Below are 41,332 nucleotides of genomic sequence, written 5' to 3'. Positions count from 1 at the left end.
AGCCGAATGAACTGTCATCAACGTTATCTTTTCCCCATCATCCGCCTTGTCGGAATCCTGATCGGTAAGCAATGCAATCTCCGAAAGGAAATCGGTAAGAGACACATTCGGATTACCCTCCTCCTGCCGCAAAGCGCAGAAGTCATTCATTCCATTCACCAACTCTTCTATATTTTCCTTACGGCTTAGATTCTCGGGGGATGTGTCCTGACAAACATCGTTGATAATGCCGGACTGACGGATGATATTCGTTCCTATTTCATAAGCGTTCTTATCTGCCTGATCGACAATGAAACCTTCTATCAATTCACGAAAGCCTTGCAGTTTTGCATGCGTTCCTTTATTTATATCCAGTCCGTAACTCAATGGTTCACAGAGTGCCGCCCAAAGACTTACGCCATGATCGGTAGCCGCCGATATAATCTTCCCGACTGTCGTATCTCCAATACCACGAGCCGGATAATTAATGATTCGCTTGAATGCTTCTTCATCATTCGGATTCACTACCAAACGGAAATAAGCAATCACATCTTTTATCTCTTTTCGCTGGTAGAACGAAAGTCCTCCGTAAATCTTATAAGGTATACTCCGTTTCCGAAGAGCCTCTTCAAAAATACGGCTTTGTGCATTCGTACGATACAGGATGGCAAAATCAGCATATCCGTAGCGATACTCCCGTCGTAGCTCTGCAATCTTATTAGCTACAATATCTCCCTCTTCCACATCGCTATACGCCTGAAATACGCCGATAGGTTCCCCCTTTTCTTTCTCCGAAAACACGGCTTTCCGTATCTGGCGTTCATTCTTCTCAATCAAGCTATTGGCAGCACAAACAATGGTTTGTGTGGAACGATAATTCTGCTCCAGTTTAAAAACTTTCGTATTGGGGTAGATTTTTGTAAAATAGAGAATATTGTCAATATCCGCCCCACGGAAAGAATAGATACTTTGCGCATCGTCTCCCACTACACAGACCCGTTGATTTTCTTTAGTCAGTTGTAGAACAATGCTATGCTGCGCATAATTCGTATCCTGATACTCGTCCACCAATACATAACGGAACTGATCGCGATAACGTGCCAGCACTTCCGGAAAGTCACGAAACAGAATATAGGTATATACCAATAAATCATCAAAATCCATCGCTCCCGCCTGACGGCATCTGTCCCAATAACGAGTATAGATATCACGGATAGCAGGCATCTTGGCAGCCATATCTCCTTCGTAAGCCTCTTTATTGGCAGCGTATCCCGTAGGAGTGACCAAATGGTTTTTGGCATTGGAGATGCGTGCCTGCACTACTCCCGGTTTATAAGTTTTCTCGTCCAATCCCATCTCTTTGATGATGGAACGAAGCAGGCTCTTACTATCAGCCGTATCATAGATGGTGAACTGGGAAGTGAACCCGATAAATGTTGCTTCGGCACGAAGAATCCGTGAGAAGATGGAATGGAAAGTCCCCATCCACAAATAACGTGCCCTTTCCATACCTACCTGACGGGCAATACGCTCTTTCATCTCGCGCGCCGCCTTATTCGTAAAGGTCAGTGCAAGGATATTCCACGGATTGTAGCCGTTCTCCTGTTCCAGCAAGTAAGCGATTTTATAAGTCAATACACGCGTCTTCCCCGAACCTGCACCGGCTATCACCAGCGAAGGACCGTCATTATAAGTCACTGCAGCACACTGACTCTCGTTCAATTCATCTATATAATTGGTATTCATAACAGCATTATAAAAACAATGTGGATTTTTAACAAACCCTTGGCATTCAAATTTGTTCTCAATACAAAAGTATAATATTCATTCGAGAATGAAGGTATTTTTATGAATTTTCATCACTAACTATTTTAACCTAACACCAAAAAGCAATGAAAAGAAGTATATTTTTATCGATTATTTTGAGTTTGTTTCTGGTCGCCTGCATTCCACAGGCAATGGCACAAAAGCAGAGCCGCCTGGAAAAGCTGCTAAGGTATCTGAACGATAATGACGCCGACAAATGGCAGAAAAACCGTGATAAGATAGATGACGAGACACAAACCTATTATGCCGAGGAACTGGCATTATTGGATGTGCTCAACGGATTGTGGAACGAGCAAAGCGAACAGGCTGCCACCAACTATTTCGGATGCTACGAAAGGGCAACGAAAGCTTATTTTCCCAATATCTGTGAAGAAGAGAAAATACAACTTTCCAACGTACAAAACAAAGCAGAACTGGCCGTTATCTCCATTCTGGATGCTTCGAAAGATCAAATTCCTTTTAGCAAGACGTTGATGGACAGTATCCAGTCAAGCGGTTATCCGGGAGATTCTGCCATCTTGCAAAAGGTGCGGGACATCCGTGAAATGGCTTTACTGGAAGGTATGCTGAAAACACCTACGCTGAATATTTATCAAACGTACATCACGGAATATCCGAACGGCAAATTTATCTCTCAAATCAACACTGCGGAAAACAAACGGCTTTACCAGATTGTAAAGAGTAATCCGACATCAGCGAATTTCAAGGCATTTTTTGATAACGCCAACATGCAGAAATTCTTCACGGATAAAGATACGCGTCCATTCCTTCCGGAAGTTCGCGCGTTATACGATGATTTTCTGTTTCAAGGAATCGACAGCCTCCGGGAGAAAGGAAACGCAACAGCCATCCGGCAGATTATTGACGAGTATAAGCAATCACCTTACCTGACTTCCATAGCACGTACTCATCTGGACGACCTTGAATATCTTAGTGAAAAAGCTGATTTTGAGCTTTTAAAAGCTGCCATTGTTAATTCCGAATCTTTGAGTATGCTGCAGGATTTTCTTTGCACACACAGATACAAGGAATTTCGTGACCAGGCCAATGCACTACGGACACCGTTTATTCTGCAAACAATCATATCCACTCCTACTTCTGTGAAATACTATAATGGAGGACGATTGATTAAGTCTGCGGAAAATGACAGTACGGGAAATACCTCGACCACTTATTCGTATGACGATAAGGGACAGCTCATTTCTACATTGTCGCTTACCGTAAAGAACGGTCAGCCAAGCAATGAAATACAAACGAACAGATTATACGATCCGCAAGGTCACTGCATCTTTGAAGTGCAAACGAATCCGAAAACCAAAACGGATCTCTACCGACGGACACGCCGTATCGGTACGGACGGAAGTATCGAGAGTGATTCGCTCAAGTATACAGATGGAAGAGTCATCATAAGTTCCTATAATAAACAGGGGTTATTGACCGAAACCAAAGAGTATAATAAGAATGGAGAACTTCAGGCGTACACCGCAAACAAATATGATGATAAAGGCAGATTGATTTCATCCCAACATCAAAACCTGCTTTTTGCCAATTCTTCGGATCAGATTATTTCACAAAAAGATGCTTATGAATACGATAAATACGGTTATCTGACACAAATCGTTTACCAACGGATTTTAGGCAATAACCAGAAAACATCGGGATGCCTGACCTGCCTGTACGATAAATACGGAAACCAGATCGATAGCAATTCTTATTATGAATATGATAATACGGGCCAATGGATCTGCCGGACCGACCGTGAGCATCCAAAAGAAGTGGAACGCATACAGTACATTTACAAATAAAGTAAGATGCTGTGAACATTTTGCAAAGGGCTTCTGTTATTATAGTATAACAAGCCAATTAAAACTTGTAACATTATGAATACTATATTAATGTCTTTAATTATGATGACCATGACTTACGAAATGCCTAAACTTCCTTACGCTAACAATGCGTTGGAACCTGTAATCAGTCAGCAAACAATAGATTTCCATTACGGAAAACATCTACAAACGTATGTAAATAATCTGAATAGCCTCGTGCCCGGAACAGAATATGAAGGTAAAACGGTAGAAGAAATCGTTGCAGCCGCACCGGATGGAGCTATATTCAATAACGCCGGACAAGTATTGAACCACAACCTGTACTTCCTGCAATTTGCCCCGAAACCTTCAAAGAAGGAGCCGGCCGGTAAACTGGGAGAAGCCATCAAACGTGACTTTGGCAGCTTTGAAAACTTCAAGAAAGAATTCAATGCAGCAGCAGTCGGATTGTTTGGTTCAGGATGGGCTTGGCTATCCGTAGATAAAGACGGTAAACTGAAAATCACTAAAGAGGGGAACGGCAGCAATCCGGTACGTGCCGGTTTGAAACCACTTCTTGGATTTGACGTTTGGGAACACTCCTATTATCTGGATTACCAGAACCGCCGTGCCGACCACGTAAACGCCCTGTGGGATATCATCGACTGGGATGTGGTTGAAAAAAGAATGTAATCAAATTTACAAGCTAAACTATACTTATGGAAAAGGTCGTTGTGTTTTTCACAGCGACCTTTTTTACAGATTAAAAAGAAACAGACTTTTATTGTATATCAGATGCATTAGTTGTATTTTTGCAACTCATAAAACAACATAACAAACAATTATGATACTGTATAAAAGAAAAAAAATACGATTTATTGTCTCCATTGCTGTACTCCTTTTCCTCCCCCTTTTCGGCAATGCTGCCACCACAGAAGAATCTGAGGAAGAAATCCTGTTTATCACCTCTTATAATTCTGACACTAAATATACCTACGATAACATCAGCACATTTATAGAGACCTACACCCAATTGGGAGGAAGATATTCGACCATGGTAGAAAATATGAATGCAACAGACTTAACGCAGGCGCATCAATGGAAAAAAACATTGACCGATATTCTGGACAAACATCCGAAAGCCAAATTAGTTATTCTCCTGGGTGGTGAAGCATGGAGCAGTTTCCTCCATCTCGAAGATGAAAAGTACAAGCAGCTTCCTGTTTTCTGTGCAATGGCATCACGCAACGGAATACGTATTCCGGAGGATTCGACCGACATCCGAAGCTATAATCCCGAAAGCATTAACTTAATGGAACGCATGAAGGAATACAACGTAAGATATTGTAGCACATACGAATATGACATTAAAAAAGATATTGAAATGATACAGGATTTCTATCCGGAAACAGAACACCTTGTATTTGTATCGGATAACACATACAACGGACTTGCCGAACTGGCATGGTTCAAGAAAAACCTGCAACATTTCCCACAGTTGTCTATCACCTACGTCGATGGCCGCATCCATACACTCGATATGGCTGCCAGTCAATTGCGCAATCTTCCCAGAAACACAGTCATGTTGCTTGGCATCTGGAGAATCGATAACCGGGGTATTACTTACATGAATAACTCCGTTTATGCTTTTTCCAAAGCCAATCCTCTCCTGCCTATGTTCAGCATGACTTCTACCGCAATAGGTTACTGGGCTATCGGAGGATATGTCCCGCAATATGAAGGAGTGGGAAAAAGCATGGGAGAATATGCTTACCGCTTTTTAGACCAAAAGGAAACGGGTATCAGCAGCATCAATATCTTACCCAACAGATATAAATTTGATGCGAAGAAACTAAAGGAATGGGGATTTGGAAACAAGAAGTTACCTGTCAACTCAATGGTAATCAATCAGCCCATCCCGTTCTTTGTGGCCTATAAGACAGAAGTGCAATTCATCCTGATTATATTTCTCGTATTAGTAGGAAGTCTAATGATTTCGCTGTATTACTATTACCGGACTAAAATCCTGAAGAATCACCTTGAAAGAACTACGAAACAACTACGGGAAGATAAAAAGAAACTGGAAGAGTCTGAAGTCGAATTGCGTGATGCTAAAGAGCGCGCCGAAGAAGCTAATCAGCTGAAAAGTGCCTTTGTTTCGAATATGAGCCACGAGATACGGACTCCGCTAAATGCTATTGTCGGTTTCTCCAGCCTGATTATCGGTTCGGTAGAGCAGAATAACGAACTGAAAGAATACGCAGATATTGTCCAGACCAACTCCAATTTGTTGCTCCAACTGATTAGTGATGTACTGGATATATCACGCCTGGAATCAGGAAAACTGCAATTCAACTATGAATGGTGTGAGCTGGTGAACCATTGCCAGAATATGATTACTCTGACCAACCGGAACAAGACAATGGATGTAGACATTAAACTGCAAATGCCTAAAGAGCCTTACATGCTCTACACAGATCCCTTGCGCCTGCAGCAGATTATTATCAATCTGCTGAACAATGCCTTGAAATTCACTCCTGCCGGAGGAAGTATTACGCTGGATTATGAAGTGGACGAAAAAAAGCAATGTATGCTGTTCTCGGTAACTGATACCGGCACCGGAATCCCCGAAGATAAACAGGAGCTGGTATTCCAACGTTTCGAAAAGCTGAACGAGTTCGTACAGGGTACAGGATTGGGACTGGCTATCTGCAAACTGACCATCCAATATATGGGAGGTGATATCTGGATTGACAAGAATTACAAAAATGGCGCCCGATTTATCTTTTCTCATCCTATCAAAAAACAGGAATCAACAGAAAAATGAAAAAAAATCGAATGATTTAGTGTTTTTCTGTTTCTTTTTCACTTACTTTGTCCCCGTAAAGACAAAGGGGTGCCCCATGAGGGGCTGAGATTATACCCTAGGAACCTGAGGCAGTTAGTACTGACGTAGGGATTGTGTTTCTTCTTATCGCCTTTCCATTCAAGCACGCTCTTTGTATTTACTTTCAACTTATTTATTCTGATAGGACAATGAAAGTACAAGTGAACAACAAAGAGGTGGAAATTACTCCCGACTCTACCCTTACACAACTGACAGCACAGCTCGAACTTCCGGTTCAAGGCATTGCTATCGCCGTAAACAACAAAATGATTCCCCGTACCGAATGGGAGTGTTTCATTCTACACGAGAACGATAACCTGGTGATCATCAAAGCGGCTTGCGGAGGATAAGGAGATGATTAGTCTACAATTTATCATGCATCAGACCGAACGGTATTCGTACCTCGAATCGGCACGTATGGCACTCGAAGGCGGATGCAAATGGATCCAGCTACGTATGAAAGACGCTCTTCTCGAAGAAGTGGAAGCAGTAGCCCTGCAACTGAAGCCGCTTTGCAAAGAGCACGAAGCAATCCTGATTCTGGATGACCACGTCGAACTGGCCAAAAAGCTGGAAGTGGACGGTGTGCATCTAGGCAAAAAGGATATGCCTATCGACCAGGCCCGCCAAATACTTGGTGAAGCCTTTATTATCGGTGGCACTGCAAACACTTTCGAAGATGTCGTACAACACTATCGTGCCGGAGCCGATTATCTCGGCATTGGTCCTTTCCGGTTTACTACCACTAAAAAGAATCTAAGCCCTGTACTGGGTTTAGAGGGCTATTCTTCTATTCTTTCACAGATGAAGGAAGCGAATATCGAAATCCCCGTTGTAGCTATCGGAGGAATCACTTTTGAGGATATTCCTGCCATACTTCATACAGGAGTAAATGGAATAGCCCTGTCAGGAACTATTCTCGGAGCAGATAATCCGGTAGAAGAAACACGTAGAATCCTGAATCATGCGTAAAGCAATGATGTACAATCAGTAATTTAATTTATAATATATATAGAATGGAAAAGTTAGTAATTGCGGGACGCGAATTTAACTCCCGTCTTTTCCTGGGAACAGGAAAATTCAATTCCAATGAAGTAATGGAACAAGCTATTCTGGCTTCAGGCACGGAAATGGTTACTGTTGCCATGAAACGAATCGACATGGACAACAAAGAGGATGACATGCTGAAACATATTATTCATCCGAATATTCAGCTATTGCCCAATACTTCCGGTGTACGTAATGCAGAGGAGGCTGTTTTTGCAGCACAACTGGCTCGCGAAGCCTTTGGAACAAACTGGCTGAAACTGGAAATTCACCCGGACCCACGCTATCTGCTCCCTGACTCTATCGAGACACTGAAAGCTACGGAAGAACTGGTAAAACTGGGTTTTATCGTGTTGCCTTATTGTCAGGCTGACCCTGTACTCTGCAAACGTCTGGAAGAAGCGGGCGCAGCTACCGTTATGCCGCTCGGTGCACCAATCGGTACCAATAAAGGATTGCAGACCAAAGAATTCCTGCAAATCATTATCGAACAGGCAGGTATCCCGGTAGTCGTAGATGCGGGTATCGGTGCACCCAGTCATGCTGCCGAAAGCAATGGAACTGGGAGCTTCCGCTGTATTAGTTAATACCGCAATAGCCGTTGCCGGAAATCCGGTAGAAATGGCAAAAGCATTCAAAGCGGCTACAGAAGCCGGAAGACAGGCTTACGAAGCAGGATTAGGATTACAAGCCGTCGACTTCGTGGCAGAAGCAAGTTCACCTCTAACGGCTTTTCTTGATTAAAAACGAATAAACTATGGAACAAAAAATAAAATTCCCCCGCTCGCAGAAAGTCTATTTACCCGGTAAACTTTATCCGAATATCCGTGTAGCGATGCGGAAAGTGGAACAAGTGCCCAGTGTCAGCTTTGAAGGCGAAGAAAAGATAGCAACACCGAACCCGGAGATATATGTATATGATACCAGCGGACCGTTCAGCGATGCAGATATGAGCATTGATCTTAAAAAAGGACTGCCCCGTATGCGTGAAGAATGGATTGTAGGCCGTGGTGATGTGGAACAACTTCCCGAAATTACTTCGGAATACGGACAAATGAGAAGGGACGATAAAAGTCTCGATCACTTACGTTTCGAGCACATCGCTCTGCCCTATCGCGCTAAAAAAGGAGAAGCAATCACTCAAATGGCATACGCCAAAAGAGGGATTATCACCCCTGAAATGGAATATGTAGCAATCCGCGAGAACATGAATTGCGAGGAATTGGGAATTAAGACCCACATTACTCCAGAATTTGTCCGTCAGGAGATTGCAGAAGGACGTGCTGTATTACCGGCCAATATCAACCACCCAGAAGCTGAACCGATGATTATCGGACGCAACTTCCTTGTGAAAATCAATACGAATATCGGAAATTCGGCTACTACCTCAAGCATAGATGAAGAAGTGGAGAAAGCATTGTGGAGCTGCAAATGGGGTGGCGATACCTTGATGGATCTTTCCACAGGAGAAAATATCCATGAAACACGCGAATGGATTATCCGTAATTGTCCCGTACCCGTCGGCACGGTTCCTATTTATCAGGCACTTGAAAAGGTGAACGGCATAGTGGAAGACCTCACCTGGGAAATCTACCGGGATACATTGATTGAACAATGTGAACAAGGTGTAGATTACTTCACCATTCATGCAGGGATCCGCCGCCATAATGTTCATCTTGCCGATAAGCGGTTGTGCGGTATTGTCAGCCGTGGAGGAAGCATAATGAGTAAATGGTGTCTCGTACACGATCAGGAAAGTTTCTTATACGATCACTTTGATGATATTTGTGATATCCTGGCACAATATGATGTAGCCGTTTCTTTAGGCGACGGACTTCGTCCGGGTTCTATCTACGATGCGAACGATGAAGCGCAGTTCGCCGAACTGGATACCATGGGAGAATTAGTGCTTCGTGCCTGGGATAAGAATGTTCAGGCATTTATTGAAGGCCCCGGACACGTTCCGATGCATAAAATCAAAGAGAACATGGAACGTCAGATTGAAAAATGCCATGACGCCCCATTCTATACACTCGGCCCGTTGGTGACGGATATTGCTCCCGGATACGACCATATCACTTCTGCTATCGGTGCCGCACAAATCGGATGGCTGGGTACGGCTATGCTTTGTTATGTCACTCCGAAAGAACACCTTGCCTTACCCGACAAAGAGGACGTACGCGTAGGAGTCATTACCTACAAGATAGCCGCTCATGCCGCTGACCTGGCAAAAGGACACCCGGGTGCACAGGTACGAGACAACGCATTGAGTAAAGCTCGCTATGAGTTCCGCTGGAAAGATCAGTTCGACCTGTCTCTCGACCCGGAGCGGGCGCAGACCTATTTTCGTGCAGGACATCATATCGATGGAGAATATTGTACGATGTGCGGACCTAATTTCTGTGCAATGAGATTGTCACGCGATTTAAAGAAAAGCGCTAAAACCAACAAATAATGAGTAGGGAGAAACAGAAAGTCAGCCCACTGACCTACCTTCTCCCCTCATTTCAATTTTTAATTTTTAATTGATTAAAATGTTCTCCGACGAATTAGAAAAAATATCCTGGGAAGAGACGACAAAAGCCATCTATTCCAAAACAGATGCCGACGTACGCCGTGCATTGGGTAAAAAAGAGCATCTGGATGTCAACGACTTTATGGCGCTGATTTCACCTGCCGCCACTCCTTATCTGGAAGTGATGGCACGCCTTAGTCAGAAATATACGATGGAACGGTTCGGTAAGACTATCTCCATGTTCGTACCGCTCTACCTGACTAATTCATGTACCAACTCCTGCGTCTATTGCGGTTTCCACATCAGCAATCCGATGAAGAGAACGATACTGACAGAGGAAGAGATTGTCAACGAATACAAAGCCATCAAACGACTGGCTCCTTTTGAGAACCTACTGCTCGTAACCGGTGAAAACCCTGCCGCAGCAGGTGTTCCCTACATTGCCCGGGCGCTGGATTTGGCAAAACCTTATTTCAGCAACCTGCAAATTGAAGTAATGCCCCTTAAAGCAGAAGAATATCAGGAACTGACTAATCATGGTCTGAATGGAGTGATCTGTTTTCAAGAGACTTACCATAAAGCAAATTACAAGACATATCATCCGAGAGGCATGAAGTCTAAATTCGAATGGCGTGTAGACGGCTTCGACCGTATGGGACAGGCAGGTGTACATAAGATTGGCATGGGTGTCCTGATCGGCTTGGAAGAATGGCGGACAGACGTAACGATGATGGCTTATCATCTACGTTATTTGCAAAAGCATTACTGGAAAACGAAATACAGCGTAAATTTCCCACGTATGCGCCCGTCTGAAAATGGCGGCTTCCAACCGAATGTAGTCATGAACGACCGGGAACTGGCTCAACTTACATTCGCGATGCGAATCTTCGACCACGACGTAGATATCTCCTATTCCACCCGTGAAAGTGCAGAAATCCGAAATCACATGGCAACGCTCGGTGTTACAACCATGAGTGCGGAGAGTAAAACTGAACCCGGAGGATATTACAGTTATCCTCAAACCCTGGAACAATTTCACGTAAGTGATGAGCGAAAGGCGGTTGAAGTGGAACGTGACTTGAAGAAACTAGGTCGCGAACCAGTTTGGAAAGATTGGGATCAGTCTTTTGATTTTAAAAGATAGGCAGATGCGATACGATAGACAAATCATACTTCCCGAAATCGGAGAAGAAGGTCAGAAGAAACTGCAGGAAGCCAAAGTGCTTATTGTAGGTGTGGGAGGGCTAGGCTCTCCCATCGCTCTCTACCTGGCAGGCGCCGGTGTGGGATGTCTCGGACTGGTAGATGACGATTTGGTAAGCATCACTAACCTGCAACGACAAGTTCTCTATTCCGAAAAAGAATTGGGTAAACCGAAAGCTATCTGTGCAGCGGAACGGCTCTCCGCTCTCAACAGCGAGATCAGAATACATCCCTACTCTACCAGGTTGACAAAAGAAAATGCTTATCATATCATTCAGGAATATGATATAGTAGTCGACGGCTGTGACAACTTTGCCACCCGTTACCTGATTAACGATATCTGCATAGAGCAGAAAAAGCCTTACGTATATGGTGCTATCTGCGGTTTTGAAGGACAGGTTTCTGTATTCAACTACGGAAACCAGAAAAAGAACTACCGGGATCTTTATCCTGACGAAGAAGAAATGCAACGGATGCCTCCTCCTCCTAAAGGTGTGATGGGAGTTACTCCTGCCATTGTAGGAAGTGTTGAAGCTACGGAAGTGCTGAAAATAATCTGTGATTTTGGAGATGTTTTAGCCGGCGAACTATGGACAATCGACCTGCGGACATGGCAATCTAACAAATTTTCACTATAAAGGTTGGTTTCTGACATAGTTAATTAGTAACTTTGCTAAGCAATCCAATTTTAACAAAAGAAATGAAACTAATTGTAGTTACCACCCCTACCTTCTTCGTCGAAGAAGATAAGATTATTACCGCTCTTTTCGAAGAGGGGCTGGATGTCCTACATCTTAGGAAGCCGGAAACTCCGGCTATGTATTCGGAACGGCTATTGACACTTATTCCGGATAAATATCACCGCCGTATCGTCACGCATGAACATTTCTATTTGAAAGAAGAATTTAATCTGATGGGTATCCACCTGAATGCACGTAATCCCAAAGAGCCGCATGATTATTATGGTCACATCAGCTGTTCGTGCCATTCAGTGGAGGAGGTAAAAAACAGAAAGCATTTTTACGACTATGTTTTTATGAGTCCTATTTATGATAGTATCTCTAAAGTGAATTACTATTCAACATATACTGCCGAAGAATTGCGTGAAGCACAAAGAGCCAAAATTATCGATTCGAAAGTGATGGCATTGGGAGGTATCAATGAAGATAATTTGCTGGAGATTAAAGATTTCGGTTTCGGAGGAGCTGTCGTATTAGGAGATCTTTGGAACAAATTCGACGCCTGTCAGGATCAGAACTATTTAGCCGTAATCGAGCACTTTAAAAAGTTGAAAAAGCTATCAGATTAATAAAAAGCCGATAGTAAACTGACTGTACATTCCTATTGTATATCCAATAAAGGAAATGACTTTCTCAATCATAAAATAAAAAAGCCGCCGCGAATTGTCTTCCGCAACGGCTTTCTGTATTTCGGTGTTTTCTTATCAGAACTTATATCCCACGATAATAGAGAAGTTCATGTTTTTAGGATTACCAACTTTTTCCACATCAACCAGACCAAATTGACCATCCAAGCCTGCAATGATTCTACCAAATTCCAATGCAACTCCTACACCAAGACCTGCATCAAAACGCTTCAAAGCATCATCACCAAAAGTGTCGACTTTACGTTCTGTGTCATTACCTAAGTCAAACTTTGTTTTACCGGCAATACCACAAGCAAAATAAGGACCTGCATTCACCACCAGATTAGTATTATCTGCTACATTGAAACGTGCAGCAGCCATTACTGGCAATTCCAAATACATTGCATTAATGCTATTGCCATCTTTCTTTGCACCTTTACTAGTTAAGAATAATGAAGGTTGCAGTGACCATGTATCAGTAAAAGCATATTCAAAACCTCCACCAAGTTTGAATCCAACCTTTGCATTCAGATCAAGATCACCGGTGTAATTACTAAAGTTCATACCTACTTTGGCATTCCAACCTGTAATTTGAGAGAAACCTGCCACTGAAATCAGTGCAAATAAAACAAACAAAACACTCTTCTTCATAATTTTAAAGTTTTAAATTAATACTAAAGGTTTCTATTGACCTCATTGTTTAACAATACAAATGTATAATTGTAATTTGTATTAAACAACTTTTTCGTTAACAAGTGCGCAATTTATAGAGATTATACATAAAAAAAGGGAATTCCCTATTTTTGAGAACTCCCTTTCCTAATTTGTTGATTTGTTTTCTTCTTATTAGAATGCGTAATGGAAACCAATTGAAAGATCTTCACTAGTAAGTTCAAGACCAAAAGAATCTCCAAGCGTATTTATATTTCTACGATATCCCAGGAAACCATACTTGGCAATGAAAGAGAAGTGATCGTTCAATTTAACAGCAATCCCCGGTCTAAGTCCCACTTGTCCGGCTTTAGTAGTGTCTCCGTCTTTAACCTTCACGAAGCCGAGAGCAGCAGTTCCGTCCAGAAACAGGCGAACCGCACCGGTTTCACAGTAAGACCAACGAATGTATGGAGCAACAATTACTGAATTCTTTGTTAGTCCACCATTATAATTATGTGAATAATCCAATTCAGCACCCAATGCCCATGTTTCATTAAAGTTGTATCCAACTTCCGGAGCAACTTTAAAAGAAGTAGTGTTGCCTGTGCTGTTACGCCAAACGTTCAAAGATCCGCCTACGTAAATGTCTTGTGCTTTTACAGCGATAGTTGCTAACATTACAACTACCAATAATAAACCCTTTTTCATTTTCTTTGTTTTTTTAAATTAAACGTTAGACCCCAATTCGGTCGATTTCTGGGGTGCAAATGTAAAGCTGTTTTTATGATTAAACAAACATTTAGTTAGTTTTTTATAATAAATACCAAATAAATATTGGATGGTAAACGGACATCAGTACCCAACAGGCATAAAATAAAATAGACTGCAAATACTTTCACAAGTATTTACAGTCTATTTATCAGATAGTTAAGTACCTAACCAGCGTATTTGACTATCCTTCTATTGCTGCCTGCGCAGCCGCCAATCTGGCAATCGGCACTCTGAATGGAGAACAACTAACGTAGTTCAAACCTACCCGGTGACAGAATTTCACTGAAGAAGGCTCACCGCCATGTTCACCACAAATACCACATTTCAGATCCGGACGGATAGCACGGCCCTTTTCTGTAGCCATACGTACCAACTGTCCCACACCATTCTGATCGAGAACCTGGAACGGGTCTACTTTCAAAATCTTCTTTTCCAGATAAACAGGAAGGAAAGAAGCTATATCATCACGAGAATAACCGAAGGTCATCTGCGTTAAGTCATTTGTACCGAATGAGAAGAACTCGGCAGAAGAAGCGATACGGTCGGCAGTCAAAGCGGCACGCGGAATTTCAATCATTGTACCCACTTTGAAGTCAATGCTATCTCCTACTTCCTCAAACAACTTCTTAGCTTCCGCACGGATTACATTTTCCTGCTCCTTGAATTCATACAAGATACCAGTTAATGGAACCATGATTTCCGGATGAGTTTCCACTCCTTCTTTCTTCAATTCGAGTGCAGCACCCAAGATGGCACGTGTCTGCATCTGTGTAATTTCAGGATAAGTATTTCCCAGACGGCAACCACGGTGACCCAACATCGGGTTATGCTCACACAATGATTCTACACGTTGCTGGATATATTGCAGGCTCACACCCATAGTATCTGCCATTTCCTGCTGTCCCTTCAAATCGTGAGGAACGAACTCATGCAAAGGAGGATCGAGCAAACGAACCGTTACCGGACAACCAGCCATTGCTTTAAAGATACCCTTAAAGTCTTCTTGTTGATATGGAAGAATCTTAGCCAATGCTTTACGACGTCCTTCCGCATTTTCCGCCAGAATCATTTCACGCATTGCCTTGATCTTTTCACCTTCGAAGAACATGTGTTCCGTACGGCAAAGCCCAATACCTACTGCACCGAAGTTACGAGCCACTTCCGCATCATGAGGAGTATCTGCATTCGTACGTACCTGCAGACGAGTATACTTATCAGCCAGCGTCATTAATTCAGCAAAGTCACCGGAAAGTTCTGCAGCCTGTGTTTCTACCTTACCATTATAAACTACACCTGTACTTCCGTTCAGAGAGATATAATCGCCTTCTTTCAACACAACACCGTCAATTTCTACGGTACGGTTTTTATAATCGATATTCAATGCACCTGCACCTGATACACAACATTTACCCATACCACGAGCCACAACAGCAGCATGAGAAGTCATACCGCCACGAGCCGTAAGAATACCTTCGGCAACTGCCATACCGGCCAAGTCTTCCGGAGAAGTTTCGATACGAACCATTACCACACGTTTACCGGCAGCATGCCATTCAGCAGCGTCGTCAGCAAAGAACACCACCTGACCGGTTGCAGCACCCGGAGAAGCCGGAAGACCACGAGTCAACACTTTGGCTTTCTTCAAAGCATCCTTATCGAATACAGGGTGAAGCAATTCATCGAGTTTATTCGGTTCCACGCGCATCAAAGCAGTCTTTTCGTCAATCATGCCCTGACGGAGCAAATCCATAGCGATCTTCACCATAGCAGCACCTGTACGCTTACCCTTACGTGTCTGAAGGAACCAGAGTTTACCTTCTTGTACGGTGAACTCCATGTCCTGCATATCTTTATAATGATTTTCCAGTTTAGTCTGGAGAGCATCTAATTCTTTATAGATTTCCGGCATTGCCTCTTCCATGGAAGGGAACTTCGCTGCGCGAACATCTTCGGTCACACCAGCCAATACAGCCCAACGTTGAGAACCAATCTTGGTGATCTGTTGCGGAGTACGGATACCGGCCACTACGTCTTCACCTTGTGCGTTAATCAGATATTCACCATTGAAAAGGTCTTCACCCGTACCGGCATCACGTGAGAAACAAACACCAGTAGCCGAAGTTTCACCCATATTACCGAACACCATAGCCTGTACATTGACAGCTGTACCCCATTCATCAGGTATACTTTCCATCTTACGGTAAAGGATAGCGCGTTCATTCATCCATGAATCAAATACGGCACATATAGCTCCCCAAAGTTGTTCGTATGCACCAGTCGGGAAATCTTTTCCGGTCTGTTCCTTTACGGCAGCCTTAAATTTCTTTACGAGTTCCTGCAAGTCTTCCACTTTCAACTCGTTATCCAGTTCTACCCCTTTCGCTTTCTTCACCTCTTCAATGATTGCTTCGAACGGGTCGATATCATCTTTATTGGTAGGCTTCATGCCCAATACTACGTCACCGTACATCTGCACAAAACGACGATAAGAGTCCCATGCAAAGCGTGCATTACCTGTCTTACGGATAATACCTTCTACCACTTCGTCATTCAATCCCAAGTTCAGAATCGTATCCATCATACCCGGCATAGATGCGCGCGCACCGGAACGTACAGACACCAACAAAGGATTTTCAACGTCACCGAATTTAGATTTCATCAACGTTTCCACGTGAGTGATCGCTTTTACCACTTCATCTTTCAGTAGCTCAACCACTTTATCACGTCCTAACGTATTGTATTCCGTACAAACATCTGTAGTTATTGTGAATCCGGGAGGGACAGGAATTCCGATTAAATTCATTTCTGCAAGGTTGGCTCCCTTACCACCGAGCAAATTCTTCATGTCAGCCTTTCCTTCTGCCTGACCATTACCAAAGGTATAAACTCTTTTTTTATCCATAATATTGTGTTTAAAGTTACATTATGATTTTTTTCTGTTCGCAAATCTAAGGATATTTCGCAAACTTGAAAACTTTTTGCGAAAAAACTTTCTATCAAAATGCAATTTCGACATTACAATCCGGAATATTTCTGTATACCCGAATTTTTTCCAAAAAAAATACCTACTTTTGCAAAGTAATTATTAGACTGGTGTAAAAGTGGCAAGAAAGAAAAAAGAGCTTCCCTTATTGGAGAAGGTAACAATCATGGATGTGGCTGCCGAAGGAAAAGCCATCGCAAAAGTAAACGACCTGGTGATTTTTGTTCCCTATGTAGTGCCGGGTGATGTCGTAGACCTGCAAATCAAGCGTAAAAAGAATAAATATGCCGAAGCTGAAGCGGTGAAGTTTCACGAGCTGTCGCCCAATCGCGCTGTTCCTTTCTGCCAACACTATGGCGTATGCGGTGGCTGCAAGTGGCAAGTGCTCCCCTATTCGGAGCAGATCAGATATAAGCAAAAGCAAGTGGAAGATAATTTGAGACGTATCGGGAAAATCGAACTTCCCGAAATTTCTCCGATTCTCGGTTCTGACAAGACGGAATTCTACAGGAACAAACTGGAATTCACCTTCTCAAATAAACGCTGGTTGACAAACGAAGAAGTTCGTCAGGATGTGAAGTATGACCAGATGAATGCGGTGGGTTTCCACATTCCGGGAGCCTTTGACAAGGTGCTGGCTATTGAGAAATGCTGGTTACAGGATGATATATCCAACCGTATCCGCAACGCTGTACGTGACTACGCTTACGAACACGATTACTCTTTCATCAATCTGCGCACACAGGAAGGTATGCTGCGGAATATGATTGTACGCACCTCTTCAACTGGCGAACTGATGGTAATCGTCATTTGCAAGATTACGGAAGATCACGAAATGGAACTGTTCAAGCAGTTACTCCAATTCGTAGCGGACTCTTTCCCAGAAATCACTTCTCTTCTATACATTATTAATAATAAGTGCAATGACACAATCAATGATTTGGATGTGCATGTATTTAAAGGGAAAGATCACATCTTTGAAGAAATGGAGGGACTGCGTTTCAAAGTAGGACCGAAATCATTCTATCAGACCAACTCGGAACAGGCTTATAATTTATATAAAGTGGCCCGTGAATTTACCGGATTAACAGGCAACGAACTGGTATATGACCTCTATACAGGAACGGGAACAATCGCCAACTTCGTATCACGCCAGGCTCGCCAGGTAATCGGTATCGAATATGTGCCGGAAGCTATCGAAGACGCAAAGGTAAATGCAGAAATCAATGATATCAAGAATGCATTGTTTTATGCCGGTGATATGAAGGATATACTGACGCAGGATTTCATCAATCAGCATGGACGCCCGGATGTAATCATTACTGATCCTCCTCGTGCCGGTATGCACCAGGATGTAGTTGATGTCATCTTGTTTGCCGAACCGAAACGGATTGTGTATGTAAGTTGTAATCCTGCTACTCAAGCACGGGATTTGCAATTACTCGATGAGAAATACAAGGTGAAAGCCATTCAACCGGTAGATATGTTCCCTCACACCCACCACGTAGAAAATGTGGTGTTGCTGGAACTTCGATAATCCGTGATGATAATAGAATTTCAAAAGAAAAAAGAAATGGGAAAAAGACCTAGAAGAACTCCTGCTGAAAAAGCACGTGCTCAATATACCAATTATGCAGTGAAAGAACCCATGGAACTAATGGAGTTCCTGGCTACCAAGATGCCGGACGCAAGTCGTACGAAATTAAAATCGTTGTTAAGCAAACGGGTTGTATTTGTTGATAATGTGATAACCACACAATTCAACTTTCCTCTTGAAGCGGGCATGAAAGTGCAAATCAGCAAACAAAAGGGAAAAAAAGAATTTAATAACAGACTGCTGAAAATCGTATATGAGGATGCCTATATCATTGTTGTCGAGAAGATGCAGGGACTTTTATCAGTCAATACAGAAAGACAGAAAGAGCGCACAGCCTATACAATACTTAACGAATACGTGCAACGTTCCGGACGTCAATTCCGTGTGTTTATCGTTCATCGCCTGGACAGGGACACTTCCGGCCTGATGATGTTTGCTAAAGACGAAAAAACACAGCGGACACTACGTGATAACTGGCACGATATCGTGACTGACCGTCGATATGTAGCTGTGGTGGAGGGAAGTATGGAAAAAGATTATGATACAGTCGTTTCCTGGCTGACTGATAAAACGCTTTATGTAAGTTCCAGTGAATATGATGACGGTGGATCAAAATCTATTACCCACTATAAGACCATCAAACGTGCCAACGGATATTCTCTGTTGGAACTCGATTTGGAAACCGGCCGAAAGAATCAGATTCGTGTACACATGCAAGATTTAGGACATCCTATTATCGGTGATGGAAGATATGGAAGAGAAGATGCTCCCAACCCTATCGGACGACTGGCACTCCATGCTTTCAAACTTTGTTTCTATCATCCGGTAACGGGAGATTTGATGGAGTTCGAGACACCTTATCCGGCGGAGTTTAAGAAGTTGTTTCTGAAAAAATAAATTCCTATATTCAAAAATAAAGCCAGAATCATAATCGACTCTGGCTTTATTTTTAATCTTCATTATTATTTTATTGACGCCTCATATAAAATGGCTGTCCATCTATTCTATCTCTAAAATCCTGCCAATTATTATACCATGTTCCACTAAATGTCCTGCCGGTAGCTTCTGCACCCCAAATATAGGCATAAGTGCGGTCACCGTAGAAAAATAATTCCATTGAATTATATCCTCCATCAATCCATCTCCACTCAAAAACCAGATAATTTGGATCACCAGCAGAACCAATCGTTCCTTGATTTCTCGCATTAAATGTCATGAGCGTACCTCTTCCCCAGGTATATGCCCCGAAATCAATTTCTTCATTAGTATACCACTCGCCAGGCAGATTAAATTCTGTCTCTTCTTCACTCTCACACGAAGTAAAGCCAACCAATAAAGTCAGCATCATCAAGATACCTGCATATCTCTTTATCATTTTCATAATTCTCTAGTTTATTGCGTTTATTAATACAAAATTAGCATTTTATATTTACTATACATCACAAGCCACAAGTTTTTTGTACCTTTGCAAAGATAATATTAAATTTTCCACATGAAACTTCTTTGGCTTGATTTAAATAGTTCGTACGCTCATTCTTCGCTGGCATTGCCAGCCTTACATGCCCAGATAGCAAATAATACAGACATTGAATGGTGTACGGTCTCCGCCACTATCAATGAAAATACCGGTAGTGTCGTCAATCAAATCTACCGCCATCAACCGGATATCATTGCAGCTACCAACTGGCTATTTAATCACGAGCAACTCCTGCACATCGTTTCACGCGCAAAAGCGTTACTACCTCACTGCTGTGTTATACTCGGAGGTCCCGAGTTTTTAGGAGATAATGAAGCTTTCTTATATAAGAACAAATTTGTAAGCGGAGTGTTTCGCGGAGAAGGCGAAGAAGTATTTCCTTTATGGTTAAAAGTGTGGAATCAGCCAAGAAAAGAATGGAAATCAATCACAGGACTCTGCTATCTGGATGAATCGGAAGCATACCATGACAACGGGCTCGCCCGTGTCATGAACTTTTCCGAATTAGTTCCTCCTGAAGAGAGCCGTTTCTTCAATTGGAGCAAACCCTTTGTGCAATTAGAAACTACCCGCGGATGTTTTAACACCTGTGCCTTTTGTGTCAGTGGAGGTGAAAAACCGGTTCGCACCCTATCTCTTGAAGCAACCCGGAAACGTCTTGACGTGATACACCAACACGGAATCAAGAATGTACGGGTACTGGACCGCACTTTCAATTACAACAACAAACGGGCAAAAGAATTACTAAATCTATTCCGCGAATACCCGGATATCTGTTTTCATCTGGAAATTCATCCTGCACTCCTTTCCGATGAACTCAAACAGGAATTAGCCACCCTTCCTAAAAGACTGCTACACCTGGAAGCCGGAATCCAAAGCCTTCGGGAAAACGTGCTTGAACAAAGCCGGAGAATAGGCAAACTCTCCGATGCTTTGACCGGACTCAAGTATCTATGTTCCCTTGAAAACATGGAAACTCATGCCGACTTAATAGCAGGACTCCCACTCTACCATCTATCAGAAATTTTCGATGATGTCCGTACTTTAGCAGAGTATGGCACAGGAGAAATCCAACTGGAATCCCTCAAATTACTTCCGGGCACCGAAATGAAAAGAAGAGCGGACGAATTAGGCATACAGTACTCTCCACTCCCTCCATACGAAGTTCTTCAAACTCGTGAAATCACCGTAGATGAATTACAGACAGCACATTATCTGTCCCGCCTGTTAGACGGTTTCTACAATACCCCAACTTGGCGAAGCATCACACGGATACTCATTCTCGAAAACCCTCATTTTATACATGAGTTACTCGATCATTTAGTTCAAACAGATGTGATTGACACCCCTCTTAGCCTGGAAAAAAGAGGATTAATCCTCTATGACTTCTGCAAGAATCATTATCCCGACTACCTGACACAAGTCAGCATTGCATGGATAGAAGCGGGTATGTCATTAAAAAAAGCTCCGGCAGAAAAAGTAAGAACCAAAAGACAGCTACCACCTGAAAGCTGGGAAATAGAATACGGAGCATATCGCGAGAATCTACGATTATGTTTCCTTCCCACCGATGAAGAAGGACATGGTTACTGGTTTGGTTTTGAGTCGGAGATTCAGAAGATACAACCGGTTTTCAAGGCTAAAAAACTATCATAAATAAAAGAAAAGTATTCTCATATTATGTGAAATTATTATTAGTCGCTAATCGTTTAGAGCAGCATTTCCTGTTTTCCACCGTCCATACAATAAACTTTACTAGCACAGTGTATGGACATTCGAAAATATCAATTCAATATTTTTTGCCTATTATTGTTCCCCTTATCCGCAACAGGACAAGAATGGAACAAACAGGATTCATTGAGACTTCAGCAAATGCTGGAATCCGATCAGGAGATCAAGATAAATAGAAAGTTTATCGAAAAAGTAGAGCAAAACATGTACTCTCGAAAACCATTTGTAGATTTTGATCCCACACTACCGACTTTAAAATCTTCCATGATTTTTTCGAAACCTTCCATTCGCACTTATCAGACATTCCTAAAACCGGGTTCCACCTTTTTACCCACTTACTCCTGGTTAAGAATAAACAAGAATCTTGTGCTGCACAGTAAAAGTAATTTTGCAGAAAATTCCAGTTGCTTTCATATCCAAAGCCAAATAGAATATAATTTATCTCCCAAATGGTCTCTCAACATATATGGCGTACAAAACCTTGATACCCGAAAACACCGGGGCCTCCCTTCCGAAGTGGAACCCACCCAATTGGGTAGTAATGTTGTTCTCAAAATAAATAAAAACTGGAAAATAAAAACAGAGGTACAATACCAATACAATGTCCTCCGCAAAAGATGGGAATGGATACCTCAAATTAGTGTTTCATACGAATGGTAACCCGTGCCGACAATCAGGAATCGAAAAGTTTTAGAAAACAAGAAAGCATATTTTCCATTTATTCTCGTACCTTTGTCATACGATTAAATATGCTATCATAATGAAGAACTTTATCAAGGGATTCCGGTTTACCCCCTCTAATTATCCGGCAGAAGTAGAAGCAAAAATACAGAAATACAGAAAGCAAGGTTATAAACTTCCACCGCGCAAAGTACTCCGTACTCCCGAGCAACTGGAAGGTATCCGGGAAAGTGCCAAGATCAATACTGCACTGCTGGACTATATTTCAGAGAATATCCGGGAAGGCATGTCCACCGAAGAAATTGATGTGCTAGTGTATGATTTCACCACCAGTCACGGTGCCATCCCTGCCCCACTCAACTACGAAGGATTTCCCAAAAGTGTTTGCACCAGCATCAACGATGTAGTGTGTCACGGAATACCCAATAAAAATGAGATTCTGAAAAGCGGAGATATTATCAATGTAGATGTTTCCACCATTTACAAAGGATATTTTTCCGATGCATCCCGTATGTTTATGATTGGAGACGTCAACCTTGATATGCAAAAGTTAGTACAGGTAACCAAAGAATGTATGGAAATAGGAATTGCTGCCGCACAACCCTGGAAACAGCTGGGTGATGTAGGCGCCGCCATCCAGGAACATGCAGAAAAGAACGGATTCAGCGTAGTCCGTGATCTCTGCGGACATGGCGTAGGGATGCAATTCCATGAGGAACCGGACGTAGAACATTTCGGACGCCGGGGCACAGGCATGATGATCGTGCCGGGCATGACCTTCACCATCGAACCCATGATTAATATGGGAACCTACGAAGTGTTTGTAGACGATGCCGACGGATGGACCGTCTGCACCGACGACGGACTGCCTTCCGCCCAATGGGAAAATATGATTCTGATTACTGAAACCGGAAACGAAATTCTGACATATTAATGGAACTGATTCTACTTATTGTTATTGCCGTGTTAATGATAGTCCTACTTGTATTATCACTAACCAAAGGCAACAATCAAACTCAAGCAGAACAATTACAAATAGCCTTGCGTCAGCAAATGCAGGAAAACCGGGAAGAACTGAACCGCAGCATCCGGGAACTTCGCATGGAAATGACGCAAACGCTGAACCAGAATATGCAACAGCTCCAAGATGTTCTGCACAAGAATATGATGACTACCGGAGAACTGCAACGACAGAAATTCGACATGATGGCCCGCCAGCAGGAAGCATTACTGAAATCCACCGAGAAACGACTGGATGATATGCGCCTGATGGTGGAAGAAAAGCTCCAGAAAACCCTGAATGAACGTATCGGCCAATCATTCGAAATCGTCCGTTCGCAACTTGAGAACGTGCAAAAAGGACTGGGAGAAATGAAATCTCTTGCTCAAGATGTCGGGGGACTAAAAAAGGTATTGAGCAACGTAAAGATGAGAGGAACGTTCGGCGAAGTCCAACTGGGTGCACTCTTAGAACAAATGATGAGCCCCGAACAGTACGACGCCAATGTCAAAACCAAAAAGAGCGGAACCGAATTTGTAGAATTTGCCATCAAACTTCCGGGAAAAGATGACGCCAACAGCACCGTCTACCTCCCCATCGACGCCAAATTTCCGAAAGATGTATACGAACAATATTACGATGCATTCGAAGCGGGAGACGCAGCATTGATGGAATCGTCCGGCAAGCAATTGGAAAATACAATCAAAAAGATGGCAAAAGACATCCATGATAAGTATGTGGACCCGCCTTTTACCACAGATTTTGCCATCATGTTCCTCCCGTTTGAAAGCATATATGCCGAAGTAATCCGACGCACCAGTCTCATCGAAACACTCCAAAAGGAGTATAAGATTGTAGTTACAGGTCCGACAACATTAGGCGCCATCCTCAACAGTCTCCAGATGGGATTCCGCACACTTGCTATCCAAAAACGTACCGGAGAAGTCTGGACCGTATTGGGAGCTGTCAAAACAGAATTCAGTAAATTCGGAGGGTTACTTGAAAAAGTACAAAAGAACTTGCAAAGCGCCGGTGACCAACTCGAAGAAGTCATGGGAAAACGAACACGTGCCATCGAACGCAAACTGCGGCAAGTGGAACAGTTGCCACACGAAGAAAGCCAAAAGATTCTACCTATTGACGTAGAAGACGATTTGACAGATTACTAACTGATATTATTTAGGCACGGATTACACGATAAACACGGAAAGAAAATAAACTTATCCGTGCAATTCGTATAATCCGTGCCTAAAAAAATTAGAGAAAGTGTTTCGACACACCTCCACACTAAACAGAAAATGCTCTACAACATTTCCATATCACGTCAATCCGCATAACTCCGCAAAGCCAAATTCTTCACCCAAAGAACGAAGATACCCGTCAGAATCAGATTCAATACCAGAGTAAGCACTGAAATAACCAATGCCGGGCCACCCAAGTTATATCCCAATGCAATGAAAATGATTCCGGCCCCTACCTCACCACGGGTAAACATACCGATGGAAAGAGCCAGTCGCTCACTTAATTTCCGGTCACGATAAAAGAACATCGGACAAAGCTTTCCTATATTCGACAATAAAGAGACAATCACCACATGAAACATAATCATTCCCCACGACATCATCTCCTGCGAACCAGTCACGGAATAAGAACCAGCATGAGTCTCCGCAAAGTTCACTCCGATAAAATGCGGCATACTCATTCCCACCAGGAACATGAAGAAAAATGAAATCCCGGTAGACACCTTTCGTTCCACAGGTGTGTCATGTTCCTTATGTTTCATAATCATACCCAGAACAAATGCCGGCAACAGGACTTCAATATGAATACTTCCCTCGTCCCCATACAATTCTTTACTCCCCAGATACAGTATTTGAGTAGCCAGAAATATAATCATTGAATAAAAGAGGATAGCCTTCCAGTCCTGACGCCAATCATACTTATTCAATCTTTGCCAGCCGATCGACAATAACAAGAACACAATCACCACCACAATAATCAACTGCCAGCGCAGCCCAATCATCATAATCTGAAGAGGAATCATTAAAAGAATCGTATCCAAGTCATCGAAAATTGCCAATACCTGTATTTTCTTATAAATCCAACTGGACTTCAGTCCGATAGCCGCCAACATCGTAAACAGAATACCGGCTGATGTAGGTGCAGCAAAACGGCTTAACAATAAATTCTCCTTCCATGCTTCCCAACTATTCCAAAAATCGGGAGGAAGCAATACAAACACATAATAAATAGCAATCATAAACCATGGTAAAGCAGCCGTAGCCATGGCTATAAAATAATCTTGAGCGTAACTTTTCCACCGTGTTTTATCAAGGACGAACTCACGGCCTACATTAATCATTATAAAACTAAGACATACATAGAGTAGTACATTCGATATGGATTTAACAGCTCCATACCCATCTCCTGCCATCATCGGCAGGAATTGCGAAACCACGAGCCCCAACATCAGGAAGCCCGAAAAAGACAGAACTTTTCTCATATTTATAGTTGTTTGTTGCTAAAAAGTAATTGCCAAGGAAAGCTCTGCAGACAGAAGGCAATCACCTGGTGTATTAAAAACTAACCGCAAGTCAATTTGTTCAGAACAGATCTCTGAAAAATTGCTTGCGGCAGTATTTTTAATCCAGCTTCAGTACGGCGAGGAAGGCTTTTTGCGGCACTTCCACGTTACCGATTTGTTTCATTCGTTTTTTACCTTTTTTCTGCTTTTCAAGCAGTTTACGTTTACGGCTCACGTCACCACCATAACACTTCGCTGTCACATCCTTACGAACAGCCTTAATCGTTTCACGGGAAATAATCTTAGCCCCGATAGCTGCCTGAATGGCAATATCAAACTGCTGCCGCGGAATAAGCTCTTTCAGTTTCTCACACATCCGGCGTCCCATATCGTAAGCATTGTCAATATGTGTCAAAGTAGAAAGTGCATCCACAGGCTCACCGTTCAACAAAATATCCAGCTTCACCAGCTTCGAAGTACGGAAACCATTCGGATGATAATCAAACGACGCATACCCTTTAGAAATACTCTTCAACTTATCATAAAAGTCAATCACAATTTCTCCCAAAGGCATATTGTAATAGATTTCCACCCGGTTACCGGAGATATATTCCTGTTTAATCAATTCACCACGCTTACCCAGACAAAGCGTCATAATAGGACCGATATAATCAGTCGTTGTAATAATAGATGCTTTGATATACGGTTCCTCGATATGGTCAATCATCGTCGGGTCAGGCATACCACCGGGGTTGTGCACCTCCTTCATATTGCCCTGCTTATCATATATATGGTAGGACACGTTCGGTACCGTAGTAATCACATTCATGTCAAACTCACGGTCCAGACGCTCCTGCACAATCTCCATGTGGAGCAATCCGAGGAAACCACAACGGAAACCAAAACCCAAAGCCAATGAAGACTCCGGTTGGAAAGTCAACGACGCATCATTCAGCTGCAACTTTTCCAAAGACGCGCGAAGATCTTCAAAATCTTCCGCCTCAATCGGGTACACTCCGGCAAACACCATCGGCTTCACCTCCTCAAACCCGGCAATAGCCTTGTCACACGGACGGGCAATATGTGTAATGGTATCTCCCACCTTCACCTCTTTGGAAGTTTTGATACCGGAAATTATATATCCTACATCCCCCGTACGAAGTTCGTTACGAGGCACCATATCCATTTTCAACACCCCTATTTCATCGGCATCATACTCTTTTCCCGTATTGAAAAACTTCACCTTGTCGCCCTTGCGAATCGTGCCGTTTTCAATCTTGAAATAAGCTATAATTCCACGGAAAGAGTTGAATACAGAGTCGAAAATCAAAGCCTGCAACGGCGCCTCTTCATTCCCTTCGGGATGAGGAATACGTTCAATCACAGCAGCCAGTATCTCTTCCACTCCCATACCCGTTTTACCGGATGCACGAATTACCTCCTCGCGCTTGCAACCCAACAGTTCAACGATTTCGTCCTCCACTTCTTCGGGATTGGCGCTCGCCATATCGCATTTATTGATAACCGGAATAATCTCAAGGTCGTGTTCAATGGCCATATACAGATTCGAGATCGTCTGCGCCTGCACTCCCTGCGAAGCATCGACAATCAGCAATGCCCCTTCACATGCAGCGATAGAACGTGACACCTCATACGAAAAGTCCACGTGTCCCGGAGTATCAATCAGGTTAAGGACATACTTCTCCCCCTGATAAGTATATTCCATCTGGATCGCATGGCTCTTGATAGTGATCCCTCTTTCTTTTTCCAGATCCATATTATCAAGCATCTGCCCTGAAGTCACCTGAATGGTGTTAGTAAACTCCAACAGACGGTCGGCCAACGTTGACTTACCGTGGTCAATATGAGCAATAATGCAAAAGTTGCGAATATTCTTCATTCTGAATTCTTATTATTTTATCTTTTTGGTGTGCAAAGATACGTAAATGGCGGAATAAAAAAAAATGCGTTGATAACATTATGATCATGTACCAACGCATTTTTTTATTGCTTAAGTGAGTTACTCGCTTAGATCAATTTGATGAAGAGTTCACCTTCAACTTCTTCCACAGAGACTTTGTCTTCTCTCAATAACCAGCCAAGGCCGAGGAACAGATCTTTGTCAACCAATTTAGTTGCTTTTTTAAGCTGCTTGGCAGTCATTCCTTCTGTTTCGTTCAGTGCATTCCAGATAGTACCTGCAATTACACCAGCTTTTTCTTTCAACATTTGCTTTGCAATTTTAGTTAGACATGCTTAAAATCATCCGGTCAAAAAGACTTTCAGATTTTATTTCGGGGACAAAGATAGTTATTTTTATGTTATATAACACTTTATTGAGCACTTTTTTATCGTTTTTGTAATAAAAAAGCATTTTTTCTTTCATTTAGGATGCTTTTCGAGATATTCAGACCAAATTCTTGCCGCTTCTTCCACCATTTTAGCGCAAGGACGCTTGCTATAATATTGAGCAGTACGCTCTTCCGGAATCGTTGAAACGGGATCTTTTTTCTTTAATCCCAACAATTCGCCACAAATCAGCGAGCCGTTACGCTTCTTAAATTCAGCCGCCAGTTCTTGCACCACCGCATAATTGGCAGCTTTTCCTTCCCGGTCTGTCGCTTCCGTAGCGCCGGTTTCCAAGCCCGCCACCAAAAACATGCCGCAGGCAGCTCCACACGTTTCACGCATTCGTCCTATCCCCCCACCAAAGGAAGCACCCATACGCAACGCCTGTTCCTGTGTAAATCCATACATATCCGCAAAGGCCGCTACTACCGACTGTGAGCAGTTGTATCCGCTCTTAAAAAGCTCCACTGCTTTCTGTATTCTATCTTCCATAAACTATTTTGCATTTTTATTTCGCACAAAAATATAAAAAAGTATCTTTGCATCAGATAGGGCGTAAAGATTAAAATCAAAAAAAAAGAAAATATGAACAAAACTATTTCATATAAAGAATCGACAGCCATTGCCATCCATGCTATGATAAGCGCAGCCAGAAAGGATGAATATGCTGACAGGAAAAGAAAAAGTGGTTTTCCCCAAAACAGAAAGAAACGTGATGTCACTCTCAAAGATGTACGTGAATGGAACAAGAGAAGAAATTATAAAGAGGATGCAGGAATTGCCGTCAATGCAATGATGGCGTCAGCTATCAACGACCCCTATGTGGACCTGAATCCACCCTCCAAATTCTAAGAGATAAAACAATGGCTACAACATTCGATATTCAACTCCCTCATTACTCGCGTGGATTTCATTTAATCACGCGTGATATCATTTCACAACTACCAGCACTTCCCGAAAGTGGCCTGCTGGTAATCTTTATCAAACACACCTCTGCCGGACTAACTATCAACGAAAATGCAGACCCGGACGTACGGCATGACTTCCAGACATTCTTTAATAAACTGGTTCCCGACGGTGCCCCCTATTTCATCCATACCCTCGAAGGCCCCGACGATATGAGCGCCCATATAAAAGCCTCCCTGATAGGAAGCTCGGTCACTATCCCCATCAAGAATCACCGCCTGAACCTGGGAACATGGCAAGGTGTCTACCTCTGCGAATTTCGCAACGGAGGAGACACCCGTAAATTGAGTATTACTATCCTATAATATTTCCAACGCCATCGGACAATGATCGGAATGTACGGCCTCATTCAGGATATACGCACGTTTCAACAGCGGGCGTACCGGCTCACTAACCATGCAATAGTCAATTCTCCAACCCTTATTTTTGGCACGCGAATTAAAACGATAGCTCCACCAGGTATATTCCTGTTTTTCGGGACAAAGCGTACGGAAAGAATCCACATACCCCGCAGACAGGAAACGTGTCATCCACTCCCGTTCTTCAGGAAGGAAACCACTGTTTGTTGCATTCCGGACAGGATCATGAATGTCGATCGGCTCATGGCAGATATTATAATCACCACAAAGAATCAAATTGGGACGGGACTTCTGCAACTCCATCACATACTTTTGAAAATCTTCCAGCCACACCATTTTAAAAGCCTGGCGTTCGTCCCCGCTCGTTCCCGAAGGGTGATAAACACTGACTACCGATAAGTCTCCGAAATCCGCCCGGATAAAACGTCCTTCATTATCATAAGCCTCCATTCCCATCCCATATTCCACATGGTCCGGTTCCTGCTTGGTAAGTATGGCCACTCCACTGTATCCTTTCTTCTGCGCCGAATACAAATAAGACTTGTAACCCAACGCTTCAAACACCTCTCCCGGATACTGGTCCGGTTGCAGTTTCGTTTCTTGCAGACAAAGAATATCAGGATTCTCCTGCGCCAGCCATTCCGGCAAACCTTTAGATACGGCGGCACGTAGTCCGTTCACATTATAAGTAATAATCTTCATCGATCTATATGTATTGATTTATATTCATTTTATGAAAACAAAAGCATGATATTCAGTACCGAAACAATAATGGCAATCGAATACAACACAAACGTGCTCCAACGACTATTGACATAATCTCCCATCACCTTTCGGGAAGACGTCAGTCCCACCTGCAAAAATACCGTGAAAGGTAATTGAATACTAAGTATCATCTGCGAAATAATCAATCCTTTGAAAGGATCTCCAATAAAGAAAATCAGCAATAAGGCAATTCCCAGAGATAAAAGGACTCCTACCTGCGAATGGCTGTCTTTGATATGATACGATTCACCGAAAATACCCGCAAAGATGGAACCTGCCGCCATTCCGCTCGTAATGGTGGATGAAATACCCGCCATCAGCAATGCCAGTGCAAATACGATGGCAGCATTACTTCCCAACAAAGGTTCGAGCAATGACTTAGCCTGTTGCAGTTCCTCTACCTGAATACCGCTTTTAAAGAAAGTAGCGGCAGCCAGAAGAATCATGGCACTGTTAATCGCCCAGCCGACAATCATAGAGAAAAGAGTATCAAACAACTCATATTTCAAAACCTTCTTAATAGAAGCATCATCTTTCTTATTATATTCGTGACTCTGAATCACCTCCGAATGAAGAAACAGATTATGAGGCATCACTACCGCTCCCAACACACTCATGATAATCAGCATACTTCCTTTCGGAAAAGAAGGAGTCACCCACCCTGCTGTCGCAGCCGGCCAGTCTATTTCCACCAGAAACAGTTCGTAGATAAACGAAAGCCCGATAACAGAGACAAATGCAATGATGGAACGCTCTATCTTTTTATACGAATTAGTGAAAAGCATGATAGAGACAAAAAGCGTAGTCAACACAGCTCCCCATATAATAGGAATATCAAAGAGCATTTCCAACGCAATGGCACCTCCCAGAATTTCCGCTAAAGAAGTAGAAATCGACGCCAGTACCGCCGTACCAAGAATAGGTCGCGACACCCATTTGGGAGTGTATTTAGTGGCCGCCTCCGAAAGGCAAAGCCCAGTAACAATCCCCAGATGGGCAACATTGTGCTGAAGTACAATCAGCATAATAGTGGACAATGTAACCACCCAAAGTAAGGAATAGCCAAATTCGGAACCGGCGGCGAAGTTAGAAGCCCAGTTTCCCGGATCAATAAATCCTACCGTAACCAGAAGCCCCGGACCAATATATTTAAAAACATCCAGTCCACCCAGATAGCGTTTATGATCTTTGCGTTTTAAGTCTTGAAAAATATTCTTCATTTTTGCATAATAGTTTTAACCTTACAAATATACTTATAAATAACGAGTGAAGGTCAATTTTAGTTCAAAATACCGACAAGTAAGTAAACAACACCCGGATACTCCCCCTCTATGGATTCCCGCAAAAAAAAGACCCTCGACAAAATAAATTGCCGAAGGTCTTGAAAAATATCAAATTTTACAAAAATAAAAGAAGTCGATTAATATCCCATCTCATGTAATGCACGACACAATTGGTCAGGACATGAAGTCGGTCTGCCACCACAATGCACTCCTTCAAGTTTTGCGATAACATCCGCTACCTTCATTCCTCTCACAAGGCGGGAAATACCTTGAAGATTACCATTACATCCTCCCCAGAAAGCAACTTCTTTCACCACTCCATCTTCCACATTCAGTTCGATGTTGGTGCTGCAAGTTCCCTGGGTTCTATACACATATTCCATAACCTTGTCTTATTCTCCCTCTTCCGGCTGCATATTGGTATAAACAGTCTGCACGTCGTCAAATTCTTCCAAACGTTCGATCATCTTATCCAATGTTTCGCGCTGTTCCGGAGTCACCTCTTTCATGTCGTTCGGGATATAAGTGAAGTCTCCACCGACATCTTCAAAGCCACACTCCTCCAGGTGTTTCTGAATAGCGGCATAGCTCTTGGGATTACCATAGATAGTGATTGTTCCTTCTTCATCATCCTCTTCGTATTCATCTTCCACATCATAATCGATCAGATCCAGAATCAGTTCTTCCATATCCAATCCGTCTTTCTTCTTGAAAGTGAATACACATTTGTGGTCGAACAGGAACGCGAGAGATCCCATTGTACCGAGATTACCGCCAAACTTATTAAATACCGAACGAACGTCAGCCACCGTACGGGTTGTGTTATCTGTCAGCGTATCCACAAATACAGCAATACCGTGAGGACCGTATCCTTCGTAAGTCATGCTCTTGTAGTCGCTCTGGTCTTTACCCATTGCGTTTTTGATAGCACGTTCAATATTATCCTTCGGCATATTTTCACGCTTACAAGTAGCGATCACCGAACGCAAAGTCGGGTTATTTTCAGGTTCCGGACCGCCTGCCTTTACAGCTATCGCGATTTGTTTACCCAGTCTTGTAAATGTTTTAGCCATGTGGCCCCATCTTTTCAGTTTAGCGGCCTTTCTATATTCAAATGCTCTTCCCATTGGTTTATATTTTTAGATTGAAATTTTAAGTTTATCTAAGTTTGGCACCCAGCTTATCTTCCAAGTTCTTCACCAGTTTCGACATGATCTTATCAATCATCTTATCATTCAAAGTCTGGCTCTCATCCTGAAGCAGGAAGCTCACCGCATACGACTTCTTGCCTGCTTCCAGATTCTTACCTTCGTACACATCGAAGAGTTCCACTTCTTTCAGCAGCTTCTTCTCTGTTTCGTAAGCAATCTTTTCAATTTCGGCAAACTGCACATTCTTGTCAAGCAACAATGCCAAGTCACGTTTCACAGCAGGGAACTTGGAGATTTCCTTGTAGCTGATCTTCACAGAACGGATAGCTTTCATCAGCTCCTTCCAGTTCAAGTCGGCAAAATACACTTCATTGTCGATATCAAATGCTTTCAACAGCTTCTTAGTCACGATACCGAAGGAAGCAAGACGCTTACCACCCTTCGTATTGACAGAAAGTGCGGCAGCAAAAATATCGTCCGTCAGATTACCGACAACCAGATTGTGCAAATCCAGTCCCAGACGCTTCAATATATTTTCTACATAAGCCTTCAATTCATATACCGAACTGTTCTCATCTGCATGTGCCCATGAATTGGAAACCTTCTTACCGGTTACCCACAAGCCCAAGTGATAATCTTCCGAGTAAGGAGCCAATACCTTCTCTTCATTCTTCTTGTCAGCATCGAAATGATAGCAATTACCGAATTCGAAGAACTTCAAATCAGCATTCTTACGATTTGCATTATGAGCAATACTTTCCAGTCCACCGAACAGCAAAGTCTGACGCATAGCGTTCAAATCCGCACTCAACGGATTCAATAACATCACCAGGTGGTTGGACGGATAAGTCTCCATACCATCATAATAAGCAGCACGCGTCAATGAGTTGTTCAGGATCTCATTAAATCCGCAGCCCACCAATTGCTCTGCAATCAGGTTCTGCAATTTATTCGATTTATCATGTTCACCTTTGGTAGTCAGGCTGGAGTTCAGTGTAGTCGGGATTTCAACATTGTTATATCCGTAGATACGAAGAATATCTTCAATCACGTCACAATCACGCTGCACGTCTACACGATAAGGAGGAACAGCTAATGTCAGCCCTTCCGCCGTTTCATTAGTGATCTTCATTTCCAGGCTAGTCACAATGCTCTTGATTGTCTCTACCGGAATTACTTTTCCTACCAAAGAATGTACTTTCTCATAAGCCAGATCAACTATAAAATCGGGTGCAGGAGTAGTGAACACGTCTTTTATTTCAGAAGAAATCGTACCGCCAGCCAGTTCTTTAACCATCAAAGCAGCCAGTTTCAAGCAATATATCACACTGTTCGGATCGATACCGCGTTCGAAACGGAAAGAAGCATCCGTATTCAAGCCATGACGGCGGGCTGTCTTACGCACCCATGTAGGATGGAAATAAGCACTTTCAATGAATACATCTGTCGTAGCTTCCGTAGAACCGGAGTCCAGTCCGCCGAATACACCGGCAATACACATGGCCTCTTCCTTGTTACAAATCATCAGGTCGCGTTCGTTCAATTTACGTTCCACCTCATCCAGCGTAACGAACGGAGTTCCTTCCGGCATTGTCTTTACAATTACTTCATTGCCTTTTATCTTTCCGGCATCGAAGCAGTGCAACGGCTGACCGAAAGCATGAACGATATAATTAGTAATATCCACTACATTATTAATAGGACGCACCCCGATCAGACGCAATTTGTTTTGCAGCCATTCCGGGCTTTCCTTCACAGTGACACCTTTCACCGTAACACCGGCATAATGCGGACAAGCTTCGCTGTTTTCCACCTTCACTTCAATATTCAAGTCATGGTTTTCCACTTTAAAGCCGTCTACTGACGGACGTTGCAAAGTAGCCTGTTTGCCGTTCTGAATCAGATAAGCATACAAGTCACGAGCCACCCCATAGTGAGAGCAAGCATCCGCACGGTTAGGCGTGATGTCCACTTCAAGCACATAGTCGCTCTTGATATTATAATAATCCTTGGCAAGCGTACCCGGAACAGCGTTTTCCGGCAATACGATAATACCTGCATGATCCGTACCGATACCGATTTCGTCTTCAGCACAAATCATACCAGTAGATTCCACCCCACGGATTTTTGATTTCTTGATGGTAAAACATTCGTCACCGTCATAAAGTTTTGTACCTAAAGTAGCTACCACCACTTTCTGTCCGGCAGCCACATTCGGGGCACCACAAACAATCTGTACCGGTTCACCGTCTCCCAGATTGACAGTAGTAATATGCAAATGGTCAGAATTAGGATGTTCCGTGCAGGTCAGCACTTCACCGATCACCAGTCCTTCCAAACCACCTTTAATGGTTTGCACTTCTTCTACACCACCTGTTTCCAAGCCAATAGACGTCAACGCAGCAGCCGTTTCATCGGGCGTCAGGTCGAAATTGACATACTCTTTCAGCCAGTTATAAGAGATATTCATATATTTAATTTTTTATTGTTTCTCAAAAAGATTTGCAAAGTTAATAAGATTTTTCGGTTGACCGAGAAGGTTAGATAAAAAAGTTTATAGTTGATAGTTACCATGCGGAATAACATACAGATAGAAGAAATGTTGCGCAGAGCATTTTCACTATCAGTTATCAGTTATCAACTATTAACTAAAATGGTAACGGTCCATCTCCCGGTGCTCCGAATGGATTCTCCGTCTGCGGTGCAAAATCAGGTGCGGGAGGAGGTATGGAACCAGCATTACCTGTATTCATTTTCGATCCTAACATAGCTCCTGCAGGCTCGCCCGGCATCGGGATCACCATATCGTCCTCCGGATTAGAGAAACGGGTAAACTCACCCTTAAAGCGGAGCAACACCTCGCCTACCGCACCGTTACGATGCTTGGCGATTACAATTTCCGCCATACCGCGCAAGTCATTACCACGATCATCCTGAAATATCTTATAGTATTCCGGACGGTGGATAAAGCACACCATATCGGCATCCTGCTCGATGGCTCCCGATTCACGAAGGTCACTCAACTGCGGTCGTTTACCGTCAATACCTTCACGACTTTCCACACCACGATTCAACTGTGACAGTGCGATAATCGGAATACTCAACTCTTTCGCCAATCCTTTCAACGAACGGGAAATGGTACTAACCTCTTCCTGACGGCTACCAAACGCCATCCCACTCGCATTCATCAACTGAAGGTAGTCAATGATGATGATTCGCACCCCATGTTCGCGTACCAAACGACGCGCTTTGGTTCGAAGTTCAAACACAGACAGAGACGGCGTATCATCCACGTAAAGCGGTGCATCCATCAGATTCTTCAGTTTATAGTCCAGTTGTTGCCATTCATAATTTGCCAACTGCCCGCTTTTGATTTTCTCGCTCGGAATCTCGCAGACATTCGCAATCAAACGGTTCACCAACTGAACGTTACTCATTTCAAGAGAGAACAACGCCACCGGGTTCCGGTAATCCACCGCAATATTCTTAGCCATTGAAAGAACGAAAGCAGTCTTACCCATAGCAGGACGGGCAGCTATAATAATAAGGTCGGAATTCTGCCAACCCGAAGTCATCTTATCAAGTTTCGTGAAACCACTCTCCAGACCACTCAAACCATCGGTTCGAGCCGCAGCTTTCTGAATTAGTTTATAGGCTTCGTCAATCACCGGATTGATCTGCGTATAATCTTTTTTCATATTCTGCTGTGAGATCTCGAAAAGCTTACCTTCCGCTTCCTGCATCAAGTCGTCCACATCCAGCGTTTCATCGAACGCTTTACTCTGAATATTGCTCGTGAACGTTATCAACTCACGCGCCAGCGATTTCTGTGCAATAATACGGGCATGGTATTCAATATGTGCGGATGAAGCCACCTTACTACTCAATTGAGTAATATAGAAGGGACCTCCCACCTCTTCCAAGTCTCCACGTTTACTAAGTTGTTCCTTTACAGTCAGAATATCCACCGGTTTCTGGTTCACCGCAAGATCGACGATAGCAGAATAAATCAACTGATGCCGGCGTTCGTAAAATGATTCGGGACGAAGAATTTCACTCACCAATGAATAAGCGTCCTTTTCAATCATTAAAGCTCCCAAAACTGCTTCTTCCAGTTCAGGCGCCTGCGGCTGAATACGACCATAATCATTTACCGGTTGTATTTTAGTAGACTTTGAATTGCGGGTATTTCTTTTCTGTTCGGCCATCGAGATATTTACTATTTTACGATTTACTATTTATTATTTTACGACTGGACAGACTCTATTATCACATTTATCACGGAATTCTTCCAGTCGGGACGACAAAGATAGAATATAATCACGAAGAATGAATAAGGAAAAATGAAGATTTTACTAACTTTGCTCCCGAATCACATTATCCAGCTATGATTAATTGTAATGTGAAGCACTGTAAATAGTAAATAGTAAATAGAAATATGATTGCTTTTCCCAATATCAAAATAAACCTGGGACTTTCCATCACGGAAAAACGCCCGGACGGATACCACAATCTGGAAACAGTTTTCTATCCGGTGGCTCTGGAAGACGCACTGGAAATCCGTACCTCCCCTAACGCTGACCGAAAATTCACTCTCCACCAACATGGAATGGAAATAGCCGGTAACCCTGAAGACAATCTGGTAGTAAAAGCCTATTTATTGATGGATAAGGAATTTCATCTCCCTCCTATCGAAATCCACTTATACAAGCACATCCCTTCAGGAGCCGGACTGGGAGGAGGATCATCGGATGCCGCTTTCATGCTAAAGTTGCTCAACGATCATTATCAGCTGGGAGTATCCGAAGAACAATTGGAAGTATACGCTGCCACTTTGGGAGCAGACTGCGCTTTCTTTATCAAAAACAGACCGATATTTGCCGAGGGAATTGGAAACATCTTCTCCCCGGTCGAACTTTCATTAAACGGCTACCAAATCATGATTATAAAACCGAATGTTTTTGTTTCCACCCGGGAAGCCTTTTCAAACATTCATCCCCATCGTCCGAAATATCCGGTTAGGGAGGCAATCCAGCGTCCTGTACAAGAATGGAAGGATACGTTAATCAATGATTTCGAAGCAAGTGTATTCCCGCAACATCCCGTCATTGGAGAAATCAAAGAAGAACTCTATCATCAAGGAGCAATCTACGCATCCATGAGCGGCTCCGGCTCATCCGTATTCGGGCTGTTTGCTCCCGGATTCGTCTTACCGGAAATTGATTGGGGAACTGATGTATTCTGCTTCAAAGGTACATTAAACAAATAAATCTCACTAACAATTATGTTTTGACTATTTTTTCAAAATCCCAACATGGCAGCGGGGTGTATATTGAGTACCCGGCAAAGCAAGCGAGCTATTTTTAAAGTAGGTTCCGAGCGACCCGAAATATAATCATTCACGCGTGAAGGGCTAACCCCTATTTCACTGGCAAGCTGTTTTTGTGTCATCCCCTTTTCTTCAAGGGACAATTCTATCAATTCTGCTACGGTTGGTTTTTCTATAGGAAAATGTTCCTTCTCATACGCAATCACTATATCAGACATAACAGAAAGCTCCACCATGCTCTTGTCATTTGCAGGAGTGCTGTCGTCCACCAAAGGCAGAAGTTCTTCGACTCTTGCCAATGCAAATTCGTATTGTTCTTTCGTTATTTTAGTCATATCTATTATATTATATAGTTGAACAATCTATTTTATCATACTCTTTATGAGTTCCCACCCAACGGACAAAAATGTATCCCACCGTAAATTTAACAACCACTACCAGCCGATAGTTGTTCCCTCTGATATTAAAAACATAGTGTTGATTGCCCACATAATCAGTCGATAGAAAATCCGCTTTTATATCAGACAAATTCCGCCATTCTGCTTTTTCCGCTATATCATACCAACGTTCTAAAGCAACACGTGAATCTTCACACCCTTTCGTCTCGTAGAAATCTTTCAATTTCTTATGTGATACTACTCTCATATCTTATTCATTTGATACAAAATTACAAAATAATTTTGGATAACAAAAGAATTAGTGCTAAATATTTTATAAAACAGAATACCCATGTTGGGCGTACCAAAAAACGGTACCACGACTCACGTCGTAGTACCGTCACAACACAAACACAAAATAAAACACGACAAAACTACTATGCAATCTTTCCTGTCTATGCCGGGGAGGCATAAGTACTATCTACGTATATTCGCATACTCATAAACAGCTTCAGGTCGATTAGCATCAATTAAACAAATCGCATGCACGATTTGTTTAAACTTTTATGTTATTTAAAACAAGTTTCTCTTTTATTGAATCCCTCTTTCACGGAGTTTCAGCTGCCAGTTCCATGCAGAGCGTAAAGTATCTTCTAAAGTTTCTACGGCTTTCCAACCCAGCTCTTTATTAGCAAAATCCGGGTTAGCCCAAACTTTTTCAATGTCACCTGCACGACGTCCGACAATCTGATAATTCAATTTTACGCCAGTGGCTTTTTCAAAGCCATTTATTAATTCCAATACAGAAACACCACGTCCTGTACCAATATTAAATACTTCTACTTTTTCTTTTTGTTTCTTTTCCAAGATACGACGGATAGCAATCACGTGTGCTTTAGCCAAGTCAACGACATTGATAAAGTCACGGATACAAGAACCGTCCGGTGTATCATAATCGTCACCAAACACGCTAAGTTTCTCACGGATACCGATGGCTGTCTGGGTCAGATATGGAATCAGGTTTTGAGGAACCCCGTTAGGCAGTTCACCCAGCAATGCAGTAGGATGCGCGCCAATCGGGTTGAAATAGCGCAACATGATCGCATTGATCGGAGCACCTGAAGCTACCGTATCACGAATAATCTCTTCATTGATCTGTTTGGTATTTCCATAAGGTGATTCCGCTTTCTTGATCGGAGCTTTTTCCGTTACCGGCAGCTCGTCCGGCTGACCGTATACTGTACAAGAAGAAGAGAACACAATACCTTCTACTCCATGTTTTGGCATCAGTTCGAGAAGGTTAATCAAAGAAACCAGGTTATTACGGTAGTAAAGCAACGGTTTTTGTACCGACTCTCCTACTGCTTTGCTAGCTGCAAAGTGAATGATTGCCTTAATTCCTTTATATTTTGCAAATACTGCATCCAGACCGGCAAAGTCCAAACAGTCCAGCTTTTCAAAAACTGGGCGAATACCGGAAACTTTCTCTATATTGTCAACAACGTCGGCACTTGAATTTGATAAATTATCGATGATGATTACTTCATATCCACTGTTTTGTAGTTCTACAACAGTATGAGACCCAATGTATCCTGTCCCGCCTGTTACTAAAATTCTTTCTTTCATATACTTTATAAAAAATGGTTAGTTTCTCGGCTTATTATTGTTTGAGTTACAAATGTATGGAAATAAAATGGAATTGCAATAATCTGCCACAAATTTATTTGCTGAAAAGTAATTAAGGTACGATTTGGTAGCATTTAGGTATAAAAAAGAATTGGAAACTCCAACCTGTATGTCGCCACACAGCAGAGCTTCCAATCCTCTATTTAATTATCAACTGTAAATCCTTACACCACGCCGGAGAATCCCATGAATGCCATAGCAAGCAAACCGGCGGTAATCAAAGCAATCGGAGTTCCTTGCATTCCTTTCGGAATTTTCACAAGGCTCATCTGTTCGCGCAATCCGGCAAAAAGCACCAGTGCCAGACCGAAGCCGATAGCTGTAGAAAACGCGTACACAACACCTGTCAGCAGGTCATAGTCTTTCTGAATCACCAGGATAGCGACACCAAGAATACAACAGTTCGTTGTAATCAGCGGCAAGAACACACCCAACGCCTGATACAGAGCAGGCGATACTTTTTTCAGAATGATTTCCACCATCTGCACCAATCCGGCAATGACCAGAATGAACGTAATCGTCTGCAAATATCCCAGCCCGAAAACATCCAACACAAATTTCTGAATCAGGAAGGTAACGATGGTAGCGATGGTCAACACGAAAGCAACCGCAGCGCTCATACCCATCGCAGTTTCTACTTTCTTAGATACGCCCAGGAACGGACAGATACCCAGGAACTGCGACAACACGATGTTGTTTACAAAGATTGCCGAAATAAATATCAATATATATTCCATATTCTTTTCTTATTTAATTGAATTAGGCTTTCTTGAAACTGTTAATCAGCGCAATGAGGTATCCCAAAGCGATGAAAGCGCCCGGAGCCAATACAAACACCAACATTCCATATTCTTCCGGCATGATGGTCAAATCGAAGATTTTACCGGTTCCCAAAAACTCGCGGACAGCACCCAGCAAGGTTAGGGCGATGGTAAAGCCAAGCCCCATACCGATACCGTCGAACATAGAAGCAACTGCGTTATTCTTGGCAGCGAAGGCTTCGGCACGTCCCAGTACAAT

General features: G+C 42.8%; 38 protein-coding genes, 1 pseudogene and 1 riboswitch. Of the genes and pseudogenes, 19 read left to right on the top strand and 20 right to left on the bottom strand.

Going from position 1 to position 41,332, the window contains the following annotated elements:
* Positions 1 to 1,725, bottom strand: a 1,725-nt coding sequence (locus BSCG_RS08290) for an ATP-dependent helicase (RefSeq protein WP_008776657.1), incomplete at its 3' end; no start/stop codon positions are given.
* A 146-nt stretch (positions 1,726 to 1,871) separates the two neighbouring features.
* On the opposite strand from BSCG_RS08290, the gene BSCG_RS08295 reads away from it, so the two are divergent.
* The 10 genes and pseudogenes from BSCG_RS08295 (at position 1,872) to BSCG_RS08340 (ending at position 12,572) form a co-directional block, all read left to right on the top strand.
* Positions 1,872 to 3,611, top strand: a complete 1,740-nt coding sequence (locus BSCG_RS08295) for a hypothetical protein (protein WP_008776656.1) — start codon at positions 1,872 to 1,874, stop codon at positions 3,609 to 3,611.
* Positions 3,612 to 3,686: 75 nt separating this feature from the next.
* On the top strand, positions 3,687 to 4,304 hold the full coding sequence (locus BSCG_RS08300) for a superoxide dismutase (protein ID WP_004295710.1): 618 nt from the start codon (positions 3,687 to 3,689) through the stop codon (positions 4,302 to 4,304).
* Between the two features lie 151 nt (positions 4,305 to 4,455).
* Positions 4,456 to 6,438, top strand: coding sequence for a sensor histidine kinase (locus BSCG_RS08305; protein WP_008776655.1), 1,983 nt, complete (start codon positions 4,456 to 4,458; stop codon positions 6,436 to 6,438).
* A 55-nt stretch (positions 6,439 to 6,493) separates the two neighbouring features.
* A riboswitch (TPP riboswitch) is annotated at positions 6,494 to 6,587 on the top strand.
* Between the two features lie 60 nt (positions 6,588 to 6,647).
* Positions 6,648 to 6,848 (top strand): sulfur carrier protein ThiS, encoded by a 201-nt coding sequence (gene thiS, locus BSCG_RS08310; protein WP_008776654.1) that lies wholly within the window; start codon positions 6,648 to 6,650, stop codon positions 6,846 to 6,848.
* A 4-nt stretch (positions 6,849 to 6,852) separates the two neighbouring features.
* Positions 6,853 to 7,470, top strand: a complete 618-nt coding sequence (locus tag BSCG_RS08315; RefSeq protein ID WP_008776653.1) for a thiamine phosphate synthase — start codon at positions 6,853 to 6,855, stop codon at positions 7,468 to 7,470.
* A 44-nt stretch (positions 7,471 to 7,514) separates the two neighbouring features.
* Positions 7,515 to 8,289 (top strand): annotated as a pseudogene (locus BSCG_RS08320) (thiazole synthase).
* Between the two features lie 13 nt (positions 8,290 to 8,302).
* On the top strand, positions 8,303 to 10,000 hold the full coding sequence (gene thiC, locus BSCG_RS08325; protein ID WP_004303540.1) for a phosphomethylpyrimidine synthase ThiC: 1,698 nt from the start codon (positions 8,303 to 8,305) through the stop codon (positions 9,998 to 10,000).
* A 79-nt stretch (positions 10,001 to 10,079) separates the two neighbouring features.
* Positions 10,080 to 11,204, top strand: coding sequence for a 2-iminoacetate synthase ThiH (gene thiH, locus BSCG_RS08330; RefSeq protein WP_004295704.1), 1,125 nt, complete (start codon positions 10,080 to 10,082; stop codon positions 11,202 to 11,204).
* A gap of 4 nt (positions 11,205 to 11,208) precedes the next feature.
* Positions 11,209 to 11,901: a HesA/MoeB/ThiF family protein gene (locus tag BSCG_RS08335; protein WP_004303541.1), complete on the top strand. Its 693-nt coding sequence runs from the start codon at positions 11,209 to 11,211 to the stop codon at positions 11,899 to 11,901.
* A 62-nt stretch (positions 11,902 to 11,963) separates the two neighbouring features.
* Positions 11,964 to 12,572: a thiamine phosphate synthase gene (locus BSCG_RS08340; RefSeq protein ID WP_004295702.1), complete on the top strand. Its 609-nt coding sequence runs from the start codon at positions 11,964 to 11,966 to the stop codon at positions 12,570 to 12,572.
* Between the two features lie 135 nt (positions 12,573 to 12,707).
* Here BSCG_RS08340 and BSCG_RS08345 read toward each other — a convergent pair whose 3' ends face one another.
* The 3 genes from BSCG_RS08345 to ppdK form a co-directional block, all read right to left on the bottom strand.
* Positions 12,708 to 13,280, bottom strand: coding sequence for a porin family protein (locus tag BSCG_RS08345; protein ID WP_004295701.1), 573 nt, complete (start codon positions 13,278 to 13,280; stop codon positions 12,708 to 12,710).
* A 195-nt stretch (positions 13,281 to 13,475) separates the two neighbouring features.
* Positions 13,476 to 13,991, bottom strand: coding sequence for an outer membrane beta-barrel protein (locus BSCG_RS08350; RefSeq protein ID WP_004295700.1), 516 nt, complete (start codon positions 13,989 to 13,991; stop codon positions 13,476 to 13,478).
* A 244-nt stretch (positions 13,992 to 14,235) separates the two neighbouring features.
* Positions 14,236 to 16,956: a pyruvate, phosphate dikinase gene (ppdK, locus tag BSCG_RS08355; protein ID WP_008776651.1), complete on the bottom strand. Its 2,721-nt coding sequence runs from the start codon at positions 16,954 to 16,956 to the stop codon at positions 14,236 to 14,238.
* 247 nt (positions 16,957 to 17,203) lie between these two features.
* Between ppdK and rlmD the strand changes: the two genes are divergently transcribed.
* Both rlmD and BSCG_RS08365 read left to right on the top strand, forming a co-directional pair.
* Positions 17,204 to 18,574, top strand: coding sequence for a 23S rRNA (uracil(1939)-C(5))-methyltransferase RlmD (rlmD, locus tag BSCG_RS08360; protein WP_256379265.1), 1,371 nt, complete (start codon positions 17,204 to 17,206; stop codon positions 18,572 to 18,574).
* A 36-nt stretch (positions 18,575 to 18,610) separates the two neighbouring features.
* Positions 18,611 to 19,531 carry an RluA family pseudouridine synthase gene (locus BSCG_RS08365; RefSeq protein WP_004317963.1) on the top strand — a complete coding sequence of 307 codons (921 nt, stop codon included), beginning with the start codon at positions 18,611 to 18,613 and terminating at the stop codon, positions 19,529 to 19,531.
* A gap of 70 nt (positions 19,532 to 19,601) precedes the next feature.
* Here the strand turns inward: BSCG_RS08365 and BSCG_RS08370 are convergent, their stop codons facing one another.
* Positions 19,602 to 20,015 carry a hypothetical protein gene (locus BSCG_RS08370; protein ID WP_004295611.1) on the bottom strand — a complete coding sequence of 138 codons (414 nt, stop codon included), beginning with the start codon at positions 20,013 to 20,015 and terminating at the stop codon, positions 19,602 to 19,604.
* Between the two features lie 111 nt (positions 20,016 to 20,126).
* Between BSCG_RS08370 and BSCG_RS08375 the strand changes: the two genes are divergently transcribed.
* From BSCG_RS08375 to BSCG_RS08390, 4 genes are all read left to right on the top strand, one after another.
* On the top strand, positions 20,127 to 21,767 hold the full coding sequence (locus BSCG_RS08375) for a B12-binding domain-containing radical SAM protein (RefSeq protein ID WP_008776649.1): 1,641 nt from the start codon (positions 20,127 to 20,129) through the stop codon (positions 21,765 to 21,767).
* Positions 21,768 to 21,878: 111 nt separating this feature from the next.
* Positions 21,879 to 22,502 carry a DUF4858 domain-containing protein gene (locus tag BSCG_RS08380; RefSeq protein WP_008776648.1) on the top strand — a complete coding sequence of 208 codons (624 nt, stop codon included), beginning with the start codon at positions 21,879 to 21,881 and terminating at the stop codon, positions 22,500 to 22,502.
* Positions 22,503 to 22,602: 100 nt separating this feature from the next.
* On the top strand, positions 22,603 to 23,457 hold the full coding sequence (gene map, locus BSCG_RS08385; RefSeq protein ID WP_004309213.1) for a type I methionyl aminopeptidase: 855 nt from the start codon (positions 22,603 to 22,605) through the stop codon (positions 23,455 to 23,457).
* On the top strand, positions 23,457 to 24,692 hold the full coding sequence (locus tag BSCG_RS08390) for a DNA recombination protein RmuC (protein WP_004303563.1): 1,236 nt from the start codon (positions 23,457 to 23,459) through the stop codon (positions 24,690 to 24,692). The genes map and BSCG_RS08390 overlap by 1 nt, the downstream gene beginning before the upstream one ends.
* A gap of 155 nt (positions 24,693 to 24,847) precedes the next feature.
* On the opposite strand, the gene BSCG_RS08395 is transcribed toward BSCG_RS08390, so the two are convergent.
* From BSCG_RS08395 to BSCG_RS08410, 4 genes are all read right to left on the bottom strand, one after another.
* Positions 24,848 to 26,026, bottom strand: coding sequence for a hypothetical protein (locus BSCG_RS08395; RefSeq protein WP_004309214.1), 1,179 nt, complete (start codon positions 26,024 to 26,026; stop codon positions 24,848 to 24,850).
* Positions 26,027 to 26,165: 139 nt separating this feature from the next.
* Positions 26,166 to 27,947 (bottom strand): translation elongation factor 4, encoded by a 1,782-nt coding sequence (lepA, locus tag BSCG_RS08400; RefSeq protein WP_004325757.1) that lies wholly within the window; start codon positions 27,945 to 27,947, stop codon positions 26,166 to 26,168.
* Between the two features lie 128 nt (positions 27,948 to 28,075).
* The gene (locus BSCG_RS08405) at positions 28,076 to 28,276 is read right to left on the bottom strand and encodes a winged helix-turn-helix domain-containing protein (protein WP_004295603.1); all 201 of its coding nucleotides are present in this window, start codon (positions 28,274 to 28,276) and stop codon (positions 28,076 to 28,078) included.
* Positions 28,277 to 28,429: 153 nt separating this feature from the next.
* A complete protein-coding gene (locus BSCG_RS08410) occupies positions 28,430 to 28,888 on the bottom strand; it encodes a C-GCAxxG-C-C family protein (RefSeq protein WP_004295601.1) in 459 nt (152 codons plus the stop codon).
* Positions 28,889 to 28,981: 93 nt separating this feature from the next.
* Here BSCG_RS08410 and BSCG_RS08415 point away from each other — a divergent pair, with 93 nt between their 5' ends.
* Both BSCG_RS08415 and BSCG_RS08420 read left to right on the top strand, forming a co-directional pair.
* Positions 28,982 to 29,248 (top strand): hypothetical protein, encoded by a 267-nt coding sequence (locus BSCG_RS08415; protein ID WP_008776647.1) that lies wholly within the window; start codon positions 28,982 to 28,984, stop codon positions 29,246 to 29,248.
* An 11-nt stretch (positions 29,249 to 29,259) separates the two neighbouring features.
* Complete coding sequence (locus tag BSCG_RS08420; protein WP_008776646.1) at positions 29,260 to 29,667, top strand: secondary thiamine-phosphate synthase enzyme YjbQ; 408 nt, start codon at positions 29,260 to 29,262, stop codon at positions 29,665 to 29,667.
* On the opposite strand, the gene BSCG_RS08425 is transcribed toward BSCG_RS08420, so the two are convergent.
* The 6 genes from BSCG_RS08425 to dnaB form a co-directional block, all read right to left on the bottom strand.
* Entirely contained in the window at positions 29,662 to 30,423 is a 762-nt protein-coding gene (locus BSCG_RS08425; RefSeq protein ID WP_004303567.1) for an exodeoxyribonuclease III, read from the bottom strand. The genes BSCG_RS08420 and BSCG_RS08425 overlap by 6 nt on opposite strands.
* A gap of 29 nt (positions 30,424 to 30,452) precedes the next feature.
* On the bottom strand, positions 30,453 to 31,706 hold the full coding sequence (locus BSCG_RS08430) for an Nramp family divalent metal transporter (protein WP_004295597.1): 1,254 nt from the start codon (positions 31,704 to 31,706) through the stop codon (positions 30,453 to 30,455).
* Between the two features lie 200 nt (positions 31,707 to 31,906).
* Positions 31,907 to 32,152, bottom strand: coding sequence for a TIGR03905 family TSCPD domain-containing protein (locus tag BSCG_RS08435; RefSeq protein ID WP_004295596.1), 246 nt, complete (start codon positions 32,150 to 32,152; stop codon positions 31,907 to 31,909).
* A gap of 9 nt (positions 32,153 to 32,161) precedes the next feature.
* Complete coding sequence (locus BSCG_RS08440; protein WP_004295595.1) at positions 32,162 to 32,896, bottom strand: YebC/PmpR family DNA-binding transcriptional regulator; 735 nt, start codon at positions 32,894 to 32,896, stop codon at positions 32,162 to 32,164.
* A 31-nt stretch (positions 32,897 to 32,927) separates the two neighbouring features.
* Positions 32,928 to 35,390 (bottom strand): phenylalanine--tRNA ligase subunit beta, encoded by a 2,463-nt coding sequence (gene pheT / locus BSCG_RS08445; protein WP_008776645.1) that lies wholly within the window; start codon positions 35,388 to 35,390, stop codon positions 32,928 to 32,930.
* 178 nt (positions 35,391 to 35,568) lie between these two features.
* Positions 35,569 to 37,128, bottom strand: a complete 1,560-nt coding sequence (gene dnaB, locus BSCG_RS08450) for a replicative DNA helicase (protein ID WP_004295592.1) — start codon at positions 37,126 to 37,128, stop codon at positions 35,569 to 35,571.
* A 230-nt stretch (positions 37,129 to 37,358) separates the two neighbouring features.
* Here dnaB and ispE point away from each other — a divergent pair, with 230 nt between their 5' ends.
* Positions 37,359 to 38,189, top strand: coding sequence for a 4-(cytidine 5'-diphospho)-2-C-methyl-D-erythritol kinase (gene ispE / locus BSCG_RS08455; RefSeq protein WP_004317955.1), 831 nt, complete (start codon positions 37,359 to 37,361; stop codon positions 38,187 to 38,189).
* A 32-nt stretch (positions 38,190 to 38,221) separates the two neighbouring features.
* Here the strand turns inward: ispE and BSCG_RS08460 are convergent, their stop codons facing one another.
* The 5 genes from BSCG_RS08460 to BSCG_RS0127635 form a co-directional block, all read right to left on the bottom strand.
* Positions 38,222 to 38,584 carry a type II toxin-antitoxin system HigA family antitoxin gene (locus BSCG_RS08460; protein ID WP_004295590.1) on the bottom strand — a complete coding sequence of 121 codons (363 nt, stop codon included), beginning with the start codon at positions 38,582 to 38,584 and terminating at the stop codon, positions 38,222 to 38,224.
* A 10-nt stretch (positions 38,585 to 38,594) separates the two neighbouring features.
* On the bottom strand, positions 38,595 to 38,894 hold the full coding sequence (locus tag BSCG_RS08465) for a type II toxin-antitoxin system HigB family toxin (RefSeq protein WP_004295589.1): 300 nt from the start codon (positions 38,892 to 38,894) through the stop codon (positions 38,595 to 38,597).
* A 323-nt stretch (positions 38,895 to 39,217) separates the two neighbouring features.
* On the bottom strand, positions 39,218 to 40,252 hold the full coding sequence (gene galE / locus BSCG_RS08470) for a UDP-glucose 4-epimerase GalE (RefSeq protein ID WP_004295588.1): 1,035 nt from the start codon (positions 40,250 to 40,252) through the stop codon (positions 39,218 to 39,220).
* Positions 40,253 to 40,476: 224 nt separating this feature from the next.
* Positions 40,477 to 41,049, bottom strand: coding sequence for an electron transport complex subunit RsxA (rsxA, locus tag BSCG_RS08475; protein WP_004295587.1), 573 nt, complete (start codon positions 41,047 to 41,049; stop codon positions 40,477 to 40,479).
* A gap of 22 nt (positions 41,050 to 41,071) precedes the next feature.
* On the bottom strand, positions 41,072 to 41,332 hold a 261-nt coding region (locus BSCG_RS0127635; protein WP_032849626.1), incomplete at its 5' end, for an Rnf-Nqr domain containing protein.

This window comes from Bacteroides sp. 2_2_4 (assembly GCF_000157055.1).
Taxonomy (GTDB): Bacteria; Bacteroidota; Bacteroidia; order Bacteroidales; family Bacteroidaceae; genus Bacteroides; species Bacteroides ovatus.
This window is presented reverse-complemented; position numbering and strand designations above follow the sequence as displayed.

Bases quoted from the DNA above. Each gene is read 5' to 3' on its own strand.
- BSCG_RS08465 (WP_004295589.1), bottom strand. From the start codon at position 38,894: ATGAGAGTAGTATCACATAAGAAATTGAAAGATTTCTACGAGACGAAA.
- map (WP_004309213.1), top strand. From the start codon at position 22,603: ATGAAGAACTTTATCAAGGGATTCCGGTTTACCCCCTCTAATTATCCG.
- BSCG_RS08435 (WP_004295596.1), bottom strand. From the start codon at position 32,152: ATGGAATATGTGTATAGAACCCAGGGAACTTGCAGCACCAACATCGAA.
- dnaB (WP_004295592.1), bottom strand. From the start codon at position 37,128: ATGGCCGAACAGAAAAGAAATACCCGCAATTCAAAGTCTACTAAAATA.
- ppdK (WP_008776651.1), bottom strand. From the start codon at position 16,956: ATGGATAAAAAAAGAGTTTATACCTTTGGTAATGGTCAGGCAGAAGGA.
- galE (WP_004295588.1), bottom strand. From the start codon at position 40,252: ATGAAAGAAAGAATTTTAGTAACAGGCGGGACAGGATACATTGGGTCT.
- BSCG_RS08370 (WP_004295611.1), bottom strand. From the start codon at position 20,015: ATGAAAATGATAAAGAGATATGCAGGTATCTTGATGATGCTGACTTTA.
- thiS (WP_008776654.1), top strand. From the start codon at position 6,648: ATGAAAGTACAAGTGAACAACAAAGAGGTGGAAATTACTCCCGACTCT.
- lepA (WP_004325757.1), bottom strand. From the start codon at position 27,947: ATGAAGAATATTCGCAACTTTTGCATTATTGCTCATATTGACCACGGT.
- BSCG_RS08365 (WP_004317963.1), top strand. From the start codon at position 18,611: ATGGGAAAAAGACCTAGAAGAACTCCTGCTGAAAAAGCACGTGCTCAA.
- rlmD (WP_256379265.1), top strand. From the start codon at position 17,204: ATGGATGTGGCTGCCGAAGGAAAAGCCATCGCAAAAGTAAACGACCTG.
- BSCG_RS08315 (WP_008776653.1), top strand. From the start codon at position 6,853: ATGATTAGTCTACAATTTATCATGCATCAGACCGAACGGTATTCGTAC.
- rsxA (WP_004295587.1), bottom strand. From the start codon at position 41,049: ATGGAATATATATTGATATTTATTTCGGCAATCTTTGTAAACAACATC.
- BSCG_RS08345 (WP_004295701.1), bottom strand. From the start codon at position 13,280: ATGAAGAAGAGTGTTTTGTTTGTTTTATTTGCACTGATTTCAGTGGCA.
- pheT (WP_008776645.1), bottom strand. From the start codon at position 35,390: ATGAATATCTCTTATAACTGGCTGAAAGAGTATGTCAATTTCGACCTG.
- BSCG_RS08380 (WP_008776648.1), top strand. From the start codon at position 21,879: ATGGACATTCGAAAATATCAATTCAATATTTTTTGCCTATTATTGTTC.
- thiC (WP_004303540.1), top strand. From the start codon at position 8,303: ATGGAACAAAAAATAAAATTCCCCCGCTCGCAGAAAGTCTATTTACCC.
- BSCG_RS08440 (WP_004295595.1), bottom strand. From the start codon at position 32,896: ATGGGAAGAGCATTTGAATATAGAAAGGCCGCTAAACTGAAAAGATGG.
- BSCG_RS08415 (WP_008776647.1), top strand. From the start codon at position 28,982: ATGAACAAAACTATTTCATATAAAGAATCGACAGCCATTGCCATCCAT.
- ispE (WP_004317955.1), top strand. From the start codon at position 37,359: ATGATTGCTTTTCCCAATATCAAAATAAACCTGGGACTTTCCATCACG.
- BSCG_RS08420 (WP_008776646.1), top strand. From the start codon at position 29,260: ATGGCTACAACATTCGATATTCAACTCCCTCATTACTCGCGTGGATTT.
- BSCG_RS08430 (WP_004295597.1), bottom strand. From the start codon at position 31,706: ATGAAGAATATTTTTCAAGACTTAAAACGCAAAGATCATAAACGCTAT.
- BSCG_RS08305 (WP_008776655.1), top strand. From the start codon at position 4,456: ATGATACTGTATAAAAGAAAAAAAATACGATTTATTGTCTCCATTGCT.
- BSCG_RS08340 (WP_004295702.1), top strand. From the start codon at position 11,964: ATGAAACTAATTGTAGTTACCACCCCTACCTTCTTCGTCGAAGAAGAT.
- thiH (WP_004295704.1), top strand. From the start codon at position 10,080: ATGTTCTCCGACGAATTAGAAAAAATATCCTGGGAAGAGACGACAAAA.
- BSCG_RS08395 (WP_004309214.1), bottom strand. From the start codon at position 26,026: ATGAGAAAAGTTCTGTCTTTTTCGGGCTTCCTGATGTTGGGGCTCGTG.
- BSCG_RS08410 (WP_004295601.1), bottom strand. From the start codon at position 28,888: ATGGAAGATAGAATACAGAAAGCAGTGGAGCTTTTTAAGAGCGGATAC.
- BSCG_RS08295 (WP_008776656.1), top strand. From the start codon at position 1,872: ATGAAAAGAAGTATATTTTTATCGATTATTTTGAGTTTGTTTCTGGTC.
- BSCG_RS08405 (WP_004295603.1), bottom strand. From the start codon at position 28,276: ATGTTGAAAGAAAAAGCTGGTGTAATTGCAGGTACTATCTGGAATGCA.
- BSCG_RS08375 (WP_008776649.1), top strand. From the start codon at position 20,127: ATGAAACTTCTTTGGCTTGATTTAAATAGTTCGTACGCTCATTCTTCG.
- BSCG_RS08335 (WP_004303541.1), top strand. From the start codon at position 11,209: ATGCGATACGATAGACAAATCATACTTCCCGAAATCGGAGAAGAAGGT.
- BSCG_RS08390 (WP_004303563.1), top strand. From the start codon at position 23,457: ATGGAACTGATTCTACTTATTGTTATTGCCGTGTTAATGATAGTCCTA.
- BSCG_RS08350 (WP_004295700.1), bottom strand. From the start codon at position 13,991: ATGAAAAAGGGTTTATTATTGGTAGTTGTAATGTTAGCAACTATCGCT.
- BSCG_RS08425 (WP_004303567.1), bottom strand. From the start codon at position 30,423: ATGAAGATTATTACTTATAATGTGAACGGACTACGTGCCGCCGTATCT.
- BSCG_RS08300 (WP_004295710.1), top strand. From the start codon at position 3,687: ATGAATACTATATTAATGTCTTTAATTATGATGACCATGACTTACGAA.
- BSCG_RS08460 (WP_004295590.1), bottom strand. From the start codon at position 38,584: ATGACTAAAATAACGAAAGAACAATACGAATTTGCATTGGCAAGAGTC.